The 57345-nt window shown below is 56.7% G+C and carries 55 protein-coding genes, 1 tRNA gene and 1 riboswitch (2 of these 57 cut by a window edge); of the genes, 33 read left to right on the forward strand and 23 right to left on the reverse strand.

Annotated features, from left to right (window positions below; genetic code table 11):
- Together nth and FOM92_RS07435 are read left to right on the forward strand one after the other, a co-directional pair.
- Positions 1-175: the end of an endonuclease III gene (gene nth / locus FOM92_RS07430; RefSeq protein WP_143776106.1), read on the forward strand. It extends 494 nt beyond the left edge of the window; only the last 175 of its 669 coding nucleotides appear in the window; its start codon lies off the left edge, out of view; its stop codon occupies positions 173-175.
- Positions 176-218: 43 nt separating this feature from the next.
- Positions 219-611 carry a hypothetical protein gene (locus tag FOM92_RS07435; protein WP_143776107.1) on the forward strand — a complete coding sequence of 131 codons (393 nt, stop codon included), beginning with the start codon at positions 219-221 and terminating at the stop codon, positions 609-611.
- Positions 612-620: 9 nt separating this feature from the next.
- On the opposite strand, the gene FOM92_RS07440 is transcribed toward FOM92_RS07435, so the two are convergent.
- The 4 genes from FOM92_RS07440 to FOM92_RS07455 are packed head-to-tail and all read right to left on the reverse strand — an operon-like array spanning position 621 to position 4102.
- A complete protein-coding gene (locus tag FOM92_RS07440; protein ID WP_143776108.1) occupies positions 621-1394 on the reverse strand; it encodes an enoyl-CoA hydratase in 774 nt (257 codons plus the stop codon).
- Positions 1391-2440 carry an enoyl-CoA hydratase/isomerase family protein gene (locus tag FOM92_RS07445; RefSeq protein WP_143776109.1) on the reverse strand — a complete coding sequence of 350 codons (1050 nt, stop codon included), beginning with the start codon at positions 2438-2440 and terminating at the stop codon, positions 1391-1393. The genes FOM92_RS07440 and FOM92_RS07445 overlap by 4 nt, the downstream gene beginning before the upstream one ends.
- Positions 2437-3582, reverse strand: a complete 1146-nt coding sequence (locus FOM92_RS07450; protein WP_143776110.1) for an acyl-CoA dehydrogenase family protein — start codon at positions 3580-3582, stop codon at positions 2437-2439. Before FOM92_RS07450 ends, FOM92_RS07445 begins: the two co-directional genes overlap by 4 nt.
- Before the next feature lie 28 nt (positions 3583-3610).
- The gene (locus FOM92_RS07455; RefSeq protein ID WP_143776111.1) at positions 3611-4102 is read right to left on the reverse strand and encodes a hypothetical protein; all 492 of its coding nucleotides are present in this window, start codon (positions 4100-4102) and stop codon (positions 3611-3613) included.
- A gap of 144 nt (positions 4103-4246) precedes the next feature.
- Between FOM92_RS07455 and FOM92_RS07460 the strand changes: the two genes are divergently transcribed.
- From FOM92_RS07460 to ahpF, 3 genes are all read left to right on the forward strand, one after another.
- A tRNA-Arg gene (locus FOM92_RS07460) sits at positions 4247-4323 on the forward strand.
- A gap of 188 nt (positions 4324-4511) precedes the next feature.
- Positions 4512-5075, forward strand: a complete 564-nt coding sequence (gene ahpC / locus FOM92_RS07465) for an alkyl hydroperoxide reductase subunit C (protein WP_143776112.1) — start codon at positions 4512-4514, stop codon at positions 5073-5075.
- A gap of 123 nt (positions 5076-5198) precedes the next feature.
- Positions 5199-6749: an alkyl hydroperoxide reductase subunit F gene (gene ahpF / locus FOM92_RS07470; RefSeq protein WP_143776113.1), complete on the forward strand. Its 1551-nt coding sequence runs from the start codon at positions 5199-5201 to the stop codon at positions 6747-6749.
- Between the two features lie 21 nt (positions 6750-6770).
- On the opposite strand, the gene FOM92_RS07475 is transcribed toward ahpF, so the two are convergent.
- The 5 genes from FOM92_RS07475 to FOM92_RS07495 form a co-directional block, all read right to left on the reverse strand.
- Entirely contained in the window at positions 6771-7889 is a 1119-nt protein-coding gene (locus FOM92_RS07475; RefSeq protein WP_143776114.1) for an acyl-CoA dehydrogenase family protein, read from the reverse strand.
- 116 nt (positions 7890-8005) lie between these two features.
- Entirely contained in the window at positions 8006-9631 is a 1626-nt protein-coding gene (locus FOM92_RS07480) for an alkaline phosphatase D family protein (RefSeq protein WP_143776115.1), read from the reverse strand.
- Between the two features lie 17 nt (positions 9632-9648).
- On the reverse strand, positions 9649-10767 hold the full coding sequence (locus FOM92_RS07485; RefSeq protein WP_246087186.1) for a kynureninase/PvdN C-terminal domain-containing protein: 1119 nt from the start codon (positions 10765-10767) through the stop codon (positions 9649-9651).
- Complete coding sequence (locus FOM92_RS07490) at positions 10764-11543, reverse strand: tryptophan 2,3-dioxygenase (protein WP_246087187.1); 780 nt, start codon at positions 11541-11543, stop codon at positions 10764-10766. The genes FOM92_RS07485 and FOM92_RS07490 overlap by 4 nt, the downstream gene beginning before the upstream one ends.
- A gap of 42 nt (positions 11544-11585) precedes the next feature.
- Complete coding sequence (locus FOM92_RS07495; RefSeq protein ID WP_143776118.1) at positions 11586-12185, reverse strand: TetR family transcriptional regulator C-terminal domain-containing protein; 600 nt, start codon at positions 12183-12185, stop codon at positions 11586-11588.
- 36 nt (positions 12186-12221) lie between these two features.
- Between FOM92_RS07495 and FOM92_RS07500 the strand changes: the two genes are divergently transcribed.
- The gene (locus FOM92_RS07500) at positions 12222-13382 is read left to right on the forward strand and encodes an aromatic ring-hydroxylating oxygenase subunit alpha (protein ID WP_143776119.1); all 1161 of its coding nucleotides are present in this window, start codon (positions 12222-12224) and stop codon (positions 13380-13382) included.
- Positions 13379-14983 carry a phytoene desaturase family protein gene (locus tag FOM92_RS07505; protein ID WP_143776120.1) on the forward strand — a complete coding sequence of 535 codons (1605 nt, stop codon included), beginning with the start codon at positions 13379-13381 and terminating at the stop codon, positions 14981-14983. The genes FOM92_RS07500 and FOM92_RS07505 overlap by 4 nt, the downstream gene beginning before the upstream one ends.
- Positions 14984-15080: 97 nt before the next feature.
- Here FOM92_RS07505 and FOM92_RS07510 read toward each other — a convergent pair whose 3' ends face one another.
- The 4 genes from FOM92_RS07510 to FOM92_RS07525 form a co-directional block, all read right to left on the reverse strand.
- Positions 15081-17513: a TonB-dependent receptor gene (locus tag FOM92_RS07510; RefSeq protein ID WP_170226823.1), complete on the reverse strand. Its 2433-nt coding sequence runs from the start codon at positions 17511-17513 to the stop codon at positions 15081-15083.
- Between the two features lie 134 nt (positions 17514-17647).
- On the reverse strand, positions 17648-19282 hold the full coding sequence (locus FOM92_RS07515; protein ID WP_143776122.1) for a tetratricopeptide repeat-containing sulfotransferase family protein: 1635 nt from the start codon (positions 19280-19282) through the stop codon (positions 17648-17650).
- Positions 19279-19842, reverse strand: a complete 564-nt coding sequence (locus FOM92_RS07520; RefSeq protein WP_170226812.1) for a nucleotidyltransferase family protein — start codon at positions 19840-19842, stop codon at positions 19279-19281. Before FOM92_RS07520 ends, FOM92_RS07515 begins: the two co-directional genes overlap by 4 nt.
- Positions 19829-20767, reverse strand: a complete 939-nt coding sequence (locus tag FOM92_RS07525; protein WP_143776124.1) for an XdhC family protein — start codon at positions 20765-20767, stop codon at positions 19829-19831. The genes FOM92_RS07520 and FOM92_RS07525 overlap by 14 nt, the downstream gene beginning before the upstream one ends.
- Before the next feature lie 70 nt (positions 20768-20837).
- On the opposite strand from FOM92_RS07525, the gene FOM92_RS07530 reads away from it, so the two are divergent.
- From FOM92_RS07530 to FOM92_RS07540, 3 genes are read left to right on the forward strand one after another with little or no spacing between them, the layout of a single operon-like run.
- Entirely contained in the window at positions 20838-21320 is a 483-nt protein-coding gene (locus tag FOM92_RS07530) for a (2Fe-2S)-binding protein (RefSeq protein WP_143776125.1), read from the forward strand.
- On the forward strand, positions 21317-23563 hold the full coding sequence (locus tag FOM92_RS07535; RefSeq protein WP_143776126.1) for a xanthine dehydrogenase family protein molybdopterin-binding subunit: 2247 nt from the start codon (positions 21317-21319) through the stop codon (positions 23561-23563). Before FOM92_RS07530 ends, FOM92_RS07535 begins: the two co-directional genes overlap by 4 nt.
- Complete coding sequence (locus tag FOM92_RS07540) at positions 23560-24162, forward strand: GNAT family N-acetyltransferase (protein WP_143776127.1); 603 nt, start codon at positions 23560-23562, stop codon at positions 24160-24162. The genes FOM92_RS07535 and FOM92_RS07540 overlap by 4 nt, the downstream gene beginning before the upstream one ends.
- 23 nt (positions 24163-24185) lie before the next feature.
- Here the strand turns inward: FOM92_RS07540 and FOM92_RS07545 are convergent, their stop codons facing one another.
- Entirely contained in the window at positions 24186-24749 is a 564-nt protein-coding gene (locus FOM92_RS07545; protein WP_143776128.1) for a DUF1993 domain-containing protein, read from the reverse strand.
- A gap of 64 nt (positions 24750-24813) precedes the next feature.
- A riboswitch (cobalamin riboswitch) is annotated at positions 24814-24995 on the forward strand.
- An 84-nt stretch (positions 24996-25079) separates the two neighbouring features.
- Between FOM92_RS07545 and FOM92_RS07550 the strand changes: the two genes are divergently transcribed.
- The 5 genes from FOM92_RS07550 to FOM92_RS07570 are packed head-to-tail and all read left to right on the forward strand — an operon-like array spanning position 25080 to position 30634.
- Positions 25080-26918, forward strand: coding sequence for a TonB-dependent receptor plug domain-containing protein (locus FOM92_RS07550; protein WP_143776129.1), 1839 nt, complete (start codon positions 25080-25082; stop codon positions 26916-26918).
- Positions 26918-27745 carry an ABC transporter substrate-binding protein gene (locus FOM92_RS07555; RefSeq protein WP_143776130.1) on the forward strand — a complete coding sequence of 276 codons (828 nt, stop codon included), beginning with the start codon at positions 26918-26920 and terminating at the stop codon, positions 27743-27745. The genes FOM92_RS07550 and FOM92_RS07555 overlap by 1 nt, the downstream gene beginning before the upstream one ends.
- Positions 27742-28707, forward strand: coding sequence for a FecCD family ABC transporter permease (locus FOM92_RS07560; RefSeq protein ID WP_281285576.1), 966 nt, complete (start codon positions 27742-27744; stop codon positions 28705-28707). The genes FOM92_RS07555 and FOM92_RS07560 overlap by 4 nt, the downstream gene beginning before the upstream one ends.
- Positions 28704-29480, forward strand: coding sequence for an ABC transporter ATP-binding protein (locus FOM92_RS07565; RefSeq protein ID WP_143776131.1), 777 nt, complete (start codon positions 28704-28706; stop codon positions 29478-29480). Before FOM92_RS07560 ends, FOM92_RS07565 begins: the two co-directional genes overlap by 4 nt.
- On the forward strand, positions 29477-30634 hold the full coding sequence (locus FOM92_RS07570) for an alkaline phosphatase D family protein (protein ID WP_143776132.1): 1158 nt from the start codon (positions 29477-29479) through the stop codon (positions 30632-30634). The genes FOM92_RS07565 and FOM92_RS07570 overlap by 4 nt, the downstream gene beginning before the upstream one ends.
- Before the next feature lie 45 nt (positions 30635-30679).
- On the opposite strand, the gene FOM92_RS07575 is transcribed toward FOM92_RS07570, so the two are convergent.
- The 4 genes from FOM92_RS07575 to FOM92_RS07590 all read right to left on the reverse strand — a co-directional run bounded on the left by FOM92_RS07575 (position 30680) and on the right by FOM92_RS07590 (position 35091).
- Positions 30680-32245: a PH domain-containing protein gene (locus FOM92_RS07575; RefSeq protein WP_143776133.1), complete on the reverse strand. Its 1566-nt coding sequence runs from the start codon at positions 32243-32245 to the stop codon at positions 30680-30682.
- Complete coding sequence (locus FOM92_RS07580; protein ID WP_143776134.1) at positions 32242-32715, reverse strand: PH domain-containing protein; 474 nt, start codon at positions 32713-32715, stop codon at positions 32242-32244. Before FOM92_RS07580 ends, FOM92_RS07575 begins: the two co-directional genes overlap by 4 nt.
- 70 nt (positions 32716-32785) lie before the next feature.
- Complete coding sequence (locus tag FOM92_RS07585; RefSeq protein ID WP_143776135.1) at positions 32786-33784, reverse strand: NAD(P)H-dependent flavin oxidoreductase; 999 nt, start codon at positions 33782-33784, stop codon at positions 32786-32788.
- 50 nt (positions 33785-33834) lie between these two features.
- On the reverse strand, positions 33835-35091 hold the full coding sequence (locus FOM92_RS07590) for an aspartate kinase (RefSeq protein ID WP_143776136.1): 1257 nt from the start codon (positions 35089-35091) through the stop codon (positions 33835-33837).
- A 54-nt stretch (positions 35092-35145) separates the two neighbouring features.
- Here FOM92_RS07590 and ubiG point away from each other — a divergent pair, with 54 nt between their 5' ends.
- Positions 35146-35880, forward strand: a complete 735-nt coding sequence (ubiG, locus tag FOM92_RS07595; RefSeq protein WP_143776137.1) for a bifunctional 2-polyprenyl-6-hydroxyphenol methylase/3-demethylubiquinol 3-O-methyltransferase UbiG — start codon at positions 35146-35148, stop codon at positions 35878-35880.
- A gap of 33 nt (positions 35881-35913) precedes the next feature.
- Here ubiG and FOM92_RS07600 read toward each other — a convergent pair whose 3' ends face one another.
- Positions 35914-37401, reverse strand: coding sequence for a replicative DNA helicase (locus FOM92_RS07600; RefSeq protein ID WP_143776138.1), 1488 nt, complete (start codon positions 37399-37401; stop codon positions 35914-35916).
- Between the two features lie 148 nt (positions 37402-37549).
- Between FOM92_RS07600 and FOM92_RS07605 the strand changes: the two genes are divergently transcribed.
- The 7 genes from FOM92_RS07605 to FOM92_RS07635 all read left to right on the forward strand — a co-directional run bounded on the left by FOM92_RS07605 (position 37550) and on the right by FOM92_RS07635 (position 43388).
- Positions 37550-38032, forward strand: coding sequence for a UPF0262 family protein (locus tag FOM92_RS07605; RefSeq protein ID WP_143776139.1), 483 nt, complete (start codon positions 37550-37552; stop codon positions 38030-38032).
- A gap of 345 nt (positions 38033-38377) precedes the next feature.
- Entirely contained in the window at positions 38378-39064 is a 687-nt protein-coding gene (locus FOM92_RS07610; protein WP_143776140.1) for a GH25 family lysozyme, read from the forward strand.
- Positions 39061-39483: a cytidine deaminase gene (locus tag FOM92_RS07615; protein WP_143776141.1), complete on the forward strand. Its 423-nt coding sequence runs from the start codon at positions 39061-39063 to the stop codon at positions 39481-39483. The genes FOM92_RS07610 and FOM92_RS07615 overlap by 4 nt, the downstream gene beginning before the upstream one ends.
- A 9-nt stretch (positions 39484-39492) precedes the next feature.
- On the forward strand, positions 39493-40047 hold the full coding sequence (gene dcd / locus FOM92_RS07620; protein WP_143776142.1) for a dCTP deaminase: 555 nt from the start codon (positions 39493-39495) through the stop codon (positions 40045-40047).
- 45 nt (positions 40048-40092) lie between these two features.
- Entirely contained in the window at positions 40093-41253 is a 1161-nt protein-coding gene (locus FOM92_RS07625; protein WP_143776143.1) for a saccharopine dehydrogenase family protein, read from the forward strand.
- A 42-nt stretch (positions 41254-41295) separates the two neighbouring features.
- Positions 41296-42060 (forward strand): metallophosphoesterase family protein, encoded by a 765-nt coding sequence (locus FOM92_RS07630; RefSeq protein WP_143776144.1) that lies wholly within the window; start codon positions 41296-41298, stop codon positions 42058-42060.
- A gap of 17 nt (positions 42061-42077) precedes the next feature.
- Positions 42078-43388 (forward strand): M28 family peptidase, encoded by a 1311-nt coding sequence (locus FOM92_RS07635; RefSeq protein ID WP_143776145.1) that lies wholly within the window; start codon positions 42078-42080, stop codon positions 43386-43388.
- Positions 43389-43455: 67 nt separating this feature from the next.
- On the opposite strand, the gene ctrA is transcribed toward FOM92_RS07635, so the two are convergent.
- Positions 43456-44157, reverse strand: coding sequence for a response regulator transcription factor CtrA (gene ctrA, locus FOM92_RS07640; RefSeq protein WP_143776146.1), 702 nt, complete (start codon positions 44155-44157; stop codon positions 43456-43458).
- 260 nt (positions 44158-44417) lie between these two features.
- Entirely contained in the window at positions 44418-45308 is an 891-nt protein-coding gene (locus tag FOM92_RS07645) for a LysR family transcriptional regulator (RefSeq protein WP_143776147.1), read from the reverse strand.
- 97 nt (positions 45309-45405) lie between these two features.
- On the opposite strand from FOM92_RS07645, the gene FOM92_RS07650 reads away from it, so the two are divergent.
- From FOM92_RS07650 to FOM92_RS07675, 6 genes are all read left to right on the forward strand, one after another.
- Positions 45406-46119, forward strand: a complete 714-nt coding sequence (locus FOM92_RS07650) for a pirin family protein (RefSeq protein ID WP_143776148.1) — start codon at positions 45406-45408, stop codon at positions 46117-46119.
- A 59-nt stretch (positions 46120-46178) separates the two neighbouring features.
- Positions 46179-46778, forward strand: a complete 600-nt coding sequence (wrbA, locus tag FOM92_RS07655; protein WP_143776149.1) for an NAD(P)H:quinone oxidoreductase — start codon at positions 46179-46181, stop codon at positions 46776-46778.
- 3 nt (positions 46779-46781) lie between these two features.
- Positions 46782-47573 carry a DODA-type extradiol aromatic ring-opening family dioxygenase gene (locus tag FOM92_RS07660; RefSeq protein ID WP_143776150.1) on the forward strand — a complete coding sequence of 264 codons (792 nt, stop codon included), beginning with the start codon at positions 46782-46784 and terminating at the stop codon, positions 47571-47573.
- Positions 47574-47607: 34 nt separating this feature from the next.
- Positions 47608-48009: an alternative ribosome rescue aminoacyl-tRNA hydrolase ArfB gene (arfB, locus tag FOM92_RS07665; protein ID WP_143776151.1), complete on the forward strand. Its 402-nt coding sequence runs from the start codon at positions 47608-47610 to the stop codon at positions 48007-48009.
- Positions 48010-48087: 78 nt separating this feature from the next.
- On the forward strand, positions 48088-48570 hold the full coding sequence (locus FOM92_RS07670) for a GAF domain-containing protein (RefSeq protein WP_143776152.1): 483 nt from the start codon (positions 48088-48090) through the stop codon (positions 48568-48570).
- A 149-nt stretch (positions 48571-48719) separates the two neighbouring features.
- The gene (locus FOM92_RS07675) at positions 48720-49613 is read left to right on the forward strand and encodes a glycine zipper 2TM domain-containing protein (protein WP_170226814.1); all 894 of its coding nucleotides are present in this window, start codon (positions 48720-48722) and stop codon (positions 49611-49613) included.
- A 59-nt stretch (positions 49614-49672) separates the two neighbouring features.
- On the opposite strand, the gene FOM92_RS07680 is transcribed toward FOM92_RS07675, so the two are convergent.
- Entirely contained in the window at positions 49673-50428 is a 756-nt protein-coding gene (locus FOM92_RS07680; RefSeq protein ID WP_143776154.1) for an arginyltransferase, read from the reverse strand.
- 106 nt (positions 50429-50534) lie between these two features.
- A complete protein-coding gene (locus tag FOM92_RS07685; protein ID WP_143776155.1) occupies positions 50535-51755 on the reverse strand; it encodes a threonine ammonia-lyase in 1221 nt (406 codons plus the stop codon).
- A gap of 57 nt (positions 51756-51812) precedes the next feature.
- Between FOM92_RS07685 and FOM92_RS07690 the strand changes: the two genes are divergently transcribed.
- From FOM92_RS07690 to FOM92_RS07705, 4 genes are all read left to right on the forward strand, one after another.
- Positions 51813-52682, forward strand: coding sequence for an NAD(P)-dependent oxidoreductase (locus tag FOM92_RS07690; RefSeq protein ID WP_143776156.1), 870 nt, complete (start codon positions 51813-51815; stop codon positions 52680-52682).
- Between the two features lie 8 nt (positions 52683-52690).
- Positions 52691-54391 (forward strand): amidohydrolase, encoded by a 1701-nt coding sequence (locus FOM92_RS07695; protein ID WP_143776157.1) that lies wholly within the window; start codon positions 52691-52693, stop codon positions 54389-54391.
- Positions 54391-55410: an NADP-dependent oxidoreductase gene (locus tag FOM92_RS07700; RefSeq protein ID WP_143776158.1), complete on the forward strand. Its 1020-nt coding sequence runs from the start codon at positions 54391-54393 to the stop codon at positions 55408-55410. The genes FOM92_RS07695 and FOM92_RS07700 overlap by 1 nt, the downstream gene beginning before the upstream one ends.
- A 203-nt stretch (positions 55411-55613) precedes the next feature.
- Positions 55614-57345 carry the 5' portion of a TonB-dependent receptor gene (locus tag FOM92_RS07705; RefSeq protein ID WP_143776159.1) on the forward strand. Its footprint extends 1007 nt past the window's final position, so only the first 1732 of its 2739 coding nucleotides appear in the window; the start codon lies at positions 55614-55616; its stop codon lies beyond the right edge, outside the window.

Raw genomic sequence — 57345 nt, forward strand, 5'->3', positions numbered from 1 at the left:
GCGGACGCCTCATCCTTTCCGGATCGGGGCGCACCATTGGTTGATCCTGCACGGTCGATACATCTGCAAGGCACGGACGCCCGAATGTTGGCGCTGTCCGGTCGTGGACCTGTGTCGGTTCAAACCGAAGACGCCAGCACCAAAGGGCAAGTCAGCCCCTATTCAGGTGGAATGAGACATTAGAACCACGCGACCGTGATAAACTCGGGAGAATCAAGATGAGAACATCATTTATAGGAGTAGCCGCCCTCGCGCTCCTGACAGGTGGCGCAACAGCAGGTATTTCGGCAAAGAAAGAACCGGCCCCGGTTCGTGCGGTGGGTGAGCCGGTTAATTGCGTATCCTTGAACCAGATACGTTCAACGAAGGTGATCGATAACAGCACCATCGATTTCAAAATGGCAGGGGGCAAGATCTATCGAAATTCACTGCCCAGCAGTTGCCCCGGTCTGAAATTTGAGGACCGCTTTTCATACCGCACGTCACTCAACCAGCTCTGCAATGTAGATATCGTGCGCGTGCTGCACGATTATGGCGGTCGCCTGACAGAGGGTGTGGGCTGCGGACTTGGGAAGTTCCAGCCGGTCGAGAAAATCAGTTCGGCGCCTTAAGCCCTTCGCTTATCTGCCCGTCCATTTGCCTGGCCGCTTTTCGACGAAGGCGGCCATGCCTTCTTTCTGATCTGCCGATCCGAACAGGCCGTGAAACAGGCGGCGTTCAAAGACAACGCCCTGTTGCAACGTCGTCTCAAATGCTGCGTTCACCATTTCCTTTGTTGCAAGCGCGGCGAGCGGAGCCATTGCTGCAATTGCTTCGGCGGTTTTCACGGCCTCATCAATCAGATCGGCAGATGGAACAACCTTTGCCACCAGACCCGACCGCTCTGCTTCTGCCGCGTCCATCATGCGGCCTGTCAGACACATCTCCATGGCCTTCGCCTTACCAATTGCGCGTGTCAGCCGCTGAGATCCACCCATGCCTGGAGTTACGGCCAGCTTGATTTCCGGCTGGCCGAATTTGGCATTGTCGCCTGCTATGATGAAATCAGCCATCATGGCCAGTTCGCAGCCACCACCCAGTGCAAAGCCGTTGACCGCAGCGATCCACGGTTTGCGTGTCGCGGTTACCTTGTCATATCCGGCGAAGAAATTTGCGCCATACATGTCCGCAAAGGACTGAGACGCCATCTCCTTAATGTCTGCCCCTGCGGCAAATGCCTTTTCACTGCCGGTTAGCACGGCGCAGCGCTGACTATCATCCGCATCAAAGGCCGCGAAAGCTGAAATGAGGTCGGCCAGCAACTGGCTATTCAGCGCATTCAGCGCTTGAGGCCGGTTCAGGGTGATGAGCGTAACAGCACCGCGTTGTTCGACGATCAGGGTTTCATAGGTCATAAAGGCTTCCATTCTTCATCATCGGGCAGCGGCGCAAATATGGTGTCGAGCAGCGCGTCCGTGACATCCTCCGGCTGGGCAGGATCCCACTTGGGCGCGTTGTCCTTATCGACGATGACCGCACGCACGCCTTCGGCAAAATCAGGGCGGGTCAGGACACGACTTGCAATGCGGTATTCCATGGCCATATTGTCCGCAAAATCCTGCAGTTTCGCGCTTTCGGCCAGTTGGCGCAGCGCCACCTTGCATGTCTGCGGACTTTTGGACCGCAGCGTCGCCGCCTCCCGCATTGCCCAATCGCTGTCGTCTGCATCAAGGCTGGAAAGTATGTCTTCAAACCTGTCCGAGGCAAAGTGACGGTTTATCTGGAACAGCGTTTCGACAATCTTGGATGGAGGCGGCGTGACCGCCAATGTTCCCAAAATACCATCAATACGTTCGACATCCTCAACCGAAATGCGCGCCTTGGCTTCGGCCAATGCTTCACTCGGAACATAATGCGATGCCAGACCAAGCGCGAGGCAGCCCGGCCCTGCGATCCGCGCGCCGGTCAGTGCAAGAAACTGACCGACCCGTCCCTCCAGCCGTGACAGATACCATCCACCACCTACGTCGGGAAACAGACCAATGCCCGTCTCCGGCATAGCAAAGCGGGTATTTTCGGTTGCCACCCGGAACCGTGCAGGCTGGCTTATACCTACACCGCCGCCCATGGTGATACCGTCCATGAAAGCGACCACTGGCTTGGGATAGGTGAACAACAGGTGATTGAGCTGATATTCATCATGGAAAAATTGCCGGCCCGATTTTCCCGCATCGTTCAATGCCGAATTGCGGAGGAAAGCGATATCGCCGCCTGCACAGAATCCGCGACCTTCTGCATGATCGATGATGACGCACTTCACCTTTTTCGATGTCCGCCACTTGACCAGTATATCGGTCATCGCGTGCACCATATCCAGCGTGAGGGCGTGCAACGCCAACGGCCGGTTGAGGCTGATGATACCGGCGTGCCCCTCAATCCGCGTCAAAACATCCTGTGTCATTGACGTAACAGATCCCGACCAATGATCATGCGCATGACCTGGTTGGTACCTTCCAAAATTGAGTGAACCCGCAAATCGCGCCAGAAACGCTCGATGGGATAATCCCGCAAATATCCATAGCCGCCAAAAAGCTGCAGCGCCTTATTGACGATTTCGCTGCCGCTATCTGTAGCAAGCCGCTTGGCCATTGCCGAAAAACGTGACTTGTCCGGTGCGTTGGCGCTGACCTTGGCCGCCGCCATATACAACAGGGCACGGGCTGCTTCGAGGTCGGTGGCCATGTCGGCGAGCATGAACTGCGTATTCTGGAAATCGGCGACTGGTTGTCCGAACTGCTGGCGTTCCTTGGTATATTTGATCGCCTCGTCAAGGCAACGCTGCGCGCCACCAAGCGAACAGGCGCCGATGTTCAGCCGCCCACCGTCCAGCCCCATCATCGCAAAGCGGAAGCCATCCCCTTCGGCGCCCACGCGGTTCGCGACGGGAACGCGGCAATCTTCAAATATGACCTGAGCCGTCGGCGAGGAATTCCAGCCCAGTTTCTTTTCAGGCGCACCAAAGCTCAGCCCGGGTGTATCCTTCTCGACAACAAGGCAGCTAATCCCTTTTGCACCGTTGTCGCCCGTACGGACCATCACGACGTAGACATCATTATAGCCCGCACCGCTGATAAACTGTTTCGTACCATTCAGGACATAATGATCGCCATCAAGCCGCGCGGTCGTCTTCAGCGCCGCTGCGTCTGATCCGCTACCCGGCTCGGTGAGGCAATAGGACGCGATCTTGTCCATAGTGACCAGCTCGGGCAAGAACCGGGCCTTCAGCTCGGCACTGCCAAAGCAGTCGATCATCCACGACGCCATATTGTGGATGGAAACAAAGGCACTTGTCGAAGGACAGCCATAGGCCATTGCTTCCATGATCAGGGCGGCTTCCAGCCGGCCAAGTCCCGTACCGCTTGATTCTTCGGAAACATAAATGGCACCAAAGCCAAGCTGGCCCGCGGCTTTCCAGACGTCGACGGGATAATGGCTCTTTTCATCCCATTCCGCTGCAAAAGGCGTAATGGCATCTGCCGTGAACTTGCGCGCCATGTCCTGGATGGCAACCTGATCTTCACTAAGGTCAAATTGGTTCTGCATGGGGGCGCCGTAGCACCCCGAATTTGACTTATCCAGCCATTAGCTTGGGACACCGTACATAATGATAGTCGATCCCGCTATCCTGATCGGTACGGGTCAGTTTTTGGCGATTTTCGCTCATTTCGAAGCCGATGCTTTTGGTCCATTTCTCGCCTTCACCAACGAAATCAAATTCTGCCTCGATTGTTTTGGATGTCATCCGCTTGCCTGCGGTCATCGTCCCCGCCGATTCGTGAAACTTCAACAATCGTCCCTGAAGCGAAATGACATTTTCGCTATGGTCGGGATCGATCGGGCAATCGTCCAACGATTTCGCCCACCGCCCTTGGTAACCACTGGGGAACTGATTGATGGCGATTTCCAAAGGAACCTCGGCAACGGGAGTAGCGTTTGGAGCGGGATTGGTGACCGTCACCGGGTCCGACTTGGCCTCCGCCTGTTGATCCGATGCTACCGGCAGGCATGACCCTACGGCAACGCCCAGCAAACTTGCACCAACACATATCAATCTAGCCGTCATTTCAAACACCTCATTTTGTCTCGGAAAACGGTCAGAAAGGCGATGAGTTCCCATGGCGCATCATTATCGCAGCCAGCGGATCGATGTGCGTGTGAAAAAAGCACTTGGCGAAAACGGCCAGATACTGCTACGCGCCCGCCATCCGCACCCATAGCTCAGCTGGATAGAGCGCTGCCCTCCGAAGGCAGAGGCCAGAGGTTCGAATCCTCTTGGGTGCGCCATCTCTTCCCAATTTTATCTGTTTGCGCTTGAATTGACGCTGCGCGAACATATTTACAAAATATGTCGAGAGAATCGGTTTTAATCGATCAAATCGATTACTCTTTGCAAAAACAGTCGCTGGACGATTGCCCTGCAATCGGCTTTGGGGCTGCCATCGAAATTTACTTCACTCTCGAAAGGATAGAATATGGGAATTATAGGTTCGACCATTAAGCCGTTTACCGCACAGTCTTACAAGGCAGGCAAGTTCGTTGAAGTTTCCGATACTGACGTAAAGGGCAAGTGGGCTGTATTCTTTTTCTACCCTGCCGATTTCACCTTTGTTTGCCCCACCGAGCTGGAAGATCTGGCCGACCAATATGCCGATCTGCAAGCCATGGGCGTTGAAGTATATGCCGTTTCTACCGACACGCATTTCAGCCACAAGGCATGGCACGACAGTTCGCCAGCCATTGGCAAGATCAACTATCACATGCTGGGTGACCAGAACCATGTAATCAGCAACAACTTCGGCGTGCTGCGCGAAGGTCAGGGCCTTGCCGACCGTGCGACCTTTGTTGTCGATCCAGATGGCGTTATCCAGGTAACCGAAATCACCTGCGAAGGCGTTGGTCGTAACGCGGCGGAACTGGTCCGCAAGATCAAGGCCGCCATCTATGTACGTGAACATCCCGGCCAGGTTTGCCCTGCAAAATGGGAAGAAGGCAGCGAAACACTTGCACCTTCGATCGATCTGGTCGGCAAGATCTAACCCAACGACAACAGACGCCGTGCCGCCTTCGGATGGCGCGGCGCACCCCTCCCGAAAAGTTCAACCCCCTCCCACCGCAGTTTCTTGCGGAACGGTCCCGTTTGCCTTTGAAGAGACACAGCCATGCTTGATGCAGCAACAACAGCCCAGTTGAAAACCTATCTCGGAAACCTGCGCACGCCGGTCGAATTGGTCGCGACATTGGATGACAGTCCTAAGTCATCTGAAATGCGTACATTGGTCGAAGAAGTTGCAGCGCAATCAGACCTTGTCACCGCCCGTTTTGACGGACAGGCGGATCGGGTACCGTCTTTTTCCATCCGCAGCGCCGATGGTACGGCAGAAACCCGTTTTGCCGGATTACCACTGGGTCATGAATTTACCTCTCTGGTATTGGCGTTGCTCCATATGGGGGGACACCCGCCCAAGGAAGAGGCCGAACTGCTGGATTCGGTCCGTGCACTGGAAGGGGAATTTCATTTCGAGACCTTCTATTCCCTGACCTGCCAGAACTGTCCGGATGTTGTGCAGGCCATTAACATCATGGCCGCGCTTAACCCCAATGTGCGCCATGTTGCGATAGACGGCGCCCTGTTCCGCGATGAGGTTGAAACACGCAAGGTTATGGCCGTTCCCGCCGTTTATCTGAATGGCGAGCCATTCGGTCAGGGCCGGATGGATCTTGCGCAGATCATGGCGAAGCTGGACAGCGGAACCGTCGCCCGTGCCGCTGAAAAAATTGCCGCCAAAGATCCTTTTGATGTCTTGGTCATTGGCGGCGGCCCCGCAGGCGCCGCCGCGGCAATTTATGCCGCGCGCAAAGGAATCCGGACCGGTGTCGTTGCCGAACGATTCGGCGGACAGGTGCTCGACACCATGGGGATTGAGAATTTTATCTCCGTTTCGCACACCGAAGGCCCGAAGCTTGCGGCTCAACTGGAACAGCATGTTCGCGATTATGAAGTAGATATCATGAACCTGCAGACGGCGAGCGCCCTGATACCCGGCGAAGCAGGTGGATTGCATGAAGTAAAGCTTGCCAGCGGGGCCAGCCTGAAAGCCAAATCAATCATATTGTCGACAGGCGCGCGCTGGCGGCAAATGGGCGCACCGGGTGAAGAAATGTACCGCAACAAGGGTGTGGCCTACTGCCCCCATTGCGACGGCCCACTCTACAAGGGAAAGCGCACCGCCGTTATTGGCGGTGGCAACTCCGGCGTGGAAGCCGCCATCGACCTTGCAGGTATCGTGGCCCATGTGACGCTTATCGAATATGATAACCAGTTGCGCGCCGATGCGGTTTTACAGGCGAAACTGCGCAGTCTGCCCAATGTGACCATCATTACCTCCGCCCTCACAACGGAAGTGCTTGGTGACGGAGAAAAAGTGACAGGATTGCAGTATCAGGACAGGACAACCGAAGAACTTCACCAGGTCGATCTGGAGGGTATCTTCGTGCAGATCGGGCTGGTTCCAAATACCGAATGGTTGCAAGGCCCCCTCGCCCTGTCCGGGCGCGGAGAAATCGAAATCGACGCACATGGGGCGACAAACCTTCCGGGTGTTTTTGCCGCAGGTGACGTAACGACTGTACCCTATAAGCAGATCATCGTTGCCATGGGCGAAGGCACCAAAGCCGCTTTATCCGCTTTCGACTACCTCATTCGTTCATAAGGGACGGCGTTAACGCCGCCCTTATCCAAGCAACAAATGGCTTAATTTGGCGCGCTGCCATGCAGCGTCGCCAAATTGTGATGCCTGGAAAATTGCCGCGCGTCGATGCAGGCCGGCATCGCAATCATGGGTGAAGCCAAAGCCGCCATGGAACTGGATCGCCCTGTCGGCAGCAAAGCTGTAGACTCCATCTGCCGCGGCCTTGGCCATGCGGACAGCGATTTCGCCCATGCCCTGGTCACCAAAACTGTTTGCTGCACTGTAGAGGTGTGACCTTGCCTTTTCATAATCGACATAGGCATCGACTGTCGGATGTTTCAGCGCCTGATATTCGCCAATGATTTTTCCGAACTGCTTGCGGGTCTGCAGATAGCTGATCGTATAATCTATAACGCTTTGTGATCCGCCGCACATTTCGGCGCTTTGCAGTAATGTTGCCGCCAGCTCGATATGCGCCAGGGTTTGTGCGGCGATGCCAACCTCCAGCAACGCCGATTTTTCCACTTCAAGACCATCCAGCGACAGCGCAAAGCTGCGCTTGGTTTCGTCAATGATCGCTTCACGGCGCAGGCGTCCGGCAACCTGTGCGCCTGTCAGAAGCAGCAAAGCAGGTTTGCCGTCCAGCATGACGGAGACGATGATGCATTCAGCCGATTCCGCCCACAGCGAAAAAAGCTTTTCCCCAGACAGGTGCAATTTGCCACCATCGGAACGCGCCGTCGCGGTAATGTTAGTCAGATCCCAATCGCCGTGGGCTTCATAAAGTGCCAGAGTAGCAACCGTACCTTCCGCAATTTTGGGGAGCCATTCGGCCTTTTGCGCCTCTGTTCCACCTGCGATCAGGGCTTGCGCGGCAAGAGTCGAGGCGGTGAAAGGCGACGCCATCAGATGGCGACCCATTTGTTCCACAACAGGGACGACCTCTGCAAGTGTAAGGCCAACGCCACTATAGGCTTCGGGAATTGCAATAGCGGTCCATCCCAGCGCCGCCATTTCCGCCCAGACTTCGGCATCATAGCCGAGATCGCTGTCCATCAGCTTGCGCACCTTATCGATGGGAGATTTGTCGCGGCAAAATGTTGTCGCCACGTCGAGCAGTTCTATTTGCTCTTCGCTGTATCCAAGACCTGCCATCTGCATCGCACTCTCCCGTCTTTGTTTGATTCTCTTTGACGCGATGCCGGGGTAGAAATCAAGCTCGTTTAATCGAGCGATTAAACGAGCTTGATACGCTTCTGCAATCGGTGGGCCTACGCTCAGGCCGATTCAAGAATCTTGCGTCCCGGGCGGACTTTCATGCGGTGGCCGGCTTTGGTCTCGAGCGAGACGTCCTTGACGGTTTGCATGAACACCCATTCGTTTGTTGCAGCCTGGGGCGTCAGTGACAGATGCATATAGCCCCGGTTCGACGTATCGACCCAGCGCAGTTCCTGCTTGCTCGCCTCTTGCAGATTACGGGCAATGACGGCGGGGTCTACGCCCACAGTGGCGCTTTCAAAGCCGGGCGAACTGACGCTGTGGCCACCAAATTCGACGCCCGCCGGTTTGCCATCTTCCGGAAGGTCGAACGCCCAGCCATTGTGGCTGTCACCGGTCACCACAACCAGATTGGCATCCGCCCGCTGTGCGGCGGCAAGAACGCGGGAACGGGCCACGGGATAACCACCCCAATTGTCGAGATTATAGGGAAGCCCGGCCTTTGCCGCTGCTATCCCCTGACGCACAAAATTCTTGGTGCGTTCCGGCGCGTCCTTGGGGAACCAGTTCATCGCCTCTTCGGGCGTGAAATTATATCCCATATTGGTGCCGGTTCCCAACACCGCCCAAGTTGCCTTGTTGCGTGCAATCGCACCGAACAACCAGCTTTCCTGCTCCGTGCCGAACATCGTCATGGCAGGATCGCGCCATGCGCCATCACGAAAATCCGCAAATGCCTTGGCCGGATCCGCCGACCGCATCAGATCGCCATGGAAATTGGGTTTTGACCGGGCAACCATGCGCGTATCCGTGCGGTAATAGGTTGCAAGATCGCCAATGGGATATTCCTTCCAGGGTTGTTCACCCACCGGCAGCCATTCCCGCCACACTTGCATTGCCGCGTTCCGCCGCGCGTTCCAGTCGCCCTCGTCGGGTGTATGGTTCTGCGCACCGCCTTCCCACGCGTCATTTGCACCCTCATGATCATCAGTATTGGGGATCATCGGGAAATTGGCGTGCAGCGCCTGCAGTTGCGGGTCGGAGCGATAACTGGCGTAGCGCAGGCGATAATCCGCCAGCGTCAGTATCTCGTCCGCCGGGAATATACGCGCTGCAAATTTCGCGCCGCCATCATAACCGCCGCGGCCATATTCATAGATATAGTCGCCCATGTGCAGGACGAGATCGATATCCTCACGCGCCGCGGCATGGCCATAAGCGTTGAACTCGCCGAAGCCGAGGTTTGAGCAGGAGAATATCGCGATGTTGAACTTGCTCGCCTTGCCGACCGGCAGGGTCTTTGTACGCCCGACAGGCGACATGCTGCCATCGGGCGCGATGAAACGGAACCAGTGCCATTTGCCGGGTGCAAGATTGTCGACCGTGATCTTCACCGTATGGTCGCGCCATGGACCGGTTACCATCTGCCCGCCACCGGCAGTTTTCGCAAAATCACGGCTTTCGGAAATTTCAACCCGAACCTTGGAAGGGCCGCCCGTAGGGTTGACGTAGCGTGTCCACAGCAGAACCGAATTCGGCCCGGGCTCACCACTGGCGACATTATGGGTGAAACCGGTCAATCCCAACAACGCCTGCGCCATCGCCGCGCCGCCCGGAAGCATCAGTCCACCAATACCAAACCCGGCGGTTGCCAATAGCGCGCGGCGATTTAAGATAAAAGACATCCCTGTTTCCTTTTTTATCAGTTTATTAGTTTCAATATTTCAGTCAATCGGTGAACATCCTCCGGATCCTGATACAGGCCAAAGCCGATCCGCAACACATCACCCCTGACATCGGTCACAACCTGATGCCGCGCCAGGCTTTCGTGCAGTTGCACAGCGCGCGGTCCCTTGAACGCGAGAAAACGCGCATGCGGTCCGTCCGTCAAAGGGTTTAGCAGGGTCATGTCCATCATGGCGCAAGCGCTAAGAAATTGCTGTTGCAGACGTGTGACATGCGCCGAAATTACTTCGGTCGAAAGCCCTTCAATGTCCAGCATCGAACGGATGGCGCAGAATCGGTAAAGGCCCGACGGGTCAAAAGTGCTTCCCAGAAACCGGCGACCATCGGGAGCGTAGCCCACACTGCCCGGGGGTAATGCGAGGTCGTCAAATTCGGCATACCATCCGGTGATTTCAGGCCGGGGCGCGAAGCCCTGAGGGGCGTGAAGGAAGCAAACGCCCTCCCCCGCCATGGCATATTTATAGCCACCCGACAGATAGAAAATGCGGTCGGCAACATCGGCGAGATTTGTGGGAATGGCCATGAAGCCATGATAGCCGTCAATCACAACCCAGGGCCCTTCCGGCTTTGCCAGCGCGGCAAGCGGGGCGATGTCGACCACATGACCGGAGTTGAAAAGCACGTGGCTGGCGAAGATCAGGTCATATTCGTTCCGGCCAGCCTCGGTCGCCAGATCGTCCGGTGGCACCTGTTTCCAGATAATCTTACCGCTTTCCACCCATCGCGCCATTTGCCGTCGGAAACTGTGGAACTCTCCGTCGCTCGACAAGATCCGCAAAGATTGCCGGTCCATCGCGGAAAGGATGCGTATAAGGAAATCATGGGTATTGGACGAAAAACTGATGGTTGCCGGATCGGGCAAGGCCAGTTCAGACGCGATATGTCCTTGCGCCTCTGACCAGAGGCTTCCCATGATCACGCCCCATTTATGGTCCGCCAGATGGGCGGCGTCTGTCCATGCCGCCATCTGGCCGTCATGGCTTGCATCCGGCCAGAGATGGTGGCTGTGCGCCGCAAAATGCAACCGATCGGGTGCGGCAGATAGCGACCGGCTGAAAAGATGCTTGAAACTCACAATTGCGTCCGCAGCGACCAGAGTTCGGGAAAGGCCCGCTTACTGAGGGTGCTGCTCAAATAGCTCACGCCTGCTGTACCGCCGGTACCACGCTTTCCGCCAATGATCCGCTCGACCGTGATGACATGCTTGTGTCGCCAGGTGGCCATGGCATCGTCCAGATCGACCAGTTTCTCGGCCAGTTGATATAATTCCCAATAACGTTCTGTGTCGCGATAAACTTGTAGAAATCCGGCTTCGACTTCGGGTGAAAATATATGGGGCTGCGCCCAGTCACGCGATAATTGCCCCAGAGGAACGTCAATTCCTGCCCGCGCCAGGGCAATGATTGTATCGTCCCAAATACTGGGTTCGGTTAGAGCCTTCATCATTGCCGCACGCGCTTCGGGTCGGTCTTCCTGAAATTTCAGATGCGCACTGTCTTTGAGGCCAAGCATGAATTCGACGGTGCGAAACTGGTCCGATTGAAATCCGGAACTCGGCCCTAATACGTGCCGGAACCGTGTGTAATCGGATGGCGTCATCGTTGACAAAACATCCCAGCTTAATGTCATAACTGCTTGAATACGGCTAACTCTTGCTAGCGCCTTATATGCCGGAACAAGCGCATCACTCCGGATTTGTGCCTGGGCCAGATGGAGTTCGCGGATCATCTGCTTCAGCCAGAGCTCCTTGGTCTGGTGGATGATGATGAACAGCATCTCGTCATCCAGTTCCGATTGCGGATGCTGACAGGACAGCAATTCATCAAGCGCAAGATAACGCGCATAGGTCATGGGGGCATCGCTCATACCGCAACATTAACGTTGCAATTGAAACTATGCCAGCAAACTATCCAACCACTTTTCCGCAAGTCCCTCCGCCTCGTCGACACTGAAAGGCGCATTGCCGAGACTGAGTTCCAGCCAGAGCCCGTCGACCAACGCCGTCAACGCGACCGCCATCAGGCGCGGGTCATCAGGCGCACCGGGACAGAGGGCAATGAGGCGTTCCATATCCCGCCGGTTTTCGGCATAAATTTCCTCATGAATGCGACCGATAACGGAATCGGTGCGCGACAGGCTCCAGAAAGCAATCCATGTCGCGAGCAATTCGGGGTCGGCGATCGGCTCGCGAAAACTGGCAGTCACAAAGGCGAGTAGTCGGCCGCGCGGATTATCGACAGGCACCGTCTCCACCGCATCATGCAGGGCTTTCGCAACCCGTGCGCCGGTTGCACGATAGGTCGCGGCGACAAGCGCATCGATGCCATCAAAATAGTGCCGCAAAAGACCCGGCGACACTCCTGCTTCCACACAGATGGAGCGGACAGACGTACCTTGCGCACCTTGCGTTGCCAGACAATGCGCGCAGGCCGCAATCAAGGCCTCTCTGCGGATATCGGCGCTCTCGCGGGTAAAGGCTTGTCGAGTGCTCATGCAGTTGTTATACACTCGTATAACAAGGGAATCAACATGTCCGTTCAAACAATACAGGATCGCGCAGAAGCGCTGGAAGGCTGGAGCCTGCCAGCCTGGACCTACAATGACCCCGAATTCGCCAAGCTGGAGGTCGAACGTATTTTTCGCCCCGCATGGCAGGTGGTCTGTCATGTCAGCGACATTCCAAAGGCCGGCGACTGGCATAGCCTCGACTATGTCGGAGAAAGCGTAATCGTCGTGCGCGGAACGGACCTGTCCCTGCGCGCCTTTACCAATGTGTGCCGTCATCGCGGTTCACGTCTGGTGGATGGATCAAGCGGCTGCGCCAAAAAGCTGGTCTGTCCCTATCATGCGTGGACCTATGATCTGGATGGCCGCCTGACCGGCGTGCCAGACAGTGCGTCCTACCCCACATTGGACAAGGATAAAGCCGGTCTGGTTTCGGTAGATATGGAAATCTGGCGCGGTTTCATTTTTGTCCGGCTGGAAAGTGGCGGACCATCGGTGGCGGAGATGATGGCGCCTTATGAAGATCAGGTCGCGCCTTATAAATTTGAAGAATTGAAGGCGCTGGGCCGCGTCACCCTGCGGCCACGTTCCGTGAACTGGAAAAATGTCGGCGACAATTATTCCGATGGCTTGCACATACCGGTCGCGCATCCCGGCCTGACCCGCCTGTTCGGCAAAAGCTATGGTGTGGAGGCAGAACCCCATGTGGACCGCATGTGGGGCGACCTTGTCGACCGGACATCGTCTAACTGGTCTGAGCGCGCGTATCAAAGCCTCCTGCCGCCGGTCCCCTATCTGCCCGACGCCAATCAGAAGCGCTGGCTCTATTTCAAATTATGGCCCTCTGTCGCCTTTGACATTTATCCTGACCAGGTTGATTTCATGCAATGGCTGCCAACGGGTCCGGATAGCTGCCTGATCCGCGAGATCAGCTATGTGCTGGACGACGACCGGCGCGAAATGCGCGCGGCGCGTTACCTGAACTGGCGTATCAACCGACAGGTCAATGCCGAGGATACCGAACTCATTACCCGCGTCCAACAAGGTATGGAAAGCCGCACATTTTCCATGGGGCCGCTATCGGACAAGGAAGTCTGCCTGAAAAGCTTCTGCCGCCGCGTCCGCAATCTGATCCCCGAAGCCTGTCTTGAAAAACGCCCCGCGCCGGGCTGGAGCCACACATGACCAAAAAATATGATGCCCTGATTATTGGCGCCGGCCATAACGGCCTTGTCTGCGCATTCTACCTCGCCCGTGCGGGCCTCAAAGTCCGCATAGTCGAGCGCCGCGACGTTGTCGGCGGTGCTGCGGTGACTGAAGAATTCCACCCCGGTTTCCGCAACTCCGTCGCGAGCTACACTGTCAGCCTGCTGCAACCCAAGGTTATTTCGGATATGCGGCTGGCCGACCACGGCTATCGCGTCATTGAACGGCCCATAAGCAATTTTCTGCCACAGGAAGATGGCGGATATCTGAAGCTGGGTGGCGGACTTGAACGGACACAGGCGGAATTCGCGCGCTTTTCCAAACATGATGCTCAGGTTTTGCCGGACTATTATGAAATGCTGGAAAATGTGGCCGACGTCCTGCGTGACCTGGCCCTGAAATCGCCGCCCAATGTCGGCGATGGTTTGAAAACCTTCATTGACGCAGCCCGCCAGGGACGTGGCCTTATGAAGTTATCGCTCAGCCAGCAGCGCGATGTGCTCGACCTCTTTACAAAATCGGCACGTAGTTTCCTCGACAGCTGGTTTGAAAGCGAAGCCGTTAAGGCCGCATTCGGCTTTGATGCGGTCGTTGGCAATTATGCCAGTCCCGATACGCCCGGCAGTGCTTATGTCTTGCTCCATCACGTCTTTGGCGAAGTGAACGGCAACAAAGGCGCCTGGGGCCACAGCGTCGGCGGGATGGGCAATATCACCCAGATCATGGCCAAGGTGTGCCGTGAACTCGGGGTCGAGATCAGCCTCGAAGCACCCGTCGCCCGCGTGTTGGTCGACGGCGAAAAAGTTGCCGGTGTTCGGCTCGAAAGTGGCGAAGAAGTAATGGCCGACCGCGTCGTTTCCAATGTCGGGCCGAAGATTTTGTACGAGCGTATGTTTGGTGACGGTGACCTGAAGCCGGAATTCAAGCGTCGTATTAAAGGTTTCAAGGCAGGCAGCGGCACCTTCCGCATGAACGTCGCACTTTCCGAATTGCCCAAATTCACCTGCTTGCCCGAGCCCGGCGAACACCACCAGTCAGGAATCATCATTGCCCCGACTTTGGATTATATGGACCGCGCCTTCCTTGACGCAAAACGTGATGGCTGGTCGCAAAAGCCGATTGTGGAAATGCTGATCCCGTCGACCATCGACGACAGTCTTGCACCCCCTGGCCAGCATGTCGCATCACTCTTCTGCCAGCAATTCGCACCCGAATTGCCGGACGGACGCGATTGGGACGCCGAAGAAGGCAAGGCAGCCGATCTGATTATCGACACGGTGGAGGAATATGCCCCCGGTTTCCGTGCCTCGGTATTGGGGCGCCAGATTTTGTCGCCCAAGGGGCTTGAACAAAAGTTCGGCCTTGCCGGTGGCGATATCATGCACGGCAATATGAGCCTGGATCAACTATGGTCCGCACGGCCGGTCCTGGGGCATGGTGCCTATCGGGGACCGTTGAAGGGCCTTTACATGTGTGGCGCAGGCACGCATCCGGGTGGTGGCGTGACTGGTGCACCGGGCCATAACTGTGCGGCCGAAATACTGGCGGACCGCAGTTTTCTGGGTCGCCTTTTCGGCTAATCTCGGGGTTAATCCTCCAAAATGAAAAGCCGGGCCTGAACAGACCCGGCTTTCCCCCCTGTCACCCACGGTGATGAACCGCGGACGTGACTAACTTTTAAAAATCACGCGAGAATTTGATTCCGATCACGCGTGGTTTGATGATGGTGTCATAGAAAGCACCGCCGGTCGGCGTTGCAGGTGTAACACCTGTTCCGCAGACGGTTTCGAGGCATTGCACGCCGGTGTTGACGATACCGCGCTCATCAAACAGGTTGGTTGCGAACGCTTCGATATCCCACTGGTCTTTCTTGATACCAAAGGAGAAATCGACGGTGGTGTAAGCCCCCAGATTGCCCTTGATGGCGTTTTGTGCGGGACGCAAATCGCTCCGGCGGCTGCCGATATGGTTCACGGCAAACTGCACATGCCCATCCCAATCCGAAATCGGGAATTCGTAGCGGGCGACTGCATTACCCTTGAACTTCGCAGTAACGGGCAGACGCGATCCCGCAGGAGCGAGCAATGCATTCACTTCACCAGCGGGTCCGGGCAATGTGCAATCAAAGGTTGCGTTTGCAATACGGCAGAAATCACGACGGATTTCCGCGTCATTATAGCTCATGCCCGCGTTGATCGAGAAGCCGCCAGCGCGATAGCCCACGTCCATTTCGACACCGCGAATACGCGCGATACCGGCGTTGCGGATTTCGGTCAGGCCGTTGGCACCCAGGAAGGAGAGCTGGATATTATTCCAGTCTTCCTGATAAACCGCACCGTTCCAGCGGAAAGCGCCGAAGGTCGTTTTCCAGCCCAGTTCGTAGTTATCAAGCTTATCCGAACCATAGGGCGGCAGAGTGCCGCGGCGGTTGATACCGCCCGGACGGAAGCCACGCGACCAGGTTGCATAAACCAGCGCATCGTCGCTGAACTTGTAGGTGGCATTCAGCTTGTGGATGAATCCTGTGTCCGAGGTCGACTTGTCAACATTGGTACAGGGACTGCCCGCCACCAAAATGGGCACAGGTGTGCCGGCCGGGTTGGCGCGGCGGGTTGTGCCGTCGGTGTTCAGACATGCGGCTTCGCCGGTCCGGCTGGAATATCCGGAGGAGAAACCGAAGAAACCCTGTAACGAGTTGTCGAACTTGTAATAACGCAGACCGCCCGTCAGTGAGAGCTTGTCGGTTATGTCGTAGGTCATTTCACCGAACGCCGCATAGTCGCGGTCGACACGAAGCTGCTTCGTCAGCCAGATATTGCTGGCAGTGCCGGTCACGGTGATCGCATCGGCGATATTATCGATGATGTAATTTTGTTCGATATTGTGCGACTGGCGCTGGTAGAACAGGCCACCGATAAACCGCAACGGCGCATCGGCAGGGCTTGCGATACGCAATTCGCCGAAGGTCTTTTTATACCGGTCGATACCCTGAATATACTGGTTCGGGTTTACGAGATTGCCGGCATTGTCGTAGAAATAATTGCCGTATCCCGCCAAAGCGTCATAGAAATAGGCATAGTCCGAATAGTCGCTTTCGGTCTCCGTCTTGCGGCGGAGATGACCACCGGCAAGGGTCAGGTCCCAGTTGCCGATCTTACCTTCAATCGTCAGGGCGGCCTGGATCCACTTATCGCGGCTGCCTTCGGGGTTGTACTGCACGGTCTGCAGTTCGTCCGTGGTCTGGCCGGAGCGTTCCTGCGAATAGCTGCCTTCGGTATTCTGCACCTGACCCATGACCGTCGGCTTAATTGTCCAATTGTCGTCGAGGTCAATGCCCAAGGCAAGGCGGGCACCGTAGGTTTCGGCGTCGTTATAGTTTTTCTCGACCAGCGCAGCATTGTTCTGCGTAATGCCGGATGATGCGTAGGTGCGGGCACCGAAGATATTGTCGATATAGCCGCCATCATCACGGTACCAGCCGACCAGACGTGCAGCGGCCCCTTCGCTGATGGGAACGTTCAGGAAGCCTTCGTAAATCGCACCAAAGTCGCCATGGGCCACATTGTTGATTTCAACACCGGCGCTGCCGTAGAATCCGGAAGGATCGGGCGCGTTTGTGACGAGCTTCAGCGTACCGGCCATCGAGCTCGCGCCGTACAATGTGCCCTGCGGCCCGGCCAAGGCCTCGACACGGGCGAGATCATAGGCATGCAGATCGAGCGCGCCCTGAATGGTGGTGATCGGCATTTCATCAAGATAGGTGCCGACGGTCGGCAATGATGCCGAGTGGTTGGCGTTTTCACCGGAGGCTACGCCGCGGAAATAGACCTGTGCAAAGCCGGGACCACCCTGCTGGATTGTCACCGACGGAAGGAATTTGACCACATCCTGCAGCTCGCTCACCTGCAGCTGGTCAAGCTTTTCATTGCCGATGGCATTGATCGCGATTGGCACATCCTGCAAATTCTGCTCACGCTTTTGCGCTGTAACCACGATGACATCGCTGTCCTCGTCGGCGGCATCCTGCGCAAGAGCAGGCATTGCGATACTGAGACCTGTCGATGCGAGCAGCATGGACAAAGTCGTGCGGACTTTCGATTTACTTTGCATTTGGCGCATAAAGCGACCCTCCCTTATTACACTCTTGTGAATAGACACCCATTCCTTGCCGCAGCGCAATATATATTCGGTTAACGCCATTTTTTGGCACTATTTTGCAATCGTGTGTTGCAATGCCGCAACTATCAGAGGGCGGGATATCTTATCCAAGTAGACCCGAGCGCGGCCTTCAAGGGATCGAGATGGTGCTCATAAGGCTTCCATTGATCGACGCCATCCCGGTTGATAGGTCGCCGCACCTGCTCGCTCGAGGCGGTACGGACAGCGCGGGTGTTCGCATGAAAGTTCAGGCAATCCTCCTCAAACGGCACGCCGAGAAAGGCAAGCAACCGCCGGATTTCACCTTCGGGGTCTTCCAATAGCTGTTCGTGAATGACCCGGTGGACATAGCCCGGCAGCACCGCATCGAAATGGGCCATGGCGCGCACATAGTCGGAATAATAGCGGCCCATATGCGCCAGATCATAGCTGAACGCCTGCCCCTTGGCGAAATGCTGGCGGAAGTTGGAGAAGCAACAATCGAGCGGATGGCGCCGCGCATCGATAATCTTCGCCTTGGGTAAAATCAGCCGGATGAAGCCGAGATAGGCCCAGTTGTTCGGCAGCTTGTCGATGAAGAAGGGCTTTGCCGTCTTGCGCTGTATCCGCGTCCGCTCGACATATTCGGCGCCCAGGGCTGCAAGCCTTTCGGGCTCCATCTCCGCCACGGCAGAAAGCCATGCGGCGCCCTCTTCCTTGCCGTTGTCCGATTCCAACGCGCGCGCTTCCCGCATGGCCATGGCGGGTATGTCGGGCAGTTCCATCGTGCCTTCGATCTGCGAATGGCTCGATAGAATTTGCTCGATCAGGGTCGATCCCGCACGCGGCATTCCGATAATGAAAATGGGATCCGCCGCATCATTTCCTGCCCCTTCCCGAAGTCCAAGAAATTCGGGCGTCATTGTCCCGATCACATGGTCCACCTGCGCCGTGGTTGTCTGGGGGTCATAATGCAACTCGGCACTGCGCAGCGCATTGCCCGCGGCATAGTGGGCAAAAGCATCTTCATGTGCGGCGCGGTCTTCGCAAGCCTTCCCCATTGCAAAGTGCAGATGGAAACGGTCTTCATCCGAAAGGCCATCGGATGACAGAGCGGCCTGCATGGCGGCCAAATCCGCATCGGAAAAACGCACGGTTTTCAGATTGGCAAGGCTCCACCATACCTCGCCTAAAGTCGGTTCCACCGCAAGCGCGCGGTGATAGGCCGCAATGGAGGAATCCTGCTCCCCCACGGTTTTCAGCATATGACCATAGCTCATCCACAATTTGGCATGGTCGGGGAAGCGTGCGATCAAATCCTTGTAAAGCCCGATGGCCTCGGCATAGCCGCCAATACGTCCAAGCGCAGCGGCCTTCAGATTTTGCTGCGCAGGATTGTCGCCCTCTTCCGCAAGCACGGCATCCAGTTGCTCCAGCGCTTCGGGAAAGCGGTTTTGCTTGTACAAGATCGTGGCGAGATTTGCCCGCGCCGCGCCGAAGGAGGGCGCAAGTTCAAGCGCGCGCCGCAACAAAGCTTCGCTGTCCTTCAACCGGCCGATCCGCGCCGCAAGTTCCGCCATCATCCGTATGGCCGCCACATCGGTCGGTACATCGCGCAGGCGGCCACGCAACAAAGGCTCTGCATCGTGAAGACGGTCTTCTGACAGGGCAAGCGCAGCCTCGATCAGCTGCGGATTACGCAAGGCGGCGTCTATCGATTGGCGTGCAGTATCAACGGTCATGCGCTTTCGGGTCTAACCAAATCATCCGGCACGTCAATGTCGCGCAACTCGGTGGCGGACGCGTCCATCTTTTCCGCCCCATGCAACAACGAACGCCCACCGGCATCGCCCTTCATGTTCAGAAGCTCAGCCCAATAGCCGCGTGGGAAAAGAACCGGCGGCATTGCATGCTGCCCGTTGTAAGACGCGGTAAGAGCCGAGCCTGCAGAAACTCTGCGGAGCAGCGCTTCGGTGACAAAGGGCATGTCGGCCAGAGTCACCAACACGGCCCTCGCCTCCGTTTGCTCCGCGGCTTTGATCGCCAGATGCAGTGAGTGCGCCTGCCCTTTTTGCGGATTGGCATTGTCGATAACGGTAAAGCCATATTCGCGATAAGGCTGCGCCAAGAGGGATCCCACGCTACAAACCGCAAGACGCCAGCCGAATTCAAGGGTGCTGACGGTGCGTGCAATGTGCAGTCCCACAGGCAAGTTATTCAGCGGCACCGTAAGCTTATCTGAGCCAAAGCGCGTGCCAAGCCCTGCGGCCAGCACGATGACGGCGATGTCAGCGCAATCCATCGTTGAACGCCCGCACCATTCCCCCTGCAATTGACAGGGCAATTTCGGGCGCACTGATCGCATTGATTGCCACCCCTGCAGGCCCCTCGATCCGTGCAAGCTGGTCAGGAGACGCCCCCATCCCTGCCAAACGCTCTTTCCGTTTCATTTGCGAGGATTTGGAACCAAGTGCAGCGATATAGGCAGCAGGCGTTTGCAAGGCAGCAAGCAGCGCCGGATCATCAATTTTGGGATCATGACTCAATGTCACAACCGCCGTGCGCGCATCGGGCGCCAAGGCGCGGATTGCGTCGTCCGGCCAGCGGTCATCCAACTGCGTGTCCGGAAACCGTTCCGCCGTCAGGAAACGGGCGCGCGGATCGATCAGGACGACATCGACGCCCATGGCCCGTGCAATGCTGGCCAGGGTCGAAGCGATTTCGACTGCGCCGACAATGATAAGCCGGCGGGGCGGTAAATAGCTGTTAATGAACAATCCCGCCGCGTCACCCTGCACGACGGCGCTGGAACCATTGTCCAGATTGGTACCGATGTGCAGCACCTCGCCAGCCGCTTGTGCGTCGATGATCGCGCCAAACAGCGAACCGGGAAAAAATTCCGGAGACACATTTTGAACGAGCACGACTATGTCGCCACCACAAGGCAAGCCGACCTCCCATGCTGCACCATCGGCAACACCGTAACGGCGCAAGGCAAATCCGTTGTCGGCAATGACCTGACGGGCCGTTTCAAGGACGTCACCTTCGACGCAACCGCCGGACACCGAACCTGTAAAACGCCCATCGGCATGGACCAGCATGTGGGTACCAACCGGACAAGGCGCGGATTTCCATGTTTCCACAACCGTCGCGAGCGCCATTGGCGCACCGCGCCACGACTGCACGCATGCCAAAATACGGTGATGGTCTGCAGCGCCTGATTTCATGGGGATGGGCCTAGCAAAGGGTTTAACAGGTTGCTATATGAAACGTATCAGAGGGCGGGAGCTTCATAAAATGACCATATCGACGACCGTAAACGGCAAGACCGTGACATTGAATGCGGAGCCCGACTCCCCGCTTCTTTGGGCCATTCGCGAGGAACTTGGACTGACCGGCACCAAATTTGGCTGCGGTATCGCGGCGTGCGGCGCCTGCACCGTTCACGTCAATGGAGAGCCTGCGCGGTCGTGCAGCCTTCCGGTGAGCGAAGTCGCCGGTAAGTCGATTACAACCATCGAAGGTATAAAGGGTGCGGACGGTACATTGCATGCCGTGCAAAAAGCCTGGATCGCCGCACAAGTTCCCCAATGCGGATATTGCCAGTCAGGCCAGATCATGGCCGCTGTCGCGTTGATCCAAAAGACCGGCAAACCGACCGATGACCAGATTGACGAGGCGATGACCAACATCTGCCGCTGCGGCACATATCCGCGCATCCGAAAGGCAATCCACGCCGCCACTGGCCAGGCTGCCACCGCCGTAGAAGGAGCTGCATGATGGCCGATAATCCAACCCTGGAAATGGAACAGCCCGCCCCTGCGAAGCGCAAGGGCGTGAAACGCCGCGCCTTTCTGATTGGCGGCGTTGCAATTGTTGGTGCCGGTCTGTTCGGTATTTCGATTGCCGACAGCAACGCAGTCAAATCGGCCGCAAAGCTGACAGCCGGTAAGGGCGAGCACAGTTTTGCAACTTGGCTGAAAATTGCCGAAGACAATGTCATTACCATCTATTCCCCGCACACCGACATCGGTCAGGGTTCGAACACCGGACTTGCGCAAATGCTGGCGGAAGAACTGGATGCAAATTGGGATCTGGTGAAACTGGTGTCTGCGCCCGCCGAATCCGCCTTTGCCAATACTGGTCTAGGCCGTGGCTTTCTGGGTGAAATGTCCGGGCAACCGGGGATTATCAACGGCATCCCGCAATCATTCCTGTCATTCCTGGCACGGCAAATGAATTTGCAGATTACGGGCGGTTCGACTGCGCTGCGTTTTACAGGACAGGTCACTTTCCAGAAAGTTGGCGCAGCGACGCGCCTCGCTTTGATTGAAACAGCGGCCAAAAGGCTTGGCGTTCCGGCATCGGAACTGACGACGCAAGACAGCCATGTCATTCATGCCAAATCCAGCCGCTCACTGCCTTATGGCAAGCTGGCGGCAGAGGCAGCCACACTTTCACTGGATAATGATCCGAAGCTTAAAGATCCCAAAAACTACCGTTTGATGCGCCAGTCGATTCCGCGACTGGACATTCCCGCCAAGGTCGACGGGACCGCGCAATATGGGATGGACTTCGCCGTTCCGGACATGCGGGTTGCCACCATCATGGCTGCTCCGGTTCGCGGCGGCAAACTGACATCCGTGGACGAAGGCCCTGCCCTTGCTGTCAAAGGCGTTGAAAAGGTTATCAAGCTGGATGACGCGGTTGCCGTTGTGGCCAAGGGCTATTGGGCCGCAATTACCGGTCTGCGCGCCATGACACCGCAATTTAGCGACGGCGGCAATGGCGGATTTTCCACGGCCTCGATTTTCAAGGCTTATGACGATTTGATTGCCAAGGGCGAACCGGCCGGTGAAGCTGGCGAAGGTGATGTCAAGGCCGCGCTAGGGGCAAAGCCAGTCGAAGCAAAATATCAGGTGCCGTTCCTGCACCACGCGATGATGGAGCCCTTTGCGCTGACTGCCCATTTCAAAGATGGAAAGCTGGACATCTGGGGCGGTATGCAGGACCCGCTTGCGTCGAAAATGATGGCCGTCGATGTTTCCGGTCTGGACAGCGACAAGGTTACATTCCACCCGATGCTGATCGGTGGCAGCTTTGGCCGCCGTTTACCCATGTATATGGAAGTGGTGAGCCAGGTTACCAAATTGGCGATGCAATTGCCCTATCCGGTCAAATTGATCTGGAGCCGCGAAGAAGAGATCGCGCAAGGGGCGTACCGTCCGCAAAGTGCGGCATTGTTGAAAGCCAATGTTACGGCGGATAAGCGGATTGCCGCCTATTCCAATGATTATGCCCAAACCGAAAGTGCGGAAGCCGAAACGACTTTCATCTATAATCTTCCCGTCGTCGCGCGGCGGAATTATGAACATAAATCCAACCAGATTACAGGGGCATGGCGTTCGGTAAACTCGACGCAGCAGGGCTTTTACAATGAAAGCTTCATGGACGAATTGGCCCATGCCGCTGGTGTGGACCCTGTCGAATTCCGGCGAAACCATTTGAAGGCGGACTCCCGGCATCTGCGCGTTCTGGACGAATGTGCGCGTCTGGCTAACTGGAAGGCGCCTCTGCCGGAGGGCGTTGGCCGAGGGATCGCCATTGTCGAAAGTTTCAAAACTATTGTGGCGCACGTGATCGAAGCCTCCGTCAAGGAAGACGGCATGCCAAAGGTACACAAGATTACGACGGTCGTGGACGCAGGCAGTATCGTCAATCCCGATGCTGCCAAGGCGCAGATCGAAGGCGGAACGATCATGGGCCTTTCGTCGGCAATTGGCGAAGCTATCACGCTGGAAAAAGGCGCAGTGCAGCAGAGCAATTTTTCCGATTACCCATTGCTGAAACTCGCCGATACGCCGTTGGTGCACGACATCCATTTCATCAACAGCGGGGCTTATATGGGTGGTATTGGTGAACCTGGCGTGCCACCGGCAGCCCCGGCGCTTGCGAACGCCCTGTTCGCCGCGACTGGAAAACGTGTCCGTAATCTGCCCATTTTGACGCAGGCAAAGGCTTGAGTAGCAGCAGGGCACGACTTCTCGCTCCGACAGACAATCTGGAAATTGCGGAGACGCTGGCGCGCGCATTCCAGACGGAAACGGGGTGGAGCTATGTTATCCCGGACCCGAAGCTGCGTGCCGAGCGGCTTGCGGGCGCATTTCACCTGTTCCTGCGCGACGAACACCGGAAAGGTGCAGTCTACGGAACCGACGGCATTGAGGCAGTTACGCTTTGGCGTGGCCCGGGACAGGCGCATGACAGCCTGTGGGATCGCGCGCGTTTGATCGTGCCCTTTATCCAGCGGCTGCGTTTCTCTATTTTCCGCGGGCTCGAGGTTGCTGACCTCATTGAAAAGCATCTGCCCAAGGAACCGGTCTGGTATCTCCATTATGCCGGTTGTGACCCGGCGCATCAGGGCAAGGGGTTTGGCGGCGCGGCGATACGGGCCGGTCTTGAACGTGCGGATGAAGATGGCCTTCCCGCCTATCTCGAAACCGCCGACGAACATAATGTGCCGCTTTACCAAAGCTTCGGTTTTCAGGTGAAGCATATGTGGCAAGTGCCCGAAGGCCCGCAATTCTGGGGCATGCAGAGGCCGGGCAAGACCCGTCATTAGTCCAAAGGCGACTAGTTACGCGACTAGCCGCCGGGCATCGTTCCGGGACGAATGAACGGAAACATGTGCGGAATGTAATCGGCCTTACCGAGTGCAACGCCTTCGCTGCGTAAAATCGCATAAGCTGTCATGAGGTGAAAATAGAATTGCGGCAAAGCCCAGTCGCGGGCATATTGTTCTGCGGTTAGGTCGAAAATCATGCCATTGGGGATTTCATGCGCAATCGGCCGGGATTCATCCCCTTCGAGGGCATCGGGTGCCAATGTGCGGAGTAACGTGAGGCATTCCTCGATACGCATTTGCGCGGTGGCGATTGTGCCGGGCTTGTCCGCCGCATTTCGGCCTTCGTTCACCAGTTCTTCAAATGAAGCCGGAAACGCCCTGCCCTGAAGGCGGTAGACGGCTTCTTGCACCTGCAAACATGTGAAACGGATTTGGGTAGATAGCGGAAACATATCCGGCGCGAGACGTGCCAATAGCATAGCCTCCGCTTTATCCGGCATCTGCGTTTCGGCCTTTGCGAGCCAGTCACTCAATGTCTTCAGCATGTGGCTGTAAGTGGGAACAAGAAGGTTGGTCAAAGTCATGGCGAATAGCTCCTGGGGGTGCCGGCGTTTACGCGGCATTGCATTAGGGACGTAATCGACATAATAGCTTCTCCACGCAACAGGTCTTTGTGAAAGCAAGGATAATAGGGAAGCCGGCGGAAATCCGGCGCTGTTCCCGCAACTGTAACCGGCGAGTTTTGCCCCATATGCCACTGGGAAACTGGGAAGGCGGGGTATGAATTTTGACCCGGAAGCCAGGAGACCTGCCTGTTTGCGGTCTGTCCTTTGTGCTTGCGGGACACTGGCGCAATCGGGGTTTTCCTCCGCGTGACGACATTGGTTTGGACGTCATGCGAAGGAGAATAGTTCATGACATTACTAAAATATTCGGCAGCAGCGCTGGTGCTGTTGCCTGTACCGGCCTTTGCCGACGACGACATCGTCGTCACGGCAAGCGGTTTTGAGCAGCCCCGATCCGAGACCGGGCAGGCTATTTCGGTTCTGGATGAAGAACGGCTCGAGGAACTGCAGTCCGTCAGCATCAGCGACGCACTCCGCACTCTGCCCGGGATCGCTGTTGCGACGCGCGGTCCGGTGGGGAGCCAGAGCAGTGTGTTCATCCGCGGCGGCAACAGCTCGCAGACCTTGGTGCTGATTGACGGGGTGCGCATCAACGATCCCTCCAGCCCCAATGCCGCATTCGACTTCGGCGCGTTGCTGACCGGCAATATCGGACGGGTAGAGGTGCTGCGGGGTCCGAATTCCATCATCTGGGGCAGTCAGGCCATTGGCGGGGTCATCAATGTGCAGAGCCTTGCGCCAACCGAAGATCTGGTGGCACGCACCGGGGTGGAATATGGCTATGCCGACAGCGTTCGTGCTTCGGCCAATCTGTCGGGAACCAGCGGCAGTGTCGAGGGCAGCTTTGGCGGGGCGTTCTACCGCACCGACGGGATTTCCGCGCTGGCCGGCGGTACCGAGAAGGACGGATATGATAACTGGTCGGCCAATGGCCGGTTGAAGGTCAATCTGACCGCGAATGTCGCGCTGGATTTCCGGGGATATTACAACCGCGGGACGATCGAATATGACTCGCCCTTCGGTGCCGGAGCAAATGCCCTGCCCGTGTCGCGCAACCGGCAGTTTGTGGGCTATGTGGGCGCGCAGTTCGATCTCGCCGATGGGCGCCTGCGCAACCGTATTTCGTACGCCCGCACCGACATCACCCGCATCGGCACCGATCCTGTGGTGTTCAGCTTCAATAACTTCGACGTAAAGGGAACGATCGACCGGTTTGAATATCATGGGTCCTTCGACATCGCCGACGCTGCAACACTTGTCTTTGGCGCGGAGCATGAGAGGACATTTGCCAGCACATCCTTCGAAGGTGCCCCTGCCGACCGCGCCCGCAACCGGGTGAGCAGCGGCTTTGGCCAGGTTATCCTCCGCCCTGTCAAGGGCCTGACCCTGACAGGCGGCATCCGGCATGACGACTATAGCGATTATGGCGGCCAGACGACCTTGGGCGCAAATGTCGCCTACACCCCCAATGATGGCAAAACCATAGTACGCGCAACCTATGGCGAAGGCTTCCGCGCACCAACCTTGTCCGAAGGCCAGCCGCCCTTTGGCAATCCAGATCTGAAGCCCGAGACCGCGCGCAATTTCGATATCGGCGCCGAACACCGGTTCCTGGACGGAAAGGCGCAGCTATATGTCACCTATTTCAATCGCAAGAGCACCGATCTGATCGCTTTTTCTTTCACGACATTCCAGTCGGAGAATATCGATAGGGTCAGGAGCGAAGGGGTTGAACTGGGCTTCGCAGTGCAGCCGACCGACAGGTTGAACCTGCAGGCAAATTACACCCTGACCAATGCAATCAACCGCTCGGCAGGCGCAAATTTCGGCAACCGTCTTGCGCTGCGCCCCCAACATCTGGGCAGCTTCACCGCCGACTGGCAAACGCCCTGGCGGCTGAAAGTAGGCGCGACCCTGTTGCTCGCCGGGGACAGTTTCGACAATGCGTCCAACACGGTCCGCCTCGACGGCTATGCCCTCGCCCATCTGCGCGCAGCATTTCCGGTCAGCGACCGGTTCGAACTATATGGCCGGGTCGAAAATGTCTTCGATACCGATTATGTGCAGGTGGCCGGCTATAACAGCTACCGCCGCAACGCGCATGTCGGCGTTCGGGCGACATTCTGATGAAACGGGTCTGGCCCCTTCTTCTGCTGCTTGGCGGATGCAGCGGCCAACCCGGCATCGCGCCGGGCGGTATCGTTTCCAACAATCCGTGCATTGATGCCATCCTCGCCGAAATCGCCGCCCCCGGGCAGGTCGCAGCGGTCAGCGTCTATTCGCATGACGCCGACAGCGCCTCGGCCCCGCTTGCCTGGGCGCGGCAATATCCCGCACTTGGTACCGGCGCTGAAGATATACTTGCCGCAAAACCCCGGCTGGTGCTGACCGGCAATCTTGCCTCGACCGGAACCAATGCAGCGCTGGCCAAGGCGGGTATCAAGGTCGTGGCGGTCGGCGTCGCGGCGACGCTGGACGAAGACGTTGCCCAAGTCCGGCAAATTGCCAAAGCGATTGGCAGGGTCGAAGCTGGAGAGGCTTTGGTCGCGCGCATGCTGGAATCACAAGGCAGCGCACAAAATCAGGTTCCACAAGGCGAGGCACCCTCGGCGATCATCTGGCAAAATGGAGGTTTCGTTGCGGGCACGGGAACCTTGCAGGACGAACTTCTGCGCCGGCACGGGTTCCGCAACGCCAGCGCCAGCTTTGGCCTTCAATCCTGGGGCGTGCTGCCGCTGGAAAGCCTGATCCGCAACCCGCCGCAGTTTATCTTCATGCCTGTAGCGCCTGAGGGCAATGCAGACCGGGAACTTGCATCGCGCCAGAAATTGCTGAAACATCTGGGGAGCAAAACCCGGATCGTGCCGTTTCGCGACCAGCTTCTCTTTTGTGGGGGACCGACCGTTATCAAGGTTGCTCGGATTTTCGAAACAGCGCGAAGGACCGCCCGGTGACCGCGCGCTCGATAACACCTTTGTTGCTGCTTCTGACAATCGGGGCGTTCCTGCTGTCCCTGATGGCGGGTAAGGTCTGGATATGGCCGACGGCTTGGTTTCACAATGCCCCGGACGGCTGGATTTTCCTTGAACTCCGCCTGCCCCGCGCTCTGCTTGGCCTGTCCATTGGTGCCGTGCTCGGCCTGTCCGGCGCGGTTCTGCAGGGCTATTTGCGCAACCCCCTCGCCGATCCGACCGTACTTGGTGTGTCGTCCAGTGCAGCTTTGGGCGGCGTGACGGCCATATTCCTCGGCCTCAATATGCTGCCTCTTGGCCTTTTCAGTTGCGCCATGCTGGGTGCGGGTGTGAGCATCCTGCTGCTGCTGACGCTCGCGCGCGGCGGCGGGCCATTGGGGTTCATCCTTGGCGGTATGGTACTCTCCACACTGGCAGGATCGCTCACCGCCTTTCTCATCAGCATTGCCCCCAACCCCTTTGCGGCCAGCGAAATCATCAACTGGTTGATGGGTGCCCTGACGGACAGGCTGATAGAAGATGTCATCAAAGCTCTCCCACTGATGGCAATTGGCGCAGCGCTTTTGCTGACAACGGGACGGGCGCTTGATGCCCTGACGCTCGGCGAAGACGGGGCCCGCAGCATTGGCGTCAATCTGGACCAGTTGCGCTGGATAATTGTGGTCGGCGTTGGATTGTCGGTCGGGGCATCCGTTGCCGTATCGGGCGTGGTTGGTTTTGTAGGGCTGATCGTGCCACATCTGATCCGTGGCATGGTGGGTGAACAGCCGTCGTCCATATTGCTCCCGTCCGCACTGGGCGGTGCCATCCTGACCCTCGTCGCGGACAGCATGGTGCGCCTTACGCCAGGGCCAACAGAAATAAGGCTGGGCATTGCCATGGCCGTGCTGGGCGCCCCGTTCTTCTTCATGCTGTTATGGAAGCAAAGAGGACGCGCGGCATGATCCTGCAATGTGATAATCTGTGTTTCACCCATGACATACATCCGGCGCTGGAGGATGTTTCGGCCCGCCTTCATCCCGGAAAATTCAGCGTCATTCTCGGCCCGAACGGCGCGGGAAAATCGACATTGCTCAATTGTCTGGCAGGCTTGCTGCGGCCACGCTCCGGCTCCGTATTTCTGGACAGCGATGCGATCCTCGCATTGCCCGACGGCCAACGAGCCAAAATGCTCGGGCTCCTTCCTCAAGGCGCGCAAACTCATTGGGCCATCACGGTTCGCGCGCTTGTCGCGCTGGGCCGATATCCTCACCGCATAGGTCTCGGACTTTCGGCTGACGATCAACGTGCCATAGACGCAGCCATGAATGCCACAGATACCACTGGCTTTGCCGATCGTCTGGTCACCGAGCTTTCGGGCGGCGAACGTGCGCGGGTGTTAATGGCGCGCGTCCTCGCGGGTGAACCGCAATGGATTTTGGCCGACGAACCGCTCGCCAATCTCGATCCCGGCCACCAGATTGATATGCTCCACCTGCTGCGCGATCAGGCGCGTGAGGGTAAAGGTGTTGTCACGGTTTTGCATGACCTGCACCATGCGGTGCGCTTTGCCGACCATGTCCTGTTGCTGCACCAGGGCAAGGTCTTTGCCGAGGGTCCGGTTGCCGACGTCTTGACGTCATCCAATCTCGCCACCGTTTACGGCATTGACGCGAAGCTGTTCTCGGACGAGGAAGGGGCAATCCAGCTTTTGATAAAAGGTAAGACTGCACCATGAAACGCGCACTCCCCCTTGCCCTATTGCTGCTTTCGGGCTGTGCCGCCAATGTCGGCGGGCCGACCGCATCGGCACCTGCGGCACCGCAGAGCGCGCAGGAGGCGCTGCGTCCCTATTATGCCGGTTTGGCGACAAAGCTTCCCAAAGCGCCTGCCAATCCCGTGCTGGCCCCGGACGACGTCATCACCCGTTTTGCCTTTGGTTCCTGCGTCAATGAAAATCGGGACATGAAATTCTGGGACGTCATTGCGGCGCAAAAGCCGCAGGCATTTCTGCTGATTGGCGACAATGTCTATGGCGATACCCGCCCGACCAATGGCGCGGACATTCCGACATTGACCGCAAGCTACCGCAAACTCAGCAGCCGTGTGGAATTTGACCGTTTCCGTCGCACCATTCCCATGATGACGACATGGGATGACCATGATTATGGCGCGAATGACGCAGGCGGCGCCTTTGCCTTCAAGGAATGGGCCGAAAAGGTCTACGAGACCTATTGGAGCAGCAGCGACGAAGTGAAGGCACGACCGGGCGTCTATGACAGCAAAATTGTCGGCCCGGCAGGCAAGCGCGTGCAATTTATCATATTGGACTCGCGCTTTTTCCGGTCCGATCTTGCCGTCATGCCCTATCGCGATCCCGCCCCATCGCTCGGCTGGTATATTCCGAACATGGACCCCAAGGCGTCCATACTGGGCAGCGCGCAGTGGGACTGGTTGGCGCAGGAGTTATCCAAGCCTGCGGAATTGCGTTTCATCATTTCATCAACGCAGGTGATTACGGACGCCCATAATTTCGAGGGCTGGACCAATTTCCCCAAAGAACGTGACCGTCTTTATGCGCTGTTAGCGGACAAAAAGGTCAATAACGCTATCTTCCTGACGGGTGACCGCCATTCCGGCGCATTCTACAAGACACAGGTGCCCGGCCTTTCGAAGCCGCTATGGGATTTTACGTCCAGTTCGCTGAACTTCGCCTTTGGCAGGGGCAACAGCGGTGAACGGGAGCCCGATCCCCGCCGGACCGGTGGTCTTTGGTCTATTCCGAATTTCGGCCAGATCGATATCGACTGGAGCAGTAAGACCGTAAAGATGACACTCCGCAAGGATGATGGCAGCGTTATCGAAGAACAGGTCGTTCAGGCCATCAACTGAACGGCCCGTCGCTCTTACGACAGCCGCTGGAGTGATGGATTTTCGTCAGGCGATTTTGGGTGCGCGGGTCTCTCCGGCCACCACGGAATAATCGACCGCCGCCACCTGTTCCATAACCGCATCGCGAATGGCCCGCGCTGTTTCCAACGGCAACGCGATCATTTCCAGCGACCCGCCCGAAATACCGAAATTGACAGAGGCCAGACCTTGGCGGCGGGCAATCGGGCCCTGATAGATTTCCACCGTCTGCACCTTCACCTGCGGCGCGATTGAGAGACGTTGCCGCCACCAGCCCTCGCGCACATAAATCTGCTTTTCATCGATCATGTCGCCATAGCAGCGCCATTCCAGCCACCAGAAGAATCCGATTATAACCGGCACGAACAACATCAATCCCGCCTGCCGGAATGGCGCCCCTGCAAAAAACATGGTTGCCCAGACCCCGACGATAAAAGCGGGGATCAAGCCGACATAGCGGATCAGCCACCATTTTGCCTTCCCCTGCCGGAACCGCACGGCAGCGTCCGGCTCCCGGATCAGGGCGGCGTGGGCAATGGGCCAGATTTCCCCAAGCGTTGCAAATGGCGCAGCGACGAAATTGGTTTCTTCCTTGCTGTCTTGTGCAAGGCTTACAAATTTCAGGCTATGCCAGCCACGGCGTTTGCGGATCGGTCCCGTCTGAACAACGGCCGCCTGTACGCGGTGTGCCGGCATAACAGCATCGGTCAGGGTCAACAGGCCACGGCGACGGCGGAATCCTTTGGCCGTGCGTTCCAGCCGGAATCCATAATCCCGAAGCATTGTGCGGATGATACCCGTTGCAAAGCCGACTAATACCAGTGCTCCAAGCGCGACAACAGCCAAGATGATCTGCGCCGTCCAGCCAATCCCGTTCAGATTTTCAACGGTAACCCCGCGCTCTTCCGCCATGCCGATCCAGTGCCGGAAATCCCAGATTTCAAAGGGCAGCAGAAAATCAAACTGCTGCGCCAGGCCGCCCAGGACCGCAAAGATCACGAGCGAGAAAGAATAAAGCCCGAATATGAAAACCCGCTTTCCGTCCATTGCGAAAATGGGTGGCATGTCGGCATCGGGGACCGGTGCATCGGCATGGCTGATAACCGCCTGCCCGCTCTTGTGCGCCTTGACCAATTCGCGCAGGCGGTTGGCTTCTTCTACACTGACAAAACTCAGCTTCGCATCATCGCCGTCGCCACCGCCGGTTTCGAACTTCACTTCACCCAACCCGAGCAGACGGGCCAGTGGCTTTTGTTCAATGCTGACATCCTGAATACGCTCAAACGGGATGGAGCGCGCATTGCGGCTGATTATCCCGCTTTCGATGCGGATATCATGTTCGCCGATATGATAATGGAACCGCATCCATGCGAGCCAACGGAACAGGAGACTGAACAGCAGGATCGCACTGACCGCGGCGATGGAAATCAGTGGATTGTCGGTTCCTCTTGTGCCGAAAAAGGCGGCAAAGATCGGGAAGATGAGCTGCGGCAAACCGGTGACGAAGCCAACGAAAAGCCCCGAAATATGGAGCTTTGTTCCTTCACTCCCGGTTACATCGCCGTTCGTCTCTCGGGGGTCGGAATCGGTCAAATCATGTCTGCCCGTATTGCGGCACGAATGGCTTCGCGCATGGCCAGGGCGTCGGCATGGAGCAAGCCCGGCAAGGTCACGGTGCTGTTATGGTTGCCCGCCGTATGCACGGTCAGGGTCGCGAGATCATAGCGCCGGTCAATCGGTCCCTGCTCGACATCGATATGCTGGATTCGGCCAAACGGCACCACGGTGTCGCGAAAGAACATATATCCGCGCACAATCCGCAGCCGGTCGCTCCCCATATCATAGCCCCAATGGCGGTATTTCCGTTTCGGAACGACAAAGGCCATGAACAGATACAGCAGGAACACCGGCACGAAAATGCTGCCGGGCGGCAATAACTGGGCAATTTCTAACACGCCTGCGCCGATCAGGAACGGCAGATAGCCCAAGGCCGATGCGATCCGCGTTGTTGTGACATAGGCGGGATGAAGCGGCGTTACGTCCGGGTGGGATTCGGTGGTCATAGCGCCGATATGCGCAGACTGTGTTGCATTGGCAAGACGGTTTCGCGCCTGCCCAAAAGCAGACGGGGACTTAGCGGGCCAGTGCCGCGTCAGCCTCGGCGACCAGCTTGGCGATAATGTCGACCACGGGCCGTTCGACATGGACCATGCCGACGGACTGCCCTGCCATTACAGAACCATATTCGACGTCCCCGTCGATCACCGCACGGCGGAGGGCGCCTGCCCAATATTGTTCGATCTCAAGCTGCGCCGCCTCCATATCGATCTCACCGGCGTCGAGTTTTGCCGCCACTTCGATCTGTTTGCGCGTGAATTCTTCGGTGCCCTTGTTCTTCAGGGCGCGAACCGGAATCACAGGCAGGCGCGGGTCGATCTGCACGCTCGCCACCGCGTCACGGGCATTGGCGCGCAGGAAGGCGGCCTTGAAATTGGGATGGGCGATGCTTTCATGGGCACAGACAAAGCGAGTGCCGAGCTGCACGCCTGCCGCGCCCATTTCGAGATAGCTTGCAATCAAGCCGCCCCGCGCAATGCCGCCGGCGACAAAGATGGGCAGTTGATCACCCAGTTCGGGCAGGATTTCCTGCGCCAGCACGGACGTTGCGACCGGCCCGATATGGCCGCCTGCCTCGCTGCCCTCGATAATCAGCGCGTCGACACCCGACCGCGCGAATTTCTTGGCGAGCGTAAGCGCGGGGGCAAAACACATCACCTTTGCGCCCGATTCCTTGATCGCCTCGATACTGCCTTTGGGCGGAAGACCGCCGGCAAGGACGACGTGGCTCACCGCATGTTTGGCGCATACCGCAATCAGGTCCATGATCTGCGGGTGCATGGTGATAAGGTTCACGCCAAAGGTTCTGGACGTCAGAGCCTTTGTCGCGGCGATTTCGGCATCGAGCAATTCGGGCGTCATCGCCCCGCAGGCAATCACGCCGAAGCCGCCGGCGTTGGATATGGCGGACACCAGATTGCGTTCGCTCACCCACGACATGGCGCCACACATGATCGCCACCTCGCATCCCAGAAACTCTGTACCGCGCTGCATGAGGTGGGCAAGTTTGGTCATGGTATCTCCGTCATCCTCCCGCACAAATGGCGGAGGCATGGGTGAAGTAATTATTCCGCATCCAGCCCATAGGCCGTGTGCAAGACACGCACGGCGAGCTCGGTTTCGTCCTCGTCAATCAGGACCGAGACCTTGATTTCCGATGTCGAGATCGCCTGGATGTTGATCTTGCGATCGGCGAGGCTGCTGAACATGGTGGAGGCGACACCGGCGTGGCTTTTCATGCCGACGCCGACGACTGAGATCTTCGCGACCTTGGTGTCCGGGATCAGGCGGTTGTAGCCGATTGCGTCGCGCTGGTTTTCCAATATGTCGGTGCAGCGGGCAAGGTCAGCCTGCGGGCAGGTGAAGGTCACGTCGGTCTCGCCCTTGTCGCGGCCGACATTCTGGATGATCATGTCGACGTTGATATTCGCATCGGCCAGCGGCGCGAAGATATGCGCCACGGCACCCGGACGGTCGGGGACGCGGGTCAGGGTGATTTTCGCCTCATTCTTGTCGGCGGCGATGCCGGTGATCAGCTGGCGTTCCACTTGGGCATTCTCCAATTCTTCGTCGGTCACGATCATCGTGCCGGGGATGCTGTCTGCGTCGGGGGCGTTTTCGTCGATGAAAGAAGACAGCACCTGCACGCGCACCCCTTCTTTCATCGCAAGACCAACCGAACGGGTTTGCAAAACCTTCGACCCGACCGAGGCCAGTTCGAGCATTTCTTCATAGGTCACCGCCTTCAGCTTGCGCGCGCGGGCGACGATACGGGGGTCGGTAGTGTAGACGCCGTCGACATCGGTATAAATATCGCAACGGTCCGCCTTGATCGCCGCGGCAACGGCAACCGCCGATGTATCCGACCCGCCGCGACCCAGCGTAGTGACGCGGTTGTCGTCGGTCAGCCCCTGAAAGCCCGGAATGACCGCAATGGAGCCCGAGGCCATGGACGCAAGCAATTCGTCGGTGTCGATCGAACCGATCCGCGCCTTGGCATGCGCATCGTCGGTGTGGATCGGCATCTGCCAGCCGAGCCAGCTGCGCGCGTTACAGCCCAGCGCCTGCAATGTGATCGCCAGCAGGCCGGAGGTAATCTGCTCCCCTGCCGCAACCACAACATCATATTCCGCCGGATCGTATAACGCGTTCGCTTCACGGCAGAAATTGACCAGACGATCGGTGTCGCCAGCCATGGCCGACACAACCACAGCGACCTCGTCCCCGCGCTCTGCCTGCCGCTTGACCAATTGCGCAACACGGCGGATACGTTCGGTTCCGGCCATAGACGTGCCGCCAAATTTCATTACAATGCGCGCCATGAAAACCTTACAAAGTCGCTATATTACAATCGGGCGCCCTGATAGGGACAGGATATGACAAAGGCAAGCACCGCAACGACAATAAACGCCGCCGAAGCCGCACATTTTGGCGCACTGGCCGCCGACTGGTGGGACCCGAAGGGCAGTTCGGCGATGCTGCACAAGCTGAACCCAGTTCGGCTGGGCTTTATCCGCGACGCCCTGGATACCCATTTTGGCGGCGATGGAAAGACACGGACGCCACTGGCGGGCAAGAGCGCGCTGGATGTCGGCTGCGGCGCGGGGCTGTTATGTGAACCGCTGGCCCGCATGGGTGCGGCCGTCACCGGTGTCGACGCGGCACCGGAAAATGTCGCGGCGGCCAAGGCCCATGCCGCACTATCCGGCCTTAACATCGACTATCGCGCCGGTGAAATTGCGGAACAGGGTCTCGGCACATTTGACGTCGTTACGTCGATGGAAGTGATCGAACATGTCACCGACCCCGCCGCCTTTCTCGCTGAACTCGCACGCCATCTGAAACCGGACGGCTTGCTTCTGATGTCGACCCCCAATCGCACGGCGGCATCGCGCCTGTTTCTGGTCGAGGCTGCCGAACGGCTGGGCCAGGTCCCGCGCGGAACACATGACTGGGATCAATTCCTCACGCCCGAAGAACTGACCACGCTGCTGCACGACGCCGGACTGGAGGTTGTGGAAATGCGCGGGATCGCCTTTTCTCCGCTGAGCGGCCTGCATCTTAGCAATAACAAGGCGCTCAACTATATTCTGTCGGCGCGGTTCGCTTAACTCCCTCTCCCGTTGGAAGAGGGGTAATTCTTATTAATCATAGCCCGCATCGGCATATTGGTCGTCGGCAAGATCGCTAAATCGCGTGATATTCGCCTCAAATTTCATACGCACACGTCCGGTCGAACCATGCCGCTGTTTGGCGACAATCAGTTCGGCAATTCCAAAAATCCGCTCCATCTTTTCGCGCCACGCCTCATGCGCGGCTTCGTTGGCGGGGTCAGGTTGCTTGGCCTTTTCGTAATAATCCTCGCGGAATACGAACCACACCATATCGGCGTCCTGTTCGATCGAACCCGATTCACGCAAGTCGGACAGTTGCGGGCGCTTGTCGTCGCGCTGCTCCACCGCACGGCTAAGCTGCGACAGCGCGATAACCGGCACGCCGAGTTCCTTTGCGAGCGTCTTTAAACCACGGCTGATTTCCGAAATTTCGTTGACGCGGTTGTCGTTGGCGCGGCTCGACCCCTGCAAAAGCTGGAGATAGTCGACGATGATAAGGCCAATGCCATGCCGGCGCTGCAACCGGCGCGCACGCGTCCGCAACGCCGCAATGGTCAGCGCGGGTGTATCGTCGATAAAGAGGGGCAGTTCCTGCAATTCCCGGCTCGCGCGGGACAATTCGCGGAAATCCTCGCGTGAGATTTTACCCATACGCAGCAATTCGGAACTGATGCCCGATTGTTCCGCCAATATACGTGTTGCAAGCTGGTCGGCAGACATTTCGAGGCTGAAAAAGGCGACCTTGGCCCCTGCCCCCTTGGCCTCTTCGATGCCGTCTTCGCGTTCGCGGATCCAGCGGCGCGCGGCGTTGAAGGCAATGTTGGTCGCAAGCGAGGTCTTGCCCATGCCAGGGCGTCCGGCGAGGATCACAAGGTCACTATTGTGCAGGCCGCCGCATTTGGCGTTGATGCTGTCGAGGCCGGTGGTCACGCCCGAAAGATGCCCGCCGGACTGTAAAGCCTTTTCCACATTTTTAATGGCTTCGGTCGACGCGGCCAGAAAGCTCTTCATCGAGCCTGTTTCGCCTTCGCCCTCGGCAACCTTGTAGAGTGCGCTTTCCGCCGCTTCGATCTGGCCTTTGGGATCGACGCTTTCACTCGTATCCAGCGCGTTGTCGACCAATGTGCGGCCAACGGTCACCAGTTCGCGCAACAGCGCGAGATCGTAAATCTGCTGCGCAAAATCACGCGCACCGATCAGACCGGCGCCATCCGCCGTCAATTTGACCAGATAGCCGGGTCCACCCAGTTCCTTCATCGCCTCGTCAGCTTCGAAAAAGGGCTTCAGCGTTACAGGCGTGACCAGCATATTTCGGTCAATCAGGCGCAAAATCTGGTCATAAATCCGGCCGTGCAACGGTTCGAAGAAATGGCCGGGTTGCAACTTGATCGACACGTCTTCGATGATGCGGTTGTCGATCAGAATCGCGCCCAGAAATGCAGCCTCCGCTTCGATATTACGGGGCAAGCGTTGGGGTTCAGCTTCGTTAACAGCAGCAAGTCTAATCGGTTCGGCCATGACGCCCTATCCTTTAGCATGAACGACGGCGCAAGCCCTCCAAAAAATAGAATCGGGGACAGGGCTGTGGACAAATATGTTATCGCGCAATCATCCTCACCAAAGAGGATTCACTTGCCCCAAAATTATCTCAAGCTAACACAGCAACATGAGCGACGCGCGCATCATCAAGGTCGAGTTGGACGAAGCCACCATTCTCCGGCGCAATGCCGATATCGAGCAGGAACGTCGCGTCGCGATCTTCGACCTGATCGAGGATAATGTCTTCAAACCGCTGCGCGATTTTGGCGACGGCTATGCCGGTCCCTATCAATTGCATCTGAGTGTCGAGGAAGGACGATTGATCTGGGATATCCGCCGCGAAGACGGAAGCCCGTTCGAAATACTGATCCTCGGTCTCGGTCGGTTCCGGCGTGTGGTGAAAGACTATTTCGCTATTTGCGACAGCTATTACCAGGCCATCCGCAAAGCGAGTGCCGCCGAAATCGAGACCATCGATATGGCGCGACGGGGCATCCACAATGAAGCCGCCGAAATTTTGATGGAACGATTGGAAGGCAAAGTCGAAGTCGACTTTGCAACAGCCCGCCGGCTGTTCACCCTGATTTGCGTGCTGCATATCAAGGGGTGAAATCGGCCGTTTTGTTATCGCCGCCTTCACTGCACCAACACCGTCACCCTGAACTTGTTTCAGGGTCCATCATGAAGCACTCCCCGTCGGGTGCTGTTTAAAGCAACCGTGCGGCGTTGGTTGGTTTGCCACAAGATTGAAGGAATGCACGGACAGATGGACCCTGAAACAAGTTCAGGGTGACAGGAACTCTTAGCCAGATTGAGCGAGACTCTAACGAAGATAGAAATGCGTAAACGACCGTAAAAGCATCCTCCTTGCGCTACGTCTTTCCAATCACCCCTCGACTCCGCGCATGGTCGGCGGCATTGCAAGACGTGATTCGGGAAAGGGAAATTCAAACGCATGTCTGGTGCTAGGAGCCGCTCTATTCGATGGGGGTCGATCGTGGCGGTGGTGCTTTTGGCAGCCCTCGGCCTTTGGCATCTCGTCACCGGATGGACGCCTTCACGCGACGAATATCCGGTGCAGGGAATCGTCGTCACCGCCGCCAATGGCAAACCTGTTTGGTCACGCCTCGGCGCAACAGGTGTCGATTTTGCCTATCTGACGGCGGTCGAAGGTGCGCAAACCCGCGACAACCAGTTTGAAGCCAATCTGGAAGGGGTGAAACAGGCGGGCATCCGCTATGGCGCGCTCCACCATTTCGATATTTGTCGCCTCGCATCGGACCAGGCGATGCTGTTCATCACATCGGTTCCGCGTGATCCCGCCGCCTTGCCACCTGCCGTCCAACTCGACTTTACCGAAAACTGCACCAGCCGTCCCAACCGCGCGCTGATCCTTTCGGAACTCGCAACATTTCTGAATTTGATCGAGGCACATAGCGGTTCGCCCGCGATCCTGTTACTGACACCCGAATTCGAAAAGGAGTATCAGGTGAGCAGCGCAATTGACCGCACGGTATGGCTGGAAAGAAACTGGATGCTACCCGATTATTCGGCACGTCCTTGGGTCATGTGGACAGCAAATTCGGCACGCCGTGTCGATGGCATCGATGGACCCGTCCGCTGGGCCGTGGTGCGTAAATGAGCCAGGATCTCGTAAATGCGGCGATCGCGGCGTCGGCCAATGCCTATGCGCCCTATTCCAACTTCCACGTCGGCGCAGCCCTGTTACTCGACGACGGGCAGATTGTCAGCGGCGCCAATTTTGAAAATGCCAGCTATGGCATGACCCTGTGCGCCGAAACGGTCGCTATTGCGAAAGCGAACAGCGACGGCACCTTGCGGAAAATCGTCGCCATCGCCGTTGCGGGCGGTCCGGCCGGACAGGTTGCCGCCAATGATGAGGCCATTACACCGTGCGGACGATGCCGTCAGATCATCAAAGAGGTTGCAGACCTGACCGAGCGCGATATTCCTGTCCATTGCGCGCACGCAAACGGTTACGATACCTATCTTCTGTCCGAATTGTTGCCGCATGGGTTCGGACCGGCCAATCTGAAATAGAGGGAATATATGTCCATTCTTTCCGACATCTGGATACGCGAACAGGCCAAGGCCAATGGCATGATTGAGCCGTTTGTCGAGGCGCAGCGCCGCGACGGATGCATCAGTTACGGATTGTCATCCTATGGTTATGATGCGCGTGTTGCCGATGAATTCAAGATTTTCACCAATGTTGATAGCTCGATTGTCGACCCAAAGGAATTTGATCCGAAAAGCTTCGTCGACCGCAAGACCGATGTGTGCATCATTCCTCCCAACAGCTTTGCCCTTGCCCGCACAGTCGAATATTTCCGCGTCCCGCGCGATGTACTGGTCATCTGTCTGGGCAAGAGCACCTATGCCCGGTGCGGCATCATCGTGAACGTCACGCCGCTGGAACCCGGCTGGGAAGGTCATGTAACGCTGGAATTTTCCAACACGACACCGTTGCCCGCCAAAATCTACGCCAATGAAGGTGCATGCCAGTTCCTTTTCCTGAAGGGCGAACAGCCATGCGAGACAAGCTATGCCGACCGCGCTGGCAAATATATGGGCCAACGCGGCGTCACCTTGCCCAAATTATAAAAGTCCGGCGCAGCCTGGCTGCCTGTATAAAAGAGAGGAATGCCCATGCCAAAGAACCGCGAATTTGACATCATCGTCTATGGCGCCACCGGATATACCGGCCGTCTTGTCGCCGAATATCTGATTGGCAAAACCGGCCTGAAATGGGCCATGGCAGGGCGCAGCGCGGATAAGCTGGCCGAGGTGCGCGATCTTATCGGTGCGCCTGCCGACACGCCTCTGGTTGTGGCCGATGCGTCTGATCCTGCCTCGCTGGATGCCATGGCGAAGCGCGCCAATGTCATCCTGACGACCGTCGGCCCCTATCAGCTTTACGGCAACGAACTGGTTGCCGCCTGTGTTGCCAACGGAACCGACTATACCGACCTGTGCGGTGAGCCGGCATGGATGCGGCAGAAGATTGACGAACATGACGCAGCCGCCAAAGCCTCGGGTGCGCGCATCTGTTTTTCGGCAGGGTTTGATTCCATCCCCTTTGATCTGGGCGTGCTGATGCTGCAGAAGCATTGCATCGAAAAATTCGGTGCACCTGCCCCCCGCGTCAAAGGACGTGTGCGCGCCATGGCCGGCAAGTTTTCAGGGGGTACAGCCGCCAGTTTAAAGGCCACGATGGCGGCGGCGGCAAAGGATCCCGCGGTGATCGGCTACCTTACCAACCCTTTCAGCCTTGCAGGCGGTTTTGAAGGACCGGCGCAGCCAGCCGGAAACAAGCCGGAATATGATGAAAGTCTTGGCAGCTGGGCAACAAGCTTTGTGATGGCGCCCATCAACACCAAGAATGTGCACCGCACCAACGCATTGACGGGGCATCTGTATGGCACCGATTTTGTCTATGATGAAATGATGCTGACCGGTCCCGGCGATGCAGGACAGCAGGCGGCAGAATATGTTGCCAAAACCCCGATGATCGGCACGCCCGATGATCCCAAGCCGGGTGAAGGTCCGACCAAGGAAGAACGCGACAATGGCTATTATGATGTGCTGTTCGTCGCCGAATATCCCGATGGGCGCACCGCGCGGTTGAGCGTGAAGGGCGACAAGGACCCGGGCTATGGCTCAACGTCCAAGATGATTTCGGAAACCGCCATTGGCCTTAGCGAGATTGATGGACCGGGCGGTGTGACGACCCCGGGGGCGGCACTTGGCGCGGCGCTCGTCGACCGCCTGCAGCAACATGCAGGCCTGACGTTCACGGTCGAAGGGTAAACCCTTTCAAAGTGGCGGCCTTGCGCCTATATCGCCCGCATCATGTTAGGTCGCCTCTTTAAAAAAGCCGCCGCTGCGCGGCCGATTGATACCGCACGGGTTCCGGACGGAATGCGGGTCTATGCCATCGGGGATGTGCATGGCCGCAATGATTTGCTGCACGATCTGCTCACGAAAATCGAGGCGGACGATATGCAGCGCGGTCCGGCGGATACGCTGATCATTTTTCTCGGTGATTTGATGGACCGCGGGCCGGACAGCGCCGGTGTGATTGAAACCGCAATGGCGCTACGCGCAGCGGGTCGCAAGGTGCGCTTTTTAATGGGCAATCATGAGGAGGTGTTCCTGCGCGCCTGCCGGAAAAATGATCCCAAAATCACGCGGTTCTTCATCCGGATCGGGGGGGAGGCAACGGTGTTGTCCTATCCCATCACCCGCGCCGAATATATGGCGCTCGACATGCACGAACTGTCCGAACGGCTGCAGACTCTGGTGCCGGAAAGCCATCTGGAATTTATCGACAGTTTTGAGGATCAGATTGTCCTCGGCGACTACGCCTTCGTCCACGCCGGCATCCGCCCGGGCGTCCCCCTCGCCGACCAGAAACCCAGCGATTTGCGCTGGATTCGCGAGGAATTCGTCGACCATCGGGGCGACCTCGAAAAGGTCATAATCTATGGCCACACCATCTACGAAAAGGTCGAAGAAAGGGGGTCCCGGATCGGCATCGACACCGGCGCTTATGCTTCAGCCGAGTTAACAGCGATCGGATTGGAAGGCGGCGAACGCTGGTATTTGCAAACCTGATGCGGTAGCCCAGACCTATGAAAACACGCTTCCTCCTGGCGAGTCTACTTGCCCTTTCCGCCACTCCTCCCGCAATCGCCGAGGAAAATGCCAATCCGGCACGGTTGAAAGCCGATGTTGAAAAACTCGTCAGCTTCGGAACCCGCCACACCCTTTCGTCTGCCACCGACCCAAAACGCGGAATAGGCGCTGCACGGCGATGGGCAAAAGCGGAATTCGAAAAAATCGCGCAATCCTGCAAAGGATGTATGACCACCGAACTGCTCGAACGAACGATGTCCGGTCCCCGCGTTCCAAACGGCGTCAACATTGTCGATGTTCTCGCGATCAAGCCCGGAAAAATGGGCTGGGATCATGTGATTATCATCGCCGGTCACATAGACAGCCGGGTTTCGGACGTAATGGATTTCACCAAGGACGCGCCCGGCGCAAATGACGACGGCTCCGGCAGCGCATTGGTGATTGAGGCCGCACGACTAATGGCCAAACAGCCGCAGAGCGAGGCAACGATCATATTCGCTCTACTGTCGGGCGAAGAACAAGGCCTGCTGGGCGGACGATTGTTGGCCGAAACTGCAAAAGAGCGCGGATGGAAAGTCACCGCTATGCTCAATAACGACATCGTCGGCAACATCGTCGGCACTGACGGGCGTAAGGTTGACTCGGTGGTCCGCGTCTTCAGCGAAGGTATCCGCGCATCGGAGGACCTTGCTGCACAGATGGCGAGACGCGGTAGCGGTGGAGAGGATGACGGACCGAGCCGGGGACTGATGCGTTACGCAAACAAAGTAGCAGAGGCAAATCCCGCCATTGGTCTTGATGTATTTGGTGTGCGACGCCCCGACCGGTTTAGTCGCGGTGGGGATCATCTGCCGGCGCTGGAACTTGGTTTACCGGCCATACGGTTCACTGTTGGCGTTGAAAATTACCACCACCAGCATCAGGATCTACGGACAGAAAATGGCATCGAATATGGTGATACCGTCGACAAGATGGACTTTACCTATCTTGCTAAAGTAACTGCCCTGAATGTCGCAACGGCAACTGCGCTTGCCAGTGCGCCGCCAGCTCCCGGATCCGCGACTTTAGGCGGGGCAGTATCGTCGGATACCAGCATATCCTGGACAGCAGCCCCAGGCGCGGTGCGTTATCGTGTTTATCAGCGGCGAGCGGATGCGCAGGACTGGACATTGGCGCAAGAGGTCGAGGGAACCGAAACAGTCCTAAAGGGCCTGATCGTCGATGACCACTTTGTCGGAGTGAGCGCCGTAGGGAAAAATGGTGCAGAAAGCACGATCACTTTCGGCGGGCTCCCTCCCCGCAGATAAAATCCAAAAAAAGGGCGCAGCCTGTGCAGACCGCGCCCTTTAGCTACTCTCGGGTGAAAGCGGAAAATCAGGCAACCATTGGTTGTTCCATATCGTCGAGATCGCGCAGCACATAGCCACGGCCCCAGACTGTTTCGATGTAATTTTCACCGCCGCATGCCAGCGCCAACTTTTTGCGCAGTTTGCAGATAAACACGTCGATAATCTTGAGTTCAGGCTCGTCCATGCCACCATAGAGATGGTTCAGGAACATTTCCTTGGTCAGCGTCGTGCCCTTACGGAGCGAGAGGAGCTCCAGCATGGCATATTCCTTACCGGTCAGATGTACGCGGCTGCCGTCAACTTCCACAGTTTTGGCGTCGAGATTGACCGACAATTTACCGGTACGGATAACCGATTGCGAATGGCCCTTGGAACGACGCACCACTGCGTGGATACGCGCCACCAATTCTTCGCGATGGAATGGCTTGGTCACATAATCGTCGGCGCCGAAGCCGAACGAGCGAACCTTGGAATCCATTTCCGAAATGCCGGACAGAATTAGAACAGGCGTCTGCACCTTGGCGACGCGCAGCTTCTTAAGCACGTCATAGCCATGCATGTCAGGCAGGTTCAAATCGAGCAATATGATATCATAATCGTAGAGCTTACCCAGATCGAGGCCTTCTTCGCCCAGATCAGTGGTGTAGACATTGAACCCTTCGGTTGCGAGCATCATCTCGATGGCCTTAGCCGTAGTAGGTTCATCTTCAATCAAAAGCACACGCATTGGGCAAACCCCTCTTTGCTTATTGCAACCCCGAAACACGGACCGATCCGGCTGTGTGTCGGGCTTTATTAACCATAAGGGAAATGAACTGAAAAGGTTAATTTCGTATTAACGCAGGGAATCCGGCGAGTCGCGACAGCAAAACCTTCGAAAAAATGACTCAATTCCGCGGATTTAAGACTCGAACTGGACGTGTAAATTTTTTTGGAAATTAAGACTTGGACCGCCAAGGAAATAGTCAAATTCACGAATTGAGCGACCTACTTTAGCCGCTCTGTTAAAAATTCGATTAAAGCGGTTACCCGTTGAGGGCGAATTTTTCCGGGTGGCGTCACAAGATGCAAAGCGACCTGAGGTGCTTTCCATTCTTGCAGTACTTCCACAACAGCACCAGTTGCCAGATCATTTTCGATGATGAAATCGGGGACGACCGCGATGCCGTGGCCGGACCGGAGACTGTGCAGCATGACGTCGCTGTTGTTGGCACGTAACCGACCTTGCGGCCGGACGACAGCCTCCTCCCCCTTCAAATTTGTGAACCGCCACAGTTCGGGTGTCGGCAACAATGAATAGCGCAGACATTCGTGTTCGCCGAGCTCCGCCGGATGTCTCGGCGCACCCATTACGTCGATATAGGTTGGCGCAGCGACGATGTAAGTTTTGACGTCACGCAGTTTTCGCGCCCTCAAACTACTGTCGGGCAGCGCAGCGATGCGCAACCCAATGTCGAACCCCTCGCCGATGAGATCAACTTTCGCATCGCTCAAATGCATGTCTATGCTGACCCCTCGATAGGCACATAGGAAATCTGCTACTACCGGCCCGACGTTTGACAAGCCGAAGCTCATCGGCACAGCCAATCGCACCAACCCTACAGGTTCAGACGCTTCGTCGCGCGCTGCCTCTTCTGCAGCCTGCCCCTCGGCAAGAATTGCCTTTGCATGCTCGACCAATTTGGCCCCGCTGTCTGTTAGCGCAAGTCGGCGGGAGGTCCGGTGAAACAAAGGGGCACCCACCTGTGTTTCTAGGCGCGTGATCGCTTTCGACACCGTAGCTTTGGAAATACCCAAGGAGTTTGCGGCTCCGGTAAAGCTCTTATGCTCGACCACACAGCCGAAAATGCTCCACGCTTCAAAATCAGGCAGTCTCATAAATGGAAACAATATGTTTCCAACGTTTCTATTTCAATACCAATTCTAAAGCCTATCTACAGTTCATGACATCCATCCTCGTTGAAGGAGTGACAATATGACTGATACCAAAACGAAAATCGAAGTTCGTCCGTTCGCAAGCTTAGGCGCGGCAAATCACGGTTGGCTCGATGCACACCATCATTTTTCTTTCGCCGAATATTATGATCCCGCCCGCATGAATTGGGGAGCTATCCGCGTCTGGAATGATGACATCATCCAGCCTCAGTCCGGCTTTCCTCCGCATCCGCATGCCGACATGGAAATCGTCACATATGTTCGTACAGGGGCGATCACCCACAAGGACAGCTTGGGAAATGAAGGTCGCACTGAAGCTGGCGACGTTCAGGTTATGAGTGCCGGAAGCGGGATTCGCCACGCCGAATATAATCTGGAAAATGAAGCTACGACGTTGTTCCAGATATGGATCATGCCAAACCGCACAGGTGGCTCGCCAAGCTGGGGAGCAAAACCTTTCCCAAAGGAAAGCCGGTCGGGCACTTGGCAAGTCCTTGCCAGCGGCATCGAAGGCGACACGGACGCGTTACCCATCCGCACAAATGCTCGCGTCGTCGGTGCAACAATCAAAGCCGGTAAAAGCTTGTCCTATGAGGTAGGTGCAGGCCGCTACGCTTATCTTGTTCCTGCTACAGGTGCGATTGAAATAGACGGACATCGCGCAAATGCCCGTGATGGCGTCGCAATCAAAGAAGGCCAGATCACCGTGACGGCCCTTGAAGATGCAGAAATAGTGCTCGTCGACTCCCAATAACATCAACAAGCCCCAACCGATCAGGGAAGGGGGCAATTTTTATAAAAAGGACATCTCCCATGACAAAAGTTCTTGTTCTCTATTATTCCAGCTACGGCCATATTGAAACGATGGCGGAAGCGATTGCAAATGGTGCGCGCGGCGCCGGTGCTGAAGTCACTGTAAAGCGAGTTGCGGAAACGGCCCCTTCCGAAGTAGCGCAGGCGGCGCATTTCAAGCTCGACCAAAAAGCCGAAATTGCCTCTGTCGACGAACTCAAAAACTACGACGCCATCATTGTCGGCACAGGCACCCGCTTTGGCCGGATGTCTAGTCAAATGGCGAGTTTTTGGGATCAGGCAGGCGGTGTCTGGATGCGCGGAGAGCTTAATGGAAAGGTGGGCGCTGCCTTTACCTCGTCTGCCACCCAGCATGGTGGTCAGGAAACCACATTGTTCTCAATCATCACAAACTTGCTGCACTTTGGAATGACGATCGTTGGCCTCGACTACGGCTTTGCCGGCCAGATGCGCAACGATGAAGTGACCGGCGGCGCGCCTTACGGTGCTACAACGATAGCAAATGGGGATGGTAGCCGTCAGCCCAGCGAAACAGAACTTGAAGGGGCACGCTATCTGGGCAAGCGCGTCGCGGAAACGGCAGCAAAGCTGATTGCATAACTCATGATAAGGCAACCCTCCCTATTTTTGTCGCATGGTTCGCCCATGATCGTTCTGGACAAAAGTCCTGCCAGGACTTTTCTTGAAGGATTGGCGGAGGAGTTGTCTTCTAAACCGGAAGCGATCGTTGTGATATCAGCTCATTATGATGCGCCTGTCACATCAATCACTTCCGGTCTGCATCCTTCTACAGTCTATGACTTCGGCGGCTTTCCGCCTGCACTCTACGAGATGGTTTATCCAACGCCTGGTGCACCTGATCTTGCGAACCGTATCCAAAACATGTTGCAGTCGGCAGGCATACCAAGTCGGTTGGACAGCGAGGATGGATTCGATCATGGCACGTGGACGCCGCTGTTATTGGCTTGGCCCGCAGCGGACATACCTGTTGTACAGATATCGATTAACGAACGGGGCAGCCCGCAATCCCACTATGACCTCGGCGTCCAACTTGGCGCTTTGCGTGACGAGAATATCCTGATCGTCGGTTCCGGTTCGATGACCCACAACCTCAGCGCCTTCTTCAGAGGCAACTTCAGCCATAATGCACCAACCGAGCCCTGGGTGATTGAATTTCTCGATTGGCTGGAAACGAAATTGATATCAGGTGACCATGCCGCAGTCCTGCGCGCAATCAACGAAGGACCGTACGGCTCCGACAATCACCCCACGATGGATCACATCCTACCGCTCTTTGTGGCTCTTGGTGCGGGCGGCGTCGAGGGTAAAGCCCACAAGATGCATCACAGCGTCGACCATGCGGTCCTGGCGATGGACATGTGGCGTTTCGACTAGATTGACAGGCCAGCGCCTCGTAAAGGCATCATACATGGCCTACAACTTGCCCGAAGATCTTATCGAAGAAACATTTCTCGCCTCAACCGGACCGGGTGGGCAGAATGTGAACAAAGTCGCGACGGCTTGCCAGTTGCGGGTCGATGTCTTTGCCCTCGGCCTTGAACCTTATGCGTTCCGGCAGTTAAAAATTCTGGCTGGCAGTAAAATGACGTTGGCAGGCGAATTGATTGTCACGGCGCGTAACCACCGCACGCGCGAGGCAAACCGGCAGGAGGCGCGTGACCGGATTGTCGAACTGATCGACCGCGCCCATATTCGAAAGCCGCGCCGTGTGGCGACAAAGCCGAGTAAAGCTGCAAAGGCACGACGTGTCGATGCAAAAAAGGGGCGGTCCACCATCAAGAAAAATCGCGGCAAAGTGAGTTTCGATTGAACTGTTGACCAAAGAAAATCCGGTTTGGCGGAGCGGATATTGGTAGGAAACTTTCCTTGCTTCTTTTAGAGGGACGCCATGTTCGAATTTGCAATCAACTCTGCCGCCCCGAAATATGAACTCTATCGTGAACTGGTACGTTCAGCAGATGCGTTGACCGATGGCGAACCCGATGCCGTTGCGAATATGGCCAATGTTGCTGCATTGCTTTGGGAATATCTTCCGGACGTCAACTGGACCGGATTTTACCGAATGGTTGGCACAGAGTTGGTTCTGGGCCCGTTCCAGGGAAAGGCCGCATGTATCCGGATCGCTATCGGTGAAGGCGTTTGCGGCGCGGCGGCAGCCAGCGGTGAAACACAACTGGTCAAGGACGTTCATGCCTTTCCAGGCCATATAGCGTGTGACGCCAATAGTGCGTCAGAACTTGTCGTGCCGGTCAAGCGCAACGGCGAAGTCATAGCCGTCATTGATCTGGACAGCCCATCACTTGGCCGCTTCGATGCCGACGATGCGGCAGGCATTGAGGCATTGGCTGAAATTCTGGCAAACCGGATTTAATCCGACTGCCTCATTTTGGAACAATGCCTTGTTACAACAAGCATTTTACATGCGTTGGATTCGCCAACCGGCGTAAAAAATGTTAATGACGCTTTAACCATTGGCACCGGCATTTCCCGGCGCACACGATGCTTGGGGAGTCATTAACTATGAGAACCGTTCTATTTGCAGGCGCTGCGGCCATCGGGTTATTTTCGACCGCACCTTCCTTTGCCGGCGAATCACCGGCACCGGCGGCGGTATCGGTTCAGAAGAAATCCACCGTGATAGTGAATCGGGCAGGGCCTGATCGCACGAGTGATTTTCGCGAGCCGGAATTCGGCCCTGAAATGCGGCCCAATGTGCAGGTGTACAACTGGAGTGACGATGCCGTATTCGCCGCACCAGATGGTTCAAGCTACAAATATGATGGCGAATGGGAAGGCAAATATGTCGATCCGCAAGGCCGCGTTTTTGAAGGCGACTGGAGCGGTCGCGTAACGCGACAGAACGGTGCGAGCTCAGCTTTCCCCGCCCCGCCGCCCCATGCACGGATGCCGCACGCCGAACCGGATTATGGCGATGATGGCGAAGGATATGAGGAAGAATATTATGAGGAAGGTGGCTATGCCGTTCCTCCAGGCTATGAAAATTATGAGCGTTGCCTGAAAAGCAATGGTGTCAAAGGCGCTGCCATTGGTGCATTGCTGGGCGGAGCGCTCGGCAACCGTATTGCCGGACGGGGTAATCGTACGGGCGGCACATTGGTGGGCGCGGGAATTGGCGGCCTGCTCGGCGCGGCCGTCGAAAAGGCCAATGACAAGTGCAAGCAACACCGACCACGTTATCCGCACCATTCTGGATATTATGGGCAGCACCATTATGGCTGGGGTGGTGGCTATTACTACTATCCGCAGGCGCCTATTGTAACCGTCACCATGCAGCCAACGGTGACGACCACGACCACGGTCACTGAAGAAGTCTATTATGAGACCGTGCGGGCGAAGCCGCGCAAAAAGATTGTCCGCAAATGGAAACCGAAACCACGTTGCGTATGCCGGTAAAGTAATTTGGGCCGCCGCCGCTACGCGGCGGCGGCTTGACCAACAGATTTTCGATTAAGTTAAGCCGTCTGCTCTGCGGCAGTGGGCTCGAAACGTTCCCATCCTTCGGGTCCGAGGCGCTCCAGAGGCGTGTAGCGGATTTTGTACTGCATGCGTGCCGCGCCTTCGACCCAATAGCCCAAATACACATAAGGCAGCCCCGCCGCCTTTGCGCGCATGATATGGTCAAGAATGATATAATTGCCGAGACCGAGCCGACCCTCGGCATCCGGATCGTAGAAGCTGTAAATCATCGAAAGACCATCCGCCTGTTGATCGGTCAGGCAGGCACCGACCAGTTCGCCCAAACGGCCGAACCGACCGGGCGTACGATATTCGATAACATTGCTGCGGACGGGTGACTGTTCGACCATATCGGCATAGTCCATATCGTCCATATTGGTCATTCCGCCGACAGGATGCCGCTTGCCGAGATAGCGGCGCAGCAGATCATATTGCTCGGACGTCGACCAGGGCCGGCACGCACTTACCACTAGATCGGAATTGCGGCGGATTATCCGGCGTTGCGTAGTATTAGGCTGAAAATCATTGGTGAGTACGCGCACCGACACGCAGGCTTTGCAGTCGATACAGCTTGGGCGGTAGGCAACATTCTGGCTCCGCCGAAAGCCGATCCGGCCAAGTGCATCATTCAATTCGTCGGCATGTGGACCGTTCAGTTCGGTGAATACCTTGCGTTCTGTCTTACCTGGCAGGTACGGGCACGGGCCGGGGTTAGTGACAAAAAAACGAGGAAACCGAACGGGTGCGCTCATCGAATAAAGATCCTCAAGACCTAAATGTTGGTGAATTATTTACCCTGTATGCACCGATGTCAGTAATGTGAAAAGAGCATTTACCATGAAAGTTGTAAACAGACCTCTACTTGTTCAGTTCCACGCGCTCCACAAGATACCCTGCACCGTTCAAACCATCCACAAGCCCTTGTAATTGCTCGGCATCTCTTGCCTCGCACTCAATGTCGGTAATCAAGCCTTTGGCGGGGAGAGTCGTAAAGATTCGCTGGTGGTAAATCTCGATTATATTGACGTTATGCTCATTAAAAAGGCGCATAACTTTATACAAGGCACCAGGGCGATCCTGAAGAGTGAGGCGCAAGCGTGCCAGCCGTCCCGAACGGGCAAGGTCACGCAAAAGAACATTTGCCAACAACCGCGTGTCGATGTTCCCGCCGCACAAAACCACGCCGACATTTTTGCCGGCAAAAATTTCGGGATTGGCCATTACCGCGGCAAGTCCGGCTGCACCGGCACCTTCCACAACGGTCTTTTCAATTTGCAGAAGCAGGCTGACCGCAGTCTCTAACTGCGCCTCGCTCACGAGAACAATATCGTCGACGAGATCGCGAATGACTTCGCTCGTAAAACTACCGGGAACCTTAACCGCAATGCCTTCGGCAAGCGTGTCGCCTTCACAAGGCAATTGCTGGTTCTTCAGCAACGCATACATTGACGGATATAACTCTGCCTGCACACCGATCAGGCCGATATCCGGCTTTAACGCCCGCGCTGCCGTGCCCATACCGGACAACAACCCGCCACCTCCGATTGGGACGACAAGCATATCGAGTGCATCTATGCTTTCCAGCATTTCGAGCGCTACCGTTCCCTGCCCTGCGGCAACATTGGGATCGTCGAATGGATGGACAAAGGTCAAACCCTTTTCAGCCTCCAAAAGCCGGGCATGCTTATAGGCATCGTCAAAAGTCTCGCCATGCAGAACCACTTTGCCACCGACGCTTTCGGTTTGCATAACTTTTACGGTCGGTGTCGGAATAGGCATTACAATAGTTACCGGGATCCCGAGGCGGGTGCCATGATAGCTAAGACCTTGGGCATGGTTGCCAGCAGATGCCGCAATCACGCCCTTGGATCGCTGCTCATCGGTCAACAGCAACAAGGCGTTCAGCGCACCCCGTTCTTTGTACGCAGCGGTGAACTGGAGATTTTCGAACTTCAGATAGATGTTCGCACCCGTCAGTTTGGAAAGCGTCTGGCTGTGTAGAGTTGGGGTGGCCACAATGGAGTCACGAATGCGTTCATGGGCGGCGCGGATATGATCGAGTGTTAGTAAGTGTGACATGGTGCCCGCGCACTATCCTATCTGGCGCTTGCTGCAAACACAGATTACAGCACACCCATGACTAGAATAGCTTTCATCGGTTTGGGCGTCATGGGCGGCCCGATTGCACGACATCTGAAACAGGCAGGGCATGAGCTGACGGTTTATAACCGCTCGCGTGCTAAGGCGGAGGCGTGGGTTGCGGCCCATGGCGGTACATTGGCTACATCGCCTGCGGAAGCGGCGCGCGCATCCGAGGTTGTCATTTCCTGCGTAGGCACTGACGATGATTTGGCCGGTGTTACGCTGGGACGCGATGGGGCCTTTGCCGCTATGGCGAAAGGAAGCCTGTATATCGACCATACAACAGTGTCGGCGCGTATAGCACGACAATTGGGCGTCGAGGCCAAATCGCGCGGACTGCTCGTGGTCGACGCGCCTTTGACCGGCGGGCAAATCGGTGCCGAAAATGGAACATTGTCGATCATGTGTGGTGGCAGCGAAGCATCAATGGATGCCGCCCGCCCGATCATGGAGCCCTATTCAAAGCGCATCGTCCATGTGGGCGGGCCAGGAACCGGACAGACAACAAAAATGTGTAACCAGATCGCCTTTGCGGGCGTTATCCAGTCGCTATCCGAAGCCTTGCGCTTCGCCCAATCCGCCGAACTGGATATCGGCAAGGTCTATGAAGCCATCTCGGGCGGTGCTGCGCAAAGTTGGCAAATGGACAATCGTTGGGCCACGATGGCCGAAGACAAATTCGACTTCGGTTTTGCAGTGGATTGGATGCGCAAGGATCTCGGGCTCGCTTTTGAAGAGGCACGTGCTCTGGGCGCGACTTTACCGATTACAGCATTGATTGATCAATTTTACGCCGATGTACAGCAGATGGGCGGCGGCAGGCTTGATACCAGCGCAATCGTAAAGCGGTTACCCAAGGGATGATAAAGACCATGCGCACCCGATTTTTATTAGGCACATTATGTGCACTTTCCGCTTTTTTTGTAACTGCGCCTGCAAACGCAGACGGTCTTGTCGAAAATGTAAATGGCATCACGCTTGATGCCGACGGCAAGGTCATCCGGTTCAATGCAATTCTGATTGGCAAAGACGGCAAGGTAACCGAGCTTTTAACCAAAAAGGACAAACTGCCACCCAAGCTCGATTTTCGCCATGATGGCAAAGGCGCCACGATGTTGCCGGGCCTGATAGATGCGCATGGCCATGTCATGGGGCTTGGTTTCCAGTTACTTACTCTGGATCTGTCGGGTACCAACAGCCTTGCGGAAGCGCAGGCGGCTATCCGGGAATATGCCGCCAAAAATCCTGATCGCCGCTGGATTATCGGAAGGGGATGGAATCAGGAAAAATGGGGTCTGGGCCGTTTCCCCACTGCGGCCGATCTCGATGTCGCCGTCGGCGACCGACCTGTCTGGCTGGAACGTGTTGATGGGCATGCCGGCTGGGCGAACAGCTTCGCGATGGAGATTGCCGGTGTGACCGCGGCATCCAAATCACCACCTGGCGGGCGGATCGAAATGGCGGGTGGCAAACCCACTGGCATTTTCGTCGATGCAGCCTCAGAACTGGTCGGCAAATTTGTACCCGTTCCCAAGCCTGCCGAACGGGACATTGCCCTGGGCGAAGCACAAAAGAAGCTTCTCTCACAAGGTATCACGGCAATCGCCGACATGGGCACGTCGTTGGAAGACTGGCAAAGTTATCGCCGGGCAGGCGACGGCGGCTGGCTTTCGATACGCATATTTGGTTATGCGGGCGGCATAGAAAATATGGTTGCGATTGCGGGACCAAGGCCAACCCCCTGGCTCTATGACGACAAGCTGCGTCTGGGTGGCGTAAAACTTTATCTGGATGGCGCCTTAGGCAGCCGCGGTGCTTGGCTCAAAAAGCCATATGCGGATGCTCCGGGTCAGACCGGACTGCAATTTCTTGCAAGCGCCGAAATCCGCAATTTGATGGTGCGTGCTTCGATGGACGGCTTTCAAACGGCAATCCACGCTATTGGCGATGCGGCCAACGCAGAAGTAATCGGCGCAATCGAAGAACTTTCGGAAACGTACAAGGACGACCGCCGCTGGCGTATTGAGCATGTTCAGATTGTCGATCCCATTGATCTTCAGAAGCTTGGCAAGCATGGAATCATATCCTCCATGCAACCTGTACACCAGACATCGGATCGTATCATGGCAGAAGCGCGATTGGGCCGGGAGCGGCTTAAAGGGGCCTATGCCTGGCAATCCATCGCGAAAGCAGGCGGCAACCTGGCTTTCGGATCGGATGTTCCCGTTGAATCTGCTGATCCCTTCGCCGGACTCGCAACGGCAATGACGCGCGAAGACGCAGCCGGACAACCTTTTGGCGGATGGCGTCCTGAAGAACGCGTCTCCCGGGAACAAGCCCTTGCAGGTTTTACAACAGGAGCGGCATTTGCTGCTTTTGCCGAGGGAAAGGTCGGTTCACTCACCCCCGGACATCATGCGGATTTCATATTGATAAATGTCGACCCCTTGCTTGCAAGCCCGGCGGAACTGCGTAAAGCAGTTGTGTCCGAAACTTGGGTTGGCGGAAGACCCGCTTATCAAAGCTCTGCAGCAACCGCCGCGCAGAATATAAAAGATGGAGAGAGACGATAATGGCACGTGCATGGACTTTGGCTAGCCGTCCTGCGGGACTTCCCAACGACAGCAATTTCGCAATGGTCGAAACACCGGACGCTCCGCTGGCCGACGGCGAATTTCGCGTGACGAATAGCTGGCTGTCGGTCGACCCCTATATGCGGGGGCGGATGAACGATGCAAAAAGCTATGCGGATCCATTCCAATTGGGTGAGCCCATGACGGGCGGAGCCGTTGGTACTGTCACCGACAGCCGAAATGCCGATTTTCCGGTCGGCGCCAAGGTTTTGCATATGGGAGGCTGGCGCGACTCTGTGGTACTGGGAGGCGGCACCACTTCGCCCGCAGGAATGCCTCCTGTCCGGCTACCTGAATTGGGCGTGCCCGACCAACACTGGCTCAGCGTTATTGGAATGCCGGGCGGAACAGCTTGGTTCGGGCTACTTAAAGTCGCTGAGGCAAAGGCTGGAGAAGTTGTATTTGTGTCGGCAGCAGCTGGTGCCGTTGGCTCGACAGTTACACAAATCGCAAAGGCGAAAGGCATGAAGGTCATCGGCTCTGCAGGTGGCGCCGACAAATGCGCCTGGGTCAAGGAGCTCGGCGCGGATGCGGTTATCGATTATAAGGCCGGTAAAGTGCTGCCCCAATTGATGGCTGCTCTCAATGATTTGGGTGAAACGGGTATTGATGTGTATTTCGACAATGTGGGCGGCGAACATTTTGATGCTGCGCTGGCCACTTCGCGCGAATGGGCTCGTTTCGCGATATGCGGGATGATTGATGTCTACAACGACTTCAAGGCACAACCTATGCAGTATCTGCCGATGATCATCGGCAAACGCGTAACCATCAAAGGGTTTTTGTACCCTGATTTCTACGCACAGGTGCCGGAGTTCAACGCCGACATGGCCCAGTTGATCACATCAGGCGCCGTTACCGGTCGCGAAACAGTGAAAGAAGGTCTGGAGAAAACTCCCGAGGCATTTCTGGGACTTTTCAGCGGCGAAAACACGGGCAAAATGCTCGTAAAACTCTGAATTAAGTCTCTTTATACATAATCCGCCTGAATGAATGCTCGTCCGGGAGAGTTCCGGACGGGCGCTATTCCGTAACGTCAACTATTTGATTGTTGCACAATAGCATCACTCCCGAAATTTCGCGGAATTCCGCGCTGTAGCGCGATGACATTCGTATGCGCATTGGGTAGAAGGCATCAAAACAATTTAAAACAGGAGAGAAGATGATGTTGCGACGTGTGACCCCTATAAGCCACGCCCTCAGGTTATCAGCAGCGTGCATTGCACTTGCTATTCCTGGCGCAGTGTATGCACAGGAAGAACCTCAAGCCGAAGAAGCTGCTGCCCAAGACGACGAAATCGTCGTGACAGCACAAGGCCGTACCCAACTCTTGTCCGACGTTCCCGTCGCTATTTCGGCTGTAAATGCTGAAACGCTGCAGAATAGTGGCGCTAACGACATACGCCAGTTGAACCAGGTTGCTCCATCATTGCTGGTATCGTCAACCGGTTCGGAAGCAAATGGTTCGGCGCGTATTCGCGGTATCGGTACCGTCGGCGACAACCCCGGTCTTGAAAGCTCGGTTCCCGTTTTTATCGACGGTGTTTACCGTTCGCGTTCGGGCATCGGTCTGAACGAACTTGGCGAAATCGACCGTGTCGAAGTGCAGCGCGGCCCTCAGGGAACTCTCGGCGGTCGTAACTCGTCGGCGGGTCTGATCAGCATTTACTCGAAAAAACCGGAATTCAGCTTCGGCGGTAGCGGCGAACTGACCTATGGCAATTATGATTTCATGCGTGCCGCAGCCGGCTTTACCGGCCCAATCTCGGAACAACTCGCTTTCCGCGTTGATGGTGTTTACGTAAAGCGTGACGGTTTTTACCGCGACGATCAAACCGGTCGCGACGTCAACAATCGCGATCGCTATTTCCTGCGTGGACAGTTGTTGTTCGAACCGTCGGATGCACTTTCTGTCCGGCTGATTGCGGACTACACATTCCGTCAGGAAGAGTGCTGTGCCGCAACCTATGTCGATGGCACGGTCAATCCGTTCATCGGCAATCTGAACAATCCGTCGACGCCACTTAGCCCGCTGCAGACGACGGGTAACAACATCATCAATGTGTTGCGGGATTTGGGTCAGCCTCTGGCCGCCCTAAATCAGGGTTATGGCCGACTGATTTCAGTTAGCCCGAACCGCGTCTTTACAGGTGAGACCAAGGATTATGGCTTCTCCGGCCAGATCGACTATGATCTCGGCGGAGCGACCTTGACCTCGATTACCGCCTATCGCCAATATCGTTCGGGTCAGGCTTCTGATACCGATTATAGCGAAGTCGATATCCTGTTCCGCGCACCGAGCGACGATGCCTATCGCCAGTTCCACACCTTTACGCAGGAACTCCGCCTGCAAGGTGAAGCCTTTGGCGGGAAGCTCGACTGGCTTGTTGGCGGTTTCTACGCCAACGAAAAGCTAACCGTTCGCGACAATCTGCGTTTTGGTAACCAATATGGCCGCTTTGCGAACTGCCGTATCATTTCCGGTGGCGGCCTAGCCTTTGCCTACAGCCCGACATCGCAAAGCTGTATCAACCCGGCCCTGCGCCCGACCGTTTCGGGTGCTCTGGGTGCAGCAGGTCCGCTTGTTCTGGCCGCTCTGGATCGCCTCGACACCATGAACAATGTCGGGACGACCAACGACCGCTATTTCCAGAATGGCACCAACTGGGCGCTGTTCACGCACAATATCTTGCATATCACCGATACGCTCGATCTGACGCTTGGTCTGCGGTACACGTCTGACAAGAAGAAGTTCAATGCCACATTCGGTAATGACAATACAATCTGCACGGCCAACCAGGCGGCGCTTAGTTCGCTCCTGACCACGCCGCTTGCTGCTACGGCCGGAGGAATCATCGGACTATCCTGCCAGGGCAACTCGACCGCAGAACTTA

This window comes from Sphingorhabdus contaminans (assembly GCF_007280415.1).
GTDB classification, from domain to species: Bacteria; Pseudomonadota; Alphaproteobacteria; order Sphingomonadales; family Sphingomonadaceae; genus Sphingorhabdus_B; species Sphingorhabdus_B contaminans.

Bases quoted from the DNA above. Each gene is read 5' to 3' on its own strand.
- FOM92_RS07510 (WP_170226823.1), bottom strand. From the start codon at position 17,513: ATGCAAAGTAAATCGAAAGTCCGCACGACTTTGTCCATGCTGCTCGCA.
- FOM92_RS07675 (WP_170226814.1), top strand. From the start codon at position 48,720: ATGAGAACCGTTCTATTTGCAGGCGCTGCGGCCATCGGGTTATTTTCG.
- FOM92_RS07500 (WP_143776119.1), top strand. From the start codon at position 12,222: ATGTCCGTTCAAACAATACAGGATCGCGCAGAAGCGCTGGAAGGCTGG.
- FOM92_RS07565 (WP_143776131.1), top strand. From the start codon at position 28,704: ATGATCCTGCAATGTGATAATCTGTGTTTCACCCATGACATACATCCG.
- FOM92_RS07520 (WP_170226812.1), bottom strand. From the start codon at position 19,842: ATGGATTGCGCTGACATCGCCGTCATCGTGCTGGCCGCAGGGCTTGGC.
- ahpC (WP_143776112.1), top strand. From the start codon at position 4,512: ATGGGAATTATAGGTTCGACCATTAAGCCGTTTACCGCACAGTCTTAC.
- FOM92_RS07550 (WP_143776129.1), top strand. From the start codon at position 25,080: ATGACATTACTAAAATATTCGGCAGCAGCGCTGGTGCTGTTGCCTGTA.
- FOM92_RS07585 (WP_143776135.1), bottom strand. From the start codon at position 33,784: ATGACCAAACTTGCCCACCTCATGCAGCGCGGTACAGAGTTTCTGGGA.
- FOM92_RS07690 (WP_143776156.1), top strand. From the start codon at position 51,813: ATGACTAGAATAGCTTTCATCGGTTTGGGCGTCATGGGCGGCCCGATT.
- FOM92_RS07660 (WP_143776150.1), top strand. From the start codon at position 46,782: ATGATAAGGCAACCCTCCCTATTTTTGTCGCATGGTTCGCCCATGATC.
- FOM92_RS07600 (WP_143776138.1), bottom strand. From the start codon at position 37,401: ATGGCCGAACCGATTAGACTTGCTGCTGTTAACGAAGCTGAACCCCAA.
- FOM92_RS07435 (WP_143776107.1), top strand. From the start codon at position 219: ATGAGAACATCATTTATAGGAGTAGCCGCCCTCGCGCTCCTGACAGGT.
- FOM92_RS07555 (WP_143776130.1), top strand. From the start codon at position 26,918: ATGAAACGGGTCTGGCCCCTTCTTCTGCTGCTTGGCGGATGCAGCGGC.
- FOM92_RS07455 (WP_143776111.1), bottom strand. From the start codon at position 4,102: ATGACGGCTAGATTGATATGTGTTGGTGCAAGTTTGCTGGGCGTTGCC.
- FOM92_RS07450 (WP_143776110.1), bottom strand. From the start codon at position 3,582: ATGCAGAACCAATTTGACCTTAGTGAAGATCAGGTTGCCATCCAGGAC.
- FOM92_RS07680 (WP_143776154.1), bottom strand. From the start codon at position 50,428: ATGAGCGCACCCGTTCGGTTTCCTCGTTTTTTTGTCACTAACCCCGGC.
- FOM92_RS07515 (WP_143776122.1), bottom strand. From the start codon at position 19,282: ATGACCGTTGATACTGCACGCCAATCGATAGACGCCGCCTTGCGTAAT.
- arfB (WP_143776151.1), top strand. From the start codon at position 47,608: ATGGCCTACAACTTGCCCGAAGATCTTATCGAAGAAACATTTCTCGCC.
- FOM92_RS07610 (WP_143776140.1), top strand. From the start codon at position 38,378: ATGTCTGGTGCTAGGAGCCGCTCTATTCGATGGGGGTCGATCGTGGCG.
- FOM92_RS07525 (WP_143776124.1), bottom strand. From the start codon at position 20,767: ATGAAATCAGGCGCTGCAGACCATCACCGTATTTTGGCATGCGTGCAG.
- FOM92_RS07475 (WP_143776114.1), bottom strand. From the start codon at position 7,889: ATGCAGATGGCAGGTCTTGGATACAGCGAAGAGCAAATAGAACTGCTC.
- FOM92_RS07645 (WP_143776147.1), bottom strand. From the start codon at position 45,308: ATGAGACTGCCTGATTTTGAAGCGTGGAGCATTTTCGGCTGTGTGGTC.
- FOM92_RS07615 (WP_143776141.1), top strand. From the start codon at position 39,061: ATGAGCCAGGATCTCGTAAATGCGGCGATCGCGGCGTCGGCCAATGCC.
- FOM92_RS07670 (WP_143776152.1), top strand. From the start codon at position 48,088: ATGTTCGAATTTGCAATCAACTCTGCCGCCCCGAAATATGAACTCTAT.
- FOM92_RS07700 (WP_143776158.1), top strand. From the start codon at position 54,391: ATGGCACGTGCATGGACTTTGGCTAGCCGTCCTGCGGGACTTCCCAAC.
- FOM92_RS07505 (WP_143776120.1), top strand. From the start codon at position 13,379: ATGACCAAAAAATATGATGCCCTGATTATTGGCGCCGGCCATAACGGC.
- FOM92_RS07580 (WP_143776134.1), bottom strand. From the start codon at position 32,715: ATGACCACCGAATCCCACCCGGACGTAACGCCGCTTCATCCCGCCTAT.
- ctrA (WP_143776146.1), bottom strand. From the start codon at position 44,157: ATGCGTGTGCTTTTGATTGAAGATGAACCTACTACGGCTAAGGCCATC.
- FOM92_RS07625 (WP_143776143.1), top strand. From the start codon at position 40,093: ATGCCAAAGAACCGCGAATTTGACATCATCGTCTATGGCGCCACCGGA.
- FOM92_RS07480 (WP_143776115.1), bottom strand. From the start codon at position 9,631: ATGTCTTTTATCTTAAATCGCCGCGCGCTATTGGCAACCGCCGGGTTT.
- FOM92_RS07495 (WP_143776118.1), bottom strand. From the start codon at position 12,185: ATGAGCACTCGACAAGCCTTTACCCGCGAGAGCGCCGATATCCGCAGA.
- dcd (WP_143776142.1), top strand. From the start codon at position 39,493: ATGTCCATTCTTTCCGACATCTGGATACGCGAACAGGCCAAGGCCAAT.
- ubiG (WP_143776137.1), top strand. From the start codon at position 35,146: ATGACAAAGGCAAGCACCGCAACGACAATAAACGCCGCCGAAGCCGCA.
- FOM92_RS07630 (WP_143776144.1), top strand. From the start codon at position 41,296: ATGTTAGGTCGCCTCTTTAAAAAAGCCGCCGCTGCGCGGCCGATTGAT.
- FOM92_RS07490 (WP_246087187.1), bottom strand. From the start codon at position 11,543: ATGACCTATGCGCGTTATCTTGCGCTTGATGAATTGCTGTCCTGTCAG.
- FOM92_RS07695 (WP_143776157.1), top strand. From the start codon at position 52,691: ATGCGCACCCGATTTTTATTAGGCACATTATGTGCACTTTCCGCTTTT.
- FOM92_RS07530 (WP_143776125.1), top strand. From the start codon at position 20,838: ATGACCATATCGACGACCGTAAACGGCAAGACCGTGACATTGAATGCG.
- FOM92_RS07445 (WP_143776109.1), bottom strand. From the start codon at position 2,440: ATGACACAGGATGTTTTGACGCGGATTGAGGGGCACGCCGGTATCATC.
- wrbA (WP_143776149.1), top strand. From the start codon at position 46,179: ATGACAAAAGTTCTTGTTCTCTATTATTCCAGCTACGGCCATATTGAA.
- FOM92_RS07650 (WP_143776148.1), top strand. From the start codon at position 45,406: ATGACTGATACCAAAACGAAAATCGAAGTTCGTCCGTTCGCAAGCTTA.
- FOM92_RS07440 (WP_143776108.1), bottom strand. From the start codon at position 1,394: ATGACCTATGAAACCCTGATCGTCGAACAACGCGGTGCTGTTACGCTC.
- FOM92_RS07605 (WP_143776139.1), top strand. From the start codon at position 37,550: ATGAGCGACGCGCGCATCATCAAGGTCGAGTTGGACGAAGCCACCATT.
- FOM92_RS07545 (WP_143776128.1), bottom strand. From the start codon at position 24,749: ATGACTTTGACCAACCTTCTTGTTCCCACTTACAGCCACATGCTGAAG.
- FOM92_RS07535 (WP_143776126.1), top strand. From the start codon at position 21,317: ATGATGGCCGATAATCCAACCCTGGAAATGGAACAGCCCGCCCCTGCG.
- FOM92_RS07685 (WP_143776155.1), bottom strand. From the start codon at position 51,755: ATGTCACACTTACTAACACTCGATCATATCCGCGCCGCCCATGAACGC.
- FOM92_RS07570 (WP_143776132.1), top strand. From the start codon at position 29,477: ATGAAACGCGCACTCCCCCTTGCCCTATTGCTGCTTTCGGGCTGTGCC.
- ahpF (WP_143776113.1), top strand. From the start codon at position 5,199: ATGCTTGATGCAGCAACAACAGCCCAGTTGAAAACCTATCTCGGAAAC.
- FOM92_RS07635 (WP_143776145.1), top strand. From the start codon at position 42,078: ATGAAAACACGCTTCCTCCTGGCGAGTCTACTTGCCCTTTCCGCCACT.
- FOM92_RS07590 (WP_143776136.1), bottom strand. From the start codon at position 35,091: ATGGCGCGCATTGTAATGAAATTTGGCGGCACGTCTATGGCCGGAACC.